The following is a 52,461-nucleotide window of genomic DNA, read 5'->3' as shown; positions in this document are numbered from 1 at the left end:
AAGCTGCCGCGCGAACCGTCGACGCGGTCTGCGCCGCAATCGGCCACGCACTCGATGCCTTCACCCCCGAGGAATGCGCCAATTACCTGAAAAATTCAGGCTATCGAACTTAATGCCATCACGCTTTAGCCGCCGGGCGGCGGCGGCAGGAAGTGGATGTTGAACTCGGCGGCCATCGCCACCACGTCCTCGGGCTTCTGTTCCTTCATATTGTGAAGGCCCCAGAACAGGTCGAACAGCTTGCGGGTCGGCGACACCCAGAACAGCACCTTTGCGGTCTGCTCCGACTTGTTGAAGATGCCGTGCGGCACACCCATGCCGAGGCGGATCAGATCGCCCGCGGTCGCCTGCGACTCCGAATTGCCGAGCATGAAGTCGAGCTTGCCCTCGAGCATGTAGAGATACTCATCCTGGTCGGGATGGATGTGCGGCGGCACGAATGTGCCCGGCGGCAATGTCGCGTGCCAGGAGAAGCTGTGCTCGGTATTGCTCTTCGGCACGTAGGTCTGGCCGAGGATGTTCCAGGAAATGCCCTGGATCCCTTCATTGGCCCGTGTGATGCCGGTGATTTCGCTTTTCATTGCAGTCCTCCCGTAATGCGGTGCGGCTTAGTTTGCCGCCTTGCAGTCCTTGGCATAGCGGTCGCCATAGTTCTCAAAGACTTTCTGAACGATCTCGGTCTGGAACTTGCCGTCCGCACGCTTGGCGACCTTGGTCAGATAGAAATCCTGGATCGGATAGCCGTTGGTGTTGAACTTGAAGGCGCCGCGCAGAGAGGTGAAGTCGGCCTTCTTCAGCGCAGCCCCAACCGCATCCTTGTTCGAGAGATCGCCTTTCACGGCCTTGACCGCGCTGTCGATCAGCATCGCGGCGTCATAGGCCTGGAAAGCGTAGGTGCCGGGCACGACGTTGTAGGCGGCTTCATAGGCCGCGACGAACTTCTTGTTCTGGGGGTTGTCGAGATTGGGCGCCCAGTTCGCGCCGCCAAACATGCCGACGGCCGCATCCTGCTGCGCCGGCAAGGTCGATTCATCCACCGTGAAAGCCGAGAGCACCGGAATAGTGTCGGCGAGGCCGGCCTGCCGGTATTGCTTGACGAGATTGACGCCGAGGCCGCCCGGCATGAACGTGAACAGCGCATCGGGCTTCTGCGACGAGATCTTGGAAAGTTCCGGCTGGAAGTCCAGCGTGTTCAGCGGCATGTAGGATTCTTCGACGATCTCGCCCTTGTAGTCGAGCTTGAAGCCCGCCACTGAATCCTTGCCGGCCTGRTAGTTCGGCACCATCAGATACATGCGCTTGTAGCCGCGATCCTGCGCGACCTTGCCGAGGATCTCGTGGACCTGGTCGTTCTGATACGACGTCACATAGAAGAACGGGTTGCAGTCCTTGCCGGCGAAAGTCGATGGGCCGGCGTTGGGGCTGATCAGGAACGTCTTGGACTCCGTAATGGGGCGGTGGATCGCCTGGAGGATGTTGGAGAAGATCGGGCCCACCACGAAGTCGACCTTGTCGCGCTCCAGAAGGCCCTTGACCTTCGTGACCGCTGCGTCGGGCTTCAACTCGTCATCGGCGACGATCACCTCGACATCTCGGCCCCCCATCTTGCCGCCGAGATCCTTCACGGCGAGCGCAAAGCCGTCGCGGACCTGCTGGCCAAGCGCGGCGGCGGGGCCCGACAGGGTCACGACCACGCCCAGCTTGATCTTCTCCTGGGCGAAGGAAGGGCTCACCGCGGTGCCGAGCAGCAGGGCGGCAGCGGCCAAGGTCAGTTGCGTCTTCATGATGTGTCCCCCGTGACGATCGGGCCTGCGCAGCAAGCCGGGTACTCCAATTCAAGCTTATGCCGATGATGGCGGCCGCGGCAAGCAAGCTCAAGGCGGGGCCATCCTGCGGGCAGTGGCGCATGCAAGCGGCGCGCCAGTTATTTGAAGCCTAAAGAAATTTGAGTGCGGTCGTTTGTTGCAGCTTTAGGCTTGCGGCCGGGGCCGATTTATTTGAAGCTCAAAACGTTGGGGAATCCGTGCTGGCGCCAAGGCCGGCCATGAGTGACTGCATCGAGATGCTCGATTCCGAGACCAAGGCCGTCGAGACGCCGGAGGACCACGCCGAAGAGCTTCGGCTGTGGCTGCGTCTGCTCACCTGCACGACCCTGATCGAAGGCGAAGTCCGTGGCCGCCTGCGACAGCGCTTCGACGTCACGCTGCCCCGGTTCGACCTGATGGCGCAGCTCGACAAGGCGCCCGATGGCATGACGCTGTCCGACGTCTCCAAGCGCATGATGGTGTCCAACGGCAACGTCACCGGCCTCGTCGAACGGCTGGTGGAATCGGGCCATCTCGACCGGCGCACCTCGGAGACGGACCGCCGCGTCCAGGTGATCCGCCTCACAAAGCTGGGTCGCGCCGAGTTTCGCAGGATGGCCGCGGAGCACGAGACCTGGATCTCCGATCTCTTCGCCGACCTGACCCCGAAGGACGTCCGCGAATTGATGCGGCTCCTGGCCAAGACAAAGGCGTCGGCGCAGAAATCAGCCGCTCGCCGCCGGCCGTAGTCCGCCAGCGGGGCACCCCGCCAGTCCCACCACCTTGCCGCAGGAAAATGCATGGGATGCCCAAAATCCGCTATTGCGCCGAATTGTTTTAAGCCTAAAATGTTTCCCATATGATGCTGCCGGGTGCTTTCCATGCTGAAAGGAGCGTGCGATGGCCAACGCCGCTAAGGCTGAAGAGTCGGGCTCGTATGACGGCAACGCCGCGACAGCCCACGTCGATACGTTCGCACGGCAGCATCTGCCGCCGCGAGAGTTCTGGCCCGAATTCATCTTCACGCGGCCGGAGCTGCACTATCCGCCGCGATTGAACTGCGTCAGCTATTTTCTCGACCGCTGGGTCGAGCAGGGCCACGGTGACGGGTCCTGCGTCATCAGTCCGGCCGTCAGCTACACCTATCGCGAGCTGCAAGCGCTCGTGAACCGCATCGCCAACGTGCTGGTTCGCAAGCTTGGTCTCGTAACCGGCGGACGCGTGCTGCTGCGCTCCGCCAACAATCCGATGATGGTTGCGACCTATCTCGCGGTGATCAAGGCTGGCGGCATCGTCGTGGCGACCATGCCTCTGCTGCGCGCCAAGGAACTATCTTATCCGATCCAGAAGGCGGAGATTGCACTCGCGCTCTGCGATGGAAAACTCTCGGAGGAGATGGAGAAGGCGAAAGCGGCGGCGCCCGGCCTCAAGCACGTGGTCTATTGGGGCAACAGCGCGTCGGACTCGCTCGAGGCGCTGATTGCTGATGCGAGCCCGGAGTTCAAGGCGGTCGATACCGCCGCCGATGACATCTGCCTGATTGCCTTCACGTCGGGCACGACGGGCGATCCCAAGGGCACCATGCATTTCCATCGGGATATGCTGGCGGTCTGCGACGGTTATGCGCACAACATCTTGAGGGCGGAGCAGAAGGATCGCTTCGTCGGTTCAGCGCCGCTCGCCTTTACCTTCGGCTTCGGCGGCGTGTTGTTTCCGATGCATATCGGCGCTTCCTTCGTCGTGCTGGAGAAGACGACGCCGGACGACATGCTGACGGCGATCGAGCAATACAAGACCTCGGTCTGCTTCACCGCGCCGACCGCCTATCGCGCCATGATCGGCAAGCTCGCAGGTCGCGACATTTCCTCGCTGCGCAAGTGCATTTCTGCCGGCGAGACCCTTCCCAAGCCGACATTCGATGCCTGGCTCAAGGCCACTGGCATCAAGCTGATGGACGGCATCGGTTCGACCGAGCTGCTGCACATCTTCATCAGCGCGACCGAGGACGAGATCCGTCCCGGCGCAACCGGCAAACCCGTGCCGGGTTACGAAGCAAAAATCGTCGATGACGACGGCAATGACCTGCCGCCGGGCACGATGGGGCGGCTCGCGGTGCGCGGCCCGACCGGCTGCCGCTATCTCGCCGACGAGCGGCAGCGCAAATACGTCCAGAACGGCTGGAACATCACCGGCGATACTTATCTGATGGATAGCGACGGCTACTTCTGGTACCAGTCGCGCTCCGACGACATGATCGTGTCAGCCGGGTACAACATCGCGGGCACGGATGTGGAGGCGGCGCTGCTGACGCATCCATCCGTAGCCGAGTGCGGCGTCGTCGGTGCGCCGGACGAGGCGCGTGGCATGATCGTGAAGGCCTATGTCATCGCCGCCCCCGGCGTGACGCCGGACGCTCAACTCGCAGCTGAGTTGCAGGAGCATGTCAAACGTGAGATTGCGCCTTACAAATATCCGCGCGCGATCGAGTTCGTGGCGCAACTGCCGAAGACCGAGACCGGCAAGTTGAAGCGATTTGCCCTGCGGCAGTTGGCGCAGGCTGCAGCGACGTCCTCTGGCGTTGCGGCGGAATAAGAGAAGGATGAAGAATTGTCCGTGACGACGCCGAAAGGCCCGCATCTCGCGGTGCTGCCGACAGCGGCCGAGGACGAAACCGGCTCCAGGGCGCAGGTGCTCCAACCGTCCGGCTGGCCGCTACCGAAAGGCTATGCCAACGGCATGGCCGCCGAGGGACGCATCGTCGTCACCGGCGGCGTGATCGGCTGGGACGCCGAGGAGCGTCTCGCGGACGGCTTTGTCGCGCAAGTGCGCCAAGCCCTGAGCAACATCGCCGAGATATTGGCGGAGGCGGGTGCGCGGCCCGAGCACCTCGTGCGCCTGACCTGGTACGTCGTCGACATGGACGAATACCTGGCGAACCTGAGGGAGCTCGGCAAGAGCTACCGCGCCACTTTCGGTGCGCACTATCCTGCGATGGCACTGGTGCAGGTCGTCCGCCTCGTCGAGAAGGCGGCGCGCGTCGAGATCGAAGCCACCGCCGTCATTCCCCGCTAAGCCGCCTTTGGTTCGCACCTAGCTGGCCTTGGCGAGATCGTCGTCCTCGGGCGAATTCAGATAGACGCCCGATACGGTGTCGACCCAGCACAGATGGTCGTGCACCTTCTTGACACCCTCGACGTTCTCCGCCGCAACGACGGCGGCCTGACGCGCGCGTTCCTCGGTGATGACGCCGCTGAGATGAACGATGCCGCCCCGGACGATGACGTTCAGTCCGAACGGGCACCAGTCGTTTTTCTCCATGGTGTCGATGATACGGCCGCGAATGTGATCGTCGTCGGCCGTCGGATCCGGGACCTCGCGAGCGAGCCCCGCCACCGCCTGCAATAGATTGGCGCGCGAGACGATGCCGACGACCTTGTCGCCGCGTACCACCGGCAGCCGCTTGACGTTGTTCCGTTCCATGAGATCAACGATCTCCGCGAGCGCCGTATCCTCGGTGATGGTCACGACCGAGGCGGTCATCACCTCCGAGACCTTGCGGCCATGTTCGTGGACGAAATCGCTGGCGGATGTGCCGGGGCCGAGGATGAACCGCAGCCAGCGGCCTCGCTTGCGCCCGGTGCCGATTTCGCTGCGGCGGACGAAATCCCCCTCGGAGACCACGCCGACCAGCTTGCCGGCATCGTCGACCACGGTGAGGCCGCTGACGTGCCGCTTCAGCATGCTGTTTGCCGCCTCGATGATGCTGGTGTGGGGGGCAACCGAGATAACCGAGCGGGTCATGATCTGGTGGGCGCGCATGGGGAAGCTCCGCAAGTTCACACGAATATCGATGTGTGGAGCTTAGTTCGCCGGCAGGAAGCTGATTTGACCCAAGTCAAGCTGGTCCGCCTGCATTCGGGGCGAGGTCGGACGAGCGGAACGGCTTGGCCTTGTCCAGTTTCCGGTAAGCGTTCGAGGCGGTCCGCAACAGCTTCTTTTGACGCTTCCGGTTGAGGAAGCGAATGCCCGCCTCTGGGACGGCCTCGTTCAGTGACGCTGCCAGGGTTTGCCCTCGCGCATCGTCGTTCAATTGCCCGAGGGACTTCTGCGCCTTGCGCAATTGCTTGAGGATCGACTTCTGTTTGGTCAGCGATTCGTCTGCAAACAAATCCTCCAGCGATTCGATCGAATAGGTCAGCCGCTTGTTGAGGAGCCGCAGCTTGTGCCGTTTTTCGACGTCGAGCTTGCGCAGTTTCCGCGCCTTCCTGAGCAGCGCCGTTTCCCATTCCGTGAGCTGCGCCGTCGCGTGGTCGGCAAGCGGGCAGCGGCGCAATCGGATGGCTTCCTTGCTGCGCCGGGTCGACCAAGGACCGCTCTCGATCCAGGCCGAGGTCTGCTCGACAAGACGGCGATACCGCGCCGATTGCAGCGCGCGCGCCAGCAGGCGGTGGCTCTCGGCGCGCTTCTCGTCCCAATGCTGAAGCTCGGCGATCACGTCAAGCTCGCCCCCGCTCTCGGCGATAACTCGCTCGATCGCCACGTCGAGGTCGCGCACCATGCCGAGCTGGCTGTTCAGCCATTTCAATTCGGCCCAGACATTCGGCCGCAGGGCATCGTCGACCATGGGCGAGAAGAAGCGGATGGCGGTGCGCAGATGCGTCAGTGCGATCCGGATCTGATGCAGCGCCTCCGGATCGCCGTGGCAGGTGCCATCGTGCTGGGCGAGGACGGCATCGAGGTGGCGGCGGGCGATGATCCGGAACGCGGTGTCGCAGGCCATGCCGGGGCTGAGGCGGCCGGGCAGAACATTGCGCCGCGCCGCAGGCTTGGCGCGAGCGGTCGCCATCGAACTCGTGGTGGGTCGCGCCATCCTAGCCCGCGCCAATCGGATTGCCTTATTTGCCCTCAGCGACTACGTCCCGGCAGTTCTGGAGCGTCTGCGCTTGTGTCCCGGATGCATCGATGGTCGCCCAACCGACATGGCCGATATTATAGTGCTCTTGCTGCCCGGCAACCTCTTGCGTGGCGTCGGACGCGTCGCCCCGGCGACCGCCGATTCGCGCCTTGCGGGTGGCGAGGTCGGCGACGAGGAATAGTCCATTGAGCGGTACGCCGCACTCGCGTGCCAGGGCGGCCATCTCGTCTCGCTCGGACTCACGCGCAAAGACGGCGTCGACGATGGCCGAATGGCCTTGCGCCAGAACCTGGCGGGCGCGCTGCATCAGCACCTCGTAGACGCGCGCCGTCACGTCAGGCCGGTACGTGGACGGCGGTAGCCGTTCGGTGTGTCCCACCTGAAACAGCTGCTTGCGAATGACGTCGCTGCGCAGCACGACGGCGCCCGGCTGTGGCGCCACGGCGGGCGCCAGCGCGCGCGCGAGCACGGATTTGCCGGTGCCCGACAGTCCGCCAACCGCGATCAGGCGAGGGGCGGGGGGATGAATCAAAGCCTGGGCGAGCTCGAAATAGCGGCGCGCCTCGCCGAGAGTGCCGGGGCCGTCGGCATCAGGCCGCCTCAGTCGCGCCAGCGCCACCTGCGCACGGATCGCCGCGCGAATGGACATGAACAGTGGCAGCGCCGCCAGGGCGTCGAGCGTTTCGCCGGGCGCCGTCAATAGATAATGGTTCAGGACTGCATTGGCCGTGTCCGACTGGTCGTGGCGCAGCAGGTCCATCAGCGTGAACGCAAGATCATAGAGCATGTCCACGGTCGCCATCTGCGCGTCGAATTCGATCGCGTCGAACAGGACAGGCTGCCGGCCGATCAGCACGATATTGGCAAGATGCAAGTCACCGTGACAGCGGCGCACGAAACCGTGGCGCGCGCGTTGTTCCAGTGTAGCGCGGACGCGCAGGAATGCCTGATGTGAGGCTTCGCAGAGTTGCTCGATCTGGGCGGCTTCGAAATGATCGCCATTGCGCAGCCCGGTGCTGTTGCCATCGATCAGCGCGGGAATGGAGGCAATCCATGCGGTGCCGTCCGCGACGGGCGCTCTCGCATGCGATGCTGCGATCGCATCCGCGATGGCGGGGGCGAGTTCTGCATCCAGCGGGCCGGCTTTTGTCACATGGTCCAGCGTCCGGTTTTCGTCGAAGCGGGACATGTCGACCGCATACTCGATAGGCCGGCCGCGACCGTCGATCTTGAGCGATCCATCCGGCTCCTCCGTGATCGCCACGACGCGGTGATAGATTTGCGGCGCGAGCGGCCGGTTGATCCTGATCTCCTCTTCGCAGGCCGCCTCGCGCTTTTCGAGCGTCGAATAGTCGAGGAATGGAAACTTGACAGCCCGCTTGATCTTCAGGGCGCGCGTTCCGTCGAGAAACACCGACGCTGCGTGGGTGTCGATCCGCTTTACGCCAGGACGCGCGTTTAGAGCTTCGAAGACCCGTTCCTGGGTTGCAGAATCGTCCGTCATCTCTGCGAGCAAATCCAGATGCATCGGCGGTGAGGCAGCAGGCTAACTCCTAGAGGCGGATCGGGGCCAGTCCTTGACATCGGTCAAAGTCTGTCGTCGGCTGGCTGCGCGGTGTTCCCGCCTTGAGGAGGATCAAGCTTCCCGGCGAAAGGTGGCTTATCCTGACCGGTAAGGAGAATCCCGATGCCCATCAAGGATGTCTTTCTGCCGCTTGTCGGCCAACCGCGCGGGCCGGCCCTCGCTGCGATCGCGACATGCGTGGCTGTCGCCGCCGACCTCGGCGCCAGGATCACCGCGCTCGCGCTCGAGGAAGATGTTTTCGCGCGACCGACGGTCATCAGCCCTGGCGATCTGGATTCCGCGGAGGCGAGCGGTTCGCGTGAGGTAAGCGACGTGCAGCAACTCCTCAACGCCTTCACCAATGCAGCCTCCCGCGCCAACATTCGCGCCCAAAGCCGATCGGGTAAGGTGCCTGCGGACCAGATCGCGTCGATCCTGGCCGAGCATGCCCGCTTCAGCGATCTGACGCTGGTCCCCGTGAGGCCCCATGACAGTCGAACGGAGCGCATCATCGAAACGCTCCTGTTCGAATCCGGCCGGCCGCTGCTGCTCTGCCCGGAACAGCATGTGGACGAGCTGCGACCGGAGTTCGAGAACGTCATGATCGCCTGGGATCACTCAGCCCGTGCCGCGCGGGCGGTCGGCGACGCGCTGCCCATTCTTCAGGCTGCGGCATCCGTCCGGGTGGTCACGGTGGCGGACGACAAGGCCGATGCGGTCGTGCAATCCGGAACCGCGCTCGTCGACCATCTGAGGGAACACGGGGTCTACGCCTCGTTCGAAACGACGAAGGGCGGCGGCAGCTCGATCGGCAAGGTGCTCGGAAGCTGGGCGAATTCCCATGCCATGGATGCGATCGTGATGGGCGCCTACCATCATTCACGCCTGAACGAGATCGTCTGGGGTGGTGTGACAAAGACCGTCATTGGCCAGCCGCCGTGCTGGGTTATGATCTCGCACTAGGCGCATCGCCAGTTTATCGGCCGATCGTCAACCATCGGAACCGCCAACGACCGGGCGCATATGCTTCCATGTCAACCTATCGCTTGAAGAATCTGCTGTCGCCGCGTTCGGTTGCGCTCGTCGGCGCGAGCGCCCGCCCGGTCTCGGTTGGACGCGCCGTTCTCGAGAACATTCACAAGGCCGAGTTCAAGGGTCGGTTCGGCCTCGTCAATCCGCGCCACGCCGAGATCGGCGGCATCGCTGCGGTGGGCAGTCTGGACAGGTTGGACTTCGTGCCCGAGCTCGTGGTCATCACCGCGCCGGCGCGAGAGGTTCCCGGCATCATCGACCAGGCCGGACGTCGCGGCTCGGCCGGCGCGCTGATCGTCTCGGCGGGCCTCGGTCACGGACCGGGATCCCTGCACGAGGCCGCGATCACTGCGGCACGCAAATACGGGATGCGGCTGATTGGGCCGAACTGTCTCGGCATCATGATGCCCGGCGTCAGCCTCAATGCCAGCTTTGCCGCGCACATGCCGGGGGCGGGCAACCTCGCGCTGATCTCGCAGTCCGGCTCGATCGCGGCCGGAATGGTGGATTGGGCTGCGCAGCGCGGCGTCGGGTTCTCCGGCATTGTCACAATCGGCGATCAGATCGACGTCGATATTGCCGACCTGCTCGATTATTTCGCGATGGATCACAAGACTCGCGCGATTCTGCTCTATATCGAGGCCATCAAGGACGCGCGCAAGTTCATGTCGGCGGCGCGGGCCGCGGCGCGCGTGAAGCCGGTCGTCGTGGTCAAGTCCGGCCGCATGGCGCAGGGTGCCAAAGCGGCGGCAACCCATACCGGCGCGCTCGCCGGCGCCGACGCCGTCTATGATGCCGCGTTCCGCCGTGCGGGCGTCCTGCGGGTCTCCGATCTGCGCGAGCTGTTCGATTGCGCCGAGACGCTCGGTCGCGTCGAGCCGCCGGCGGGAAAGCGTCTCGCTATCCTCACCAATGGCGGCGGCATCGGTGTCCTGGCCGTGGATCGGTTGGTGGACCTTGGGGGAATCCCGGCGTCCATCTCGGCTGCGACGCGCAAGAGCCTCGATGCGGTGCTGCCGCCGACCTGGTCCGGTTCGAATCCCGTCGACATCGTCGGTGATGCCGATGCATCGCGCTACGCGGCGGCGCTGGAGGTGCTGCTCGCGGACCCTGATAATGATGCCGTCCTCGTCCTCAACGTGCAGACCGCGATCGCCCCGGCTGCCGACATCGCCGCGACCGTCACCGAGCTCGTCGGCAAATATCGCGAGCAGCAGCGCCGATGGGCGAAGCCCGTGCTGGCGGCTTGGGTCGGAGCCGATCAGAACATCATTCAGGCGCTCTCCGGCGCGGGCATTCCGAATTATCCGACCGAAGATGATGCGGTGCGCGGCTTCATGCATCTCGTGAGGCATCGCGAGGTCGTAGAGGAGCTGAGCCAGGTTCCTCCCGCGATGCCCGACACGTTCGTGCCTGACGCCCGGGCTGCCAGGCAGATCGTCGCCGCTGCGATCGCGGACGGTCGCAAATGGCTCGATCCCGTCGAGATCAAGCACCTGCTCGGAGCCTATGATATCGCRATGGTACCGACCCGTGCCGCGACCGATGTCGAGCAGGCCGTCGCCTACGCCAGCGAGATGTTCGCGCAGGGCGTCACGGTCGTGCTGAAGATCATGTCGCGCGACATTGTCCACAAATCGGACGTCGGCGGCGTCGTCCTCAATCTGACCACGCCGGAGGCCGTGCGCGCGGCTGCCACCGACATTCTCGCGCGGGCGAGGAAGCTCCGTCCCGAAGCCCGCATCGAGGGCGTCATCGTGCAGGCGATGGTCGTCAAGGCGAAGGCGCGTGAGCTGATCCTGGGTCTTGCCGACGATCCCACCTTTGGCACCGTGGTCGTCTTCGGCCGGGGCGGGACGGCGGTCGAGATCATCAACGACAAGGCACTGGCGCTTCCGCCGCTCGATCTGCAGCTCGCCCGCGACCTGATCGGCCGCACGCGCGTATCACGGCTGCTGGAGGCCTATCGCGACGTACCCGCGCTCGAGCCGGACGCCGTCGCGCTGGTGTTGGTCAAGCTCGCCCAGATGGCCGCTGACATTCCCGAGGTCCGTGAATTCGACATCAACCCACTGCTTGCGGACGAGACCGGCGTGACGGCGGTCGACGCCCGCGTCGCGGTGGGGCCGCCGCAGCGCAAATTCGCGGGCTCCGGCCCGGCCAACTTCGCCGTCCGGGCCTATCCGTCGCAGTGGGAGCGCCGGCTGGCGCTCAAGGACGACTGGCGCATCTTCGTACGGCCCTTGCGTCCCGAGGACGAGCCGACCATCCACGAATTCCTGCGTCACGTCACGGCGCACGATCTCCGCCTGCGCTTCTTCGCGCCGATGAAGGAGTTCACCCACGAGTTCATCGCGCGCCTGACCCAGCTCGACTATGCGCGCGCAATGGCCTTCATCGCATTCGACGAAGCCACCGGCGAGATGGTGGGTGTCGTTCGGCTCCATTCGGACTCGGTCTATGAGAGCGGTGAATATGCGATCCTGCTGCGGTCGGACCTCAAGGGCAGGGGGCTCGGATGGGCGCTGATGCAGTTGATCATCGACTATGCGAGGTCGGAGGGTCTGAAGACCATCTCGGGTGATGTCCTCAGGGAGAACACCACAATGCTTGAGATGTGCCGCCAGCTCGGTTTCGACGTGAAGCCGGATTCGACCGAGCCCGACCTCTGTGACGTCAGGCTCAAGCTCTGAGCGTTCCGATCACGAGTGCGCTTCGCGCGATGCGGCGGATTCCGTTTTCCGCAGACTCTTGACGATGATCGCGATCAGCGGCACCAGCACCGGCACAATCGTGCTGAGCGGATGATGCACCGCGCCCGACACCTGGGCCTGGAGCGCCCGCGCCTCGAGCTGCAAGGCTTCGATGGATGCGCCGTGAATTTCATTGGCGAGCTCGATGTCGCGGCCGGATGGAGGACGGCCGGCAACGACGAGGAGAACCGCCGCGATGGCGAAATTGACGGTGCCGAGGATGGCAGCCGCTGCAATTGCGCTCCAGATCTGGACCAGCGCGAAATAGGCCGACAGCTCCAGCATCAGGAGCCCGAATGTCGCGATCAGCGCCGCGAAGGCCCGCAGGCCGAGACCGATCAACAGATGGCGCAGCCTGATGTCCGCGATGATCCTGTCGGTGCGCCACAGTGCACGCAGATGTTTGACGACATTTTCCGTGTTCACCTAGTGACTCCTCAGCATGACGCCGACGACCACGCCGAGCGCGAAAGCCGAGGCCAGCGACGTGACCGGGCGTTCCGCAATGAGGCGCTGAAGCTGCTCCTGCTCGTCGCTGACGGTTTCTCCGAGCTCGGCAAGCGCGGCCTTGATCTGATCGGCCAGAGCCTCGGCCCGATCTTTCGAGCTGTCGAACATCTCTTCGCCTGCGGTGCTCAGCAGACGCGTGACGTCAACCTTCAGCGCTCGCAGTTCTTCGCTCATCCTGTCGCTGTTGAACATGGATTTGAGAACTCCCTTGAATGGAAGAGACCCTAAGGCCCGGCGGCGCGGCCGCGCTTGATTTGCGTCAAGGGACGGCGCGCGGTCCTGGTGTTGAGACAGGTCAACCCGGCCGCCATATGCTGGCCTAGAAGTGGCGGCTGAATGGGGGCCAATTGTCCCGATGAGGTGGATGCGTGAACTCCGAACCGCTGTTGCTGGCAACGCCCTCCGGCGATGCGCTGAAATTGCGCCCGGAAGGGCCGTGGACGGCAGCCAACGTCTCGGCGCTCGAGACGCTGTCCCGTTCGGTCGGGGCCGATGTCGATCGATCCAGCGCCGTGACGCTGGACATGTCCGGCGTCAGTGCGCTCGACACGCTCGGCGCCTGGGTGTTGGAGAAGCTGTCGCGACGGGCCGCATCATCCGGCAGATCGGCCGAATTCGTCGGCGTCGCCGATCATTTCAGCGGCCTGATGGACGAGGTGCGCCAGGTCAACCGCCACACCCCGGCGGTTGCGGCCGCGCCAAACCCGGTCCTGCTCAGGCTCGGCGATCTCGGCAAATCCACGGTTGGCGCGCGCGAAGACGTCACGATTTTTCTTCAAATGCTCGGTGCATTGTTCATCGCCGTGATCGGCGTGCTGCGCCGGCCACGCTCGCTGCGGCTGACATCGCTTGTCTATCAGCTCTACCGGATCGGCTGRCAGGCCATTCCGATTGTCGTTCTCATTACCTTCCTGATCGGTGCCATCATCGCCCAGCAGGGGTTCTTTCATTTCCGCAGGTTCGGTGCGGAGTCCTACACTGTCGACATGGTCGGCATCCTGGTGCTGCGCGAGCTGGGTGTGCTGATCGTCGCCATCATGGTCGCCGGCCGGTCGGGGAGCGCGTACACCGCCGAGCTCGGCTCGATGAAGATGCGCGAGGAGATCGACGCGCTCTCGACCATGGGCCTCGATCCCGTCCATGTCCTGATACTGCCGCGAGTAGCAGCCCTCGTCATCGCGCTGCCGATCCTCGCGTTCATTGGGGCAGTTGCGGCGCTTTATGGCGGAGGGCTGGTCGCGCAATTCTACGGCGGCATGGCGCCGGCGATCTATATCGCGCGGCTGCATGAGGCCATCTCCGTCACCCATTTCGAGGTCGGCATCCTGAAGGCGCCCTTCATGGCTCTGGTGATCGGGATCGTCGCCTGCAGCGAAGGATTGCGCGTGAAGGGCAGCGCCGAGTCGCTGGGGCGGCAAACCACGACGTCAGTGGTGAAGTCGATCTTCCTGGTGATCGTTCTCGACGGCCTGTTCGCGATCTTCTTTGCCTCGATCGGAATGTGACGATGGAGCAGTCGCAAGAGGAGTTCGCGATCCGCGTCCGCGACCTCGTGGTCGGCTTTGGCCGCCAGACCGTGCTCGATCATCTCTCGCTCGACGTCCGCCGGGGCGAAATCCTCGGGCTCGTCGGTGCGTCCGGCGGCGGCAAGTCGGTGTTGATGCGCACCATCATCGGCCTGATCCCACGCCAGGCCGGCACCATCGACGTGATGGGACAGCCCGTCGGCGGTCGCAAGGAGGGCGCAGCCACGACATGGGGCATCCTTTTCCAGCAGGGTGCGCTGTTCTCCTCGCTGACGGTCCGGCAGAACGTCCAGTTTCCGTTGCGCGAAAATCTCGTGCTGTCGCAAGAGCTGATGGACGAGATCGCGATCGCCAAGCTCGAGATGGTCGGGCTGCGGGCGCAGGACGCCGACAAATATCCGTCCGAGCTCTCGGGCGGCATGACCAAACGCGTGGCGCTGGCCCGCGCACTCGCGCTCGATCCGCCGATCCTGTTCCTGGACGAGCCGACCTCCGGTCTCGACCCGATCGCCGCCGGCGATTTTGACGCGCTGATCGGGACGCTGCAGAAGACCCTCGGCCTCACCGTGTTCATGGTCACCCATGATCTTGCGAGCCTCACCACAGTCTGCGACCGCGTCGCCGCGCTCGCCGACGGCAAGATCGTGGCGATCGGCCCGATGCACGAATTGCTGCAATCCGAGCATCCCTGGGTGCGCGCCTATTTCCACGGCAAGCGCTCGCAGATGCTGCAACACCAGATGAGATGAGACATGGAAACCCGCGCTCCCTACGTGCTGATCGGCAGCTTCGTGCTGGCCGCGATCCTCGCGGTGTTCGGCTTCGTCTATTGGCTGAACAACACGGGCGGCATCGGGCCGCGCGCGAACTATCATGTGCAATTCCAAGGTCCGGTGCCAGGTCTGCTGGTCGGTGCCGGCGTGCTGTTCAACGGTATCCGGGTCGGCGAGGTGACGCAGATCGGCCTCGCGGCGGACAATCCGCGCTTCGTCAATGCGACGATCTCGGTTGCCTCGACGACACCCGTGCGTACCGACACCAAGGTCGGGCTCGATTTCCAGGGGCTGACCGGCGTGCCAGTGGTGACGCTGGAGGGCGGCATGACCGTCGCCAAGGCCGGCGAGCCCGTGACCCTCATCGCCGAGGCCGGTGCAGGCCAGAGCATGACGCAGGCTGCGCGCGATGCGCTGCGACGGGTCGATACCGTGCTGGAGGACAATTCCGGTCCGCTGAAGGACACCATCGCGAACCTCAAGACATTCTCCGACGGCCTCGCGCGCAATACCGGCAAAATCGACGGTATTCTGGCAGGCCTCGAAAAGATGACCGGCGGCGGGACGCCGGCCCAGAAGATCACCTATGACCTGCGCACGCCGCAGAATCTTGGGCTGGCCGGCAAGACGCTTTCAGCATCACTGGCGATTCCCGAGCCGACCGCGGTCGCGATGCTCCAGACCCAGCGGATGCTGTTTGCACCCAGCGGGGATAATGCGGGCTTTGCCGAATTCCTCTGGGCCGACAGCATTCCGAAGCTGGTGCAGGCGCGGCTGATAGACAGTTTTGAGAATTACGACATCGCCCACGCGCCGTTGCGCACAAGCGATCTCGGGCAGGCGGACTACCAGCTCCTGATCGACATCAGGCGCTTCCGGATCGCCACGGAAGGCGAGGCTCGGGTCGAGATCGGACTGTCGGCACGCATCGTCGACAAGAACGGCAAAGTGGTCGCGTCGCGCCTCGTCGAGACCAGCGAGAAGCTTGATAAGGTCGAGCCGGCCGCAGCGGTCGCAGCGTTCGACACAGCTTTCGCCCGCATTGCAAAGGAGCTGATCGGCTGGACGGTGCAGGCGGTCTAGCAACAACACAAGACGGCCATGCCCGCCAAAATTGATCTGGGTCAATCGGCTTTGGCGCAGTGCAGTAAAATGCAGCCCGCGCGGTGGGCTCGCCCTGATGCGGGGCAGCCGGTGCTTGGAGCGGTAGATGAAGGCTTCCGTGGTGACGATCGAGCCGAACGGGCATTTCTGCAGCGATTGTGCGGTCCGCGACTTCGCGGTGTGCGCGTCGCTGGACCCGGCCGAGCTCAGGGAATTCGAGCATCTGGGACGCCGCGTCCTCTTTGAGGGGGGCGAGACCGTCTTCTCCGAGGAGGACACCACGACCTCGTTCTACAATCTCCTCGACGGCGTCATGCGGCTCTACAAGCTGTTGCCGGACGGTCGGCGGCAGATCGTGGGATTTGCGTTACCAGGCGATTTCCTGGGGATGAATATTTCCGGCCGTCACAATTTTTCGGCCGATGCGATCGGTGGCGTCACACTGTGCCAGTTCGCAAAGGCGCCCTTCGGCCGGTTCGTCGAGAGCCGGCCGCATCTGCTCAGGCGGATCAACGAGCTGGCGATTCGCGAGTTGAGCCAGGCGCGCGACCACATGGTCCTGCTCGGCCGCCGATCGGCGGACGAGAAAGTTGCGACGTTTCTGCTCGCCTGGCGCGAGCGGCTATTCTCGCTGAAGGGGGCGTCGGACACGGTTCAGCTGCCGATGAGTCGTCAGGACATCGCCGATTATCTCGGCCTGACCATCGAAACCGTCAGTCGCACTTTCACCAAGCTGGAGCGACATGGGGTGATCGAGATCGTTCAAGGCGGCATCAGCCTGCTCGATCCGGCGAAGGTCGAGGCCTTGGCTGCGGCCTGATCCGGCGTTCGCCAATTTTGATCCCAATCAATGACGGCGGTCGTTCGCCGCCAATAATGCCCAAATAACAGGGGAGGGCATCATGCCGACTGACGCACTGCTGGTGACGATCGCTGTCATGGTCGTTTTTGTCACATTCGCCGGGGCTTTGGCATGGGCAGACCGGCAAACCAGCGCAGGTCGGCCCGATTCGGGCGCCCGGCACTGACAGTCCTGAGATCACAATCGCGTTTTACCATGCTTGCCGCGGAGGCTTCCACGGCCGGCTCGCGGCCGTTCGGCAGCGCCTCAACGCAATGGTGCGCGCGATAGCTGCAACTCTGCATCGACCGGGACACAATGGCTCATCCCCCGGATGCCGCCTCGGCGCCCGACCGTGGCATTTTCGCCGCATTTGGCTCAAACCGTGCACATGCTTTCCGGTTGAAAAGCCTGCTAACGTTGACTACGCAGGAACTCCAGTGTCTCGCAGTCTTAGGAGCCCAGCGGCGTGCCTCAGGACAAGACCGGCGACCCCCGACAAGCTGCGGGCAACAAATTATCGGTCCTGCGCAAGCACCCGATCTTCGCGGATCTGGAGCCGGATGCGCTCGATCAGCTCTGCCGCTACGCCAAGCACACCACGGTGAAGCGCGGTGCGACGATCGCCGCCAAGGGCGATCCCGGCAACAACCTGTTCGCGGTGATCACGGGAACAGTGAAGATTTCCTCTTCATCGCCAGATGGAAGGAACGCTATTCTCAATCTGATCGGTCCTGGAGAAATCTTTGGCGAGATCGCGGTTCTCGATGGCGCGCCGCGCTCGGCCGACGCGACTGCCAACACCAATTGCGAACTCTACATCATCGACCGCCGGGACTTCCTGCCATTCGTGAAGAGCCAGCCGGCGCTGGCGATGAAATTCATCGAGCTGCTTTGCGCGCGCCTGCGCTGGACCAGCCAGCAGGTCGAGCAGGTGATCCTGCAAAATCTGCCGGGCCGGCTTGCGAGCGCGCTGCTCGGTCTCACCGAAGAGCGCAAGTTCGACTCCGGCAGCGGCACGCTCGCCATCACGCAGCAGGAGATCAGCGAGATGGTGGGGATGACGCGCGAGAGCATCAACAAGCAATTGCGCGCCTGGGCCGGCCGCAACTGGGTCCGTCTCGAGCACGGCGCCATCGTCGTGCTGGATACCGATGCGTTGCGCGACCTCGCCGCGAGCGGCCTGGACGGCGAGTGAGGCCTCAGACCTGATTGTCGACGATGGCGACCGCTCGGGTCCACCCTGCGGACGCTCGCTCGATCTTCACCGGGAAGCATGAGACCGTGAATCCGGTCGACGGCAGCTTGTCGAGATTGTGCAGCTTCTCGAGATGGCAATAGCCGATGTGTCGTCCCGCCTTGTGACCTTCCCAGATCAGGCCGGCATCTTTTGTTTCGGCATATTTCTTCGCGGTGTAGACGAACGGCGCGTCCCAGCTCCAGCCGTCGGTGCCGGTCAGCCGCACGCCGCGTTCGAGCAGGTACATGGTGGCCTCATAGCCCATGCCGCAGCCGGAGTTGACGTAATCGGCCTGGCCGAATTTGGCGCCGGCGCTGGTGTTGACCACCACGATCTCCAGCGGCGACAGCGTGTGCCCGATCCGTTTCAGCTCCTTCTCGACATCGTCGGCAGTCACCACGTACCCATCGGGCAGGTGGCGGAAGTCGAGCTTCACGCCGGGCTGCAGGCACCATTCGAGCGGCACCTCGTCGATCGTCCATGACCGCTCGCCGCGATTCATGGTCGGGTGGAAGTGCCAGGGCGCGTCGAGATGCGTGCCGTTGTGGGTGGACAGCGAGACCTGCTCGACCGCCCAGCCCTGGCCATCCGGCAAATCCTCCGCCTTGAGGCCGTCGAAGAACTGCAGCATGCGGGGCAGGCCCTGCTGGTGATCAATATACTGGATCGTCGGGTGATTGCCCGGCGGATCGGCCGTCACGTCGTTTCTGAGCGGCACGGAAATATCGATCAGCTTCCGCGGCATGGGCATTTCCTCGCGATGTTCCGTTTCGGCGCATCTTGGGCGGGCTCTCCCTGTGGCGTCAAGCAACGCCCCGGTGCAGGCGATTTCGGAAAAACGGGGCCATTGGCCGGTCGCGCCCTCGAAGTGATGCATGACCGATCGATGCAACTCCAGCATTGATCGATGCCGCATTTGGCTTGGACTCAGAATGCCGCCCGCCCTAGGGACGACGTTGGCGACATCGCTGATCAGCGCGCATCGCACAAGGATGGGGCGACCGTCACGTCTGCACCTCCAAGCCGCAACCAATAGCGGTCGAATTTAAAACCAGAGGAACGTCCATGGATATGACGAGCATCGTCACCTCGCGTCCGGCATTGGCCGACGGCGAGGCGGGATTAAAGGGAAGCCGGCACCTGCCGCGCAAGTCCCCGCCGGAGAGGGCGCGATGAAGCTCGCACCTTTCCTCGCCGTGATCATCCACCAGTCAAATCCGCTCGACTCCGCCGCGCAATCCTACCAAGGTGGTGCGTTTGTAACGCTTGACTTTACACCTGAAGTGGAGCGACCCAAGGCGGCCTGCAGCATCGGCCCGACAACGACATAATCAACTCAGGAGGAAGCCCAGATGAAGATACTCACCGGCATCATCGCAGCCGCCGTACTGGCGGTCTCAGCGCCGCTGGCGACCGCACGCGATTTCCGCTCGGCCGACATCCACCCAACCGATTATCCGACCGTCGAGGCCGTCAGGTTCATGGGCAAGCAGCTCGCGACGGCGAGCGGCGGCAAGCTCGGCGTGAAGGTGTTTCCCAATGGAGCCTTGGGCTCCGAGAAGGACACCATCGAGCAGCTGAAGATCGGCGCCCTCGACATGATGCGGATCAACGCATCGCCGTTGAACAACTTCGTGCCTGAAACCATCGCGTTGTGCCTGCCCTTCGTCTTCCGTGACACGCAGCACATGCGCACCGTCCTTGACGGACCGATCGGCGACGAGATCCTCGCAGCCATGGAGCCCGCCGGCCTGGTCGGGCTTGCCTATTACGACAGCGGCGCCCGCTCCATCTACACCGTCAAGGCGCCGGTCAAGTCGCTCGCCGACCTCAAGGGCCTGAAGATCCGCGTCCAGCAGTCCGACCTCTGGGTCGGCATGATCCAGAGCCTTGGTGCCAATCCGACGCCGATGCCGTATGGCGAAGTCTACACAGCCCTCAAGACGGGCCTGGTGGATGCAGCCGAGAACAACTGGCCCTCCTACGAGTCCTCGCGCCACTTCGAGGCCGCCAAGTTCTACAACGTCACCGAGCACTCGCTCGCGCCCGAAGTTCTCGTGATGTCAAAGAAGGTCTGGGACACGTTGAGCAAGGAGGATCAGGCAATGATCCGCAAGGCGGCCAAGGAATCGGTGCCCGTCATGCGCAAGCTCTGGGACGAGCGTGAGCAGGCCTCGCGCAAGACCGTCGAGGCCGCCGGCGTTCAGGTCGTCACGATCGCCAACAAGGCGGAATTCGTCGACGCGATGAAGCCGGTGTACGACAAGTTCGCAGGTGACGAAAAGCTGAAGGGCCTCGTCAAGCGGATCCAGGACACGAAGTAAGACCACAGCGTCGGGTCCGGCGTCGCCGCGAGGCGGGCGCCGGACCCTCGCGAAGGGGACGCGCAAGGAGACGCCGATGACAGACCCACATGTCGCAAGCCACGAGCAGGAGGTAACCGGCCGACCGTCGACCGGCTTGCTGTCGCGGATCAATGCCGTCGTTGCTCGCCTCGGCATGTATCTGTCCGTGACCGGCCTGCTCGTCATTGTCACCATCGTGTTCTACCAGGTGTTCGGACGTTACGTGCTCAATTCCAGCCCGACCTGGACGGAGAACCTTGCGCTGGTCCTGATCCTGTATGTCACGCTGATCGGCGCCGCCGTCGGCGTTCGCGACGCCGGACATATCGGCATGGACAGTTTGCTGGTGATGCTTCCGGATCATCTGCGAGAGAAGATCGAACTCGTGATCCACGTTCTGGTGGCCGTGTTCGGCATTGCGATGGCCTACAACGGCTGGATCCTCGGAGCGTCGGTCGGGACCGTGAAGATCCCCAATCTCGGGCTCCCTGAGGTCATCCGCTACGTCCCGCTGATCGCCTCCGGCGTCCTGATCGTCTCCTTTTCAATCGAGCACATCATTGCTCTCCTGCGCGGCGAAGAGGTCGTCCCCTCATGGAACTGATCATCCTCGGCGCAACCTTCTTCGGCTTCCTGATCCTCGGCGTACCCGTCGCCTTCGCGATCGGCCTCTCGGCGATGTGCACCATCCTCTACGAAGGCCTGCCGGTCGCCGTCATCTTTCAGCAGATGATGTCGGGGATGAACATCTTCTCCTTCCTCGCCATCCCGTTCTTCGTCTTCAGCGGTGAGCTGATGCTGCATGGCGGGGTCGCCGACAAGATCGTGCAGCTCGCCAAGAATCTCGTCGGACACATCCGCGGCGGGCTCGGCATGTCGAATGTGGTCGCCTGCACGCTGTTCGGCGGCGTCTCCGGCTCGCCCGTGGCCGACGTGTCGGCGATGGGCGCGGTGATGATCCCGATGATGAAGAAAGAGGGTTTCGACACCGACTACGCGGTCAACGTCACCACCCACGCTTCGCTGGTGGGGGCGCTCATGCCCACCAGCCACAACATGATCATCTATGCGCTCGCCGCGGGCGGCAAGGTCTCGATCGGCGCGCTGATCGCCGCCGGCCTCCTGCCGGCGCTCGTGCTGATGGTGTGCATGCTGGTTGCCGCCTACGCGGTCGCGGTGAAGCGCGGCTATCCAGCCGGCAAGTTCCCGGGCTGGGCCGAGGTTTTCCGCTCGTTCGCGGCCGCGCTGCCCGGCCTGCTGATCGTCGGCATCATCCTGGCGGGCATCCTGTCCGGCGTCTTCACGGCAACTGAATCCGCAGCCGTCGCGGTCACTTACACGATCCTGCTGACGTTCTTCATCTACCGCACCATGAGCTTGCCGAACTTCCTGCGGGCTGCAGCCAAGGCGGTGAAGACGACGGGCGTGGTGCTGCTGCTGATCGGCGTCTCCACCATGTTCCAGTACCTGATGGGGCTCTACGAAGTCGCCGACTTCGCCGGCGACTTGATGAGCAAGGTGTCCTCGCAGCCCTGGGTCATCTTCCTGCTCATCAACGTCATCCTGTTCGTGCTCGGCACGTTCATGGACATGGCGGCGACCATCCTGATCTGCACCCCGATCTTCCTGCCGATCGCGATGAAGGCGGGCATGGATCCGGTGCAATTCGGCATGCTGATGCTGATCAACTGCGCGCTGGGGCTGAACACCCCGCCGGTCGGAACGACGCAATTCGTCGGCTGCGCCATCGGCGGCATCTCGGTGGGCGCGGTGATGCGCACCATCCTGCCGTTCTATGCCGCCCTGATCGCAGCTCTGATGTTCGTGACCTACGTCCCCGCGTTCTCGCTGTGGCTGCCCCGCCTGCTGATGGGCTACAAGGGATAGCAGCAACAGGGAGAAACCGTTCGTGACTGACTATCGCAAGCTCTTCGATCTCGCCGGCAAGACCGCCGTGGTGCTCGGCGCCGCCTCGGGCATCGGCAAATCGTCGGCCGAGGCGCTGGCCGGGCTCGGCGCCCGCGTCGTTTGCGCAGATCGTGCGCTTGACGCCGCGGAAGCGACGGCCGCCGGCATCCGCGACAAGGGCGGTTGGGCGGAAGCAGCTAGCTGCGACGCCGCGAGCGCTGCGGACGTCAATGCGCTGGCCAAGATCGTGATGCAGAAATTCTCGCGGCTCGACATCGCCGTGACGACACCCGGGCTCAACATCCGCAAGACCATCCTCGATTACACCGAGGAGGATCTCGACCGCGTCCTGAACCTCAACGTCAAGGGTACCGTCTGGTTCTTCCAGGCCTTCGGCCGCATTATGGTCGAGCAGAAGGGCGGCAGCATCATCGCCTGCTCCTCGGTGCGCGCGGTGACCATCGAGCCGGGCCTTGGCGTCTACGGCTCGACCAAGGCAGCGATCGGCCTCCTGGTGAAGGGTTTTGCTTCAGAGGTCGGCCACGCCGGCGTCCGCGTCAACGCGATCGCGCCGARCATTGCCGAGACCGCGCTGACCGGCCCGTTCAAGCAGCGGCCCGATATCTACAATCTCTATGCCGGCCATACCGTGTTCAACCGCTGGAGCAGCGCCGACGAGGTCGCGACCGCCGTGGCCTACCTCGCTTCGGATGCCGCGAGCTATGTCAGCGGCAGCACGCTGTTCGTCGACGGCGGCTGGACCGCGGTCGATGGGCCGCCGACCGGTCTCACCCAGTTGCACAAATAAGGCGGCCGTCGGCACCTAGCCGGTAAAGCCCATGCTCCGGCGCAGCTCCTTCCGGTCTGCGCCGGTCAGCAGAGCGATCAGCGCGGCGGCTTCTGTCGGATGTGCGGCCCGCGCGGTCACGCCGGCCGTGTACATCGTCACGAGCTCGCAGCCCGGCGGCAGCGACCCCGACAGCGTGATGCCGTCGGTCGCGATGATCTCGGTCGCCTGGGTGCATCCGATCGGCCGGGTTGCGGTGGATGCAGCAAGCTCGCGCATCGCGGTCGCGCCGTTCGGAAAGATCTTGAGACGCGATGCGACCTCATAGGCGATCCCAAGCTGATCCAGCACTTTTGCGACATGCTGTCCCGCGGTCGAGGCTTTGGTGCCCGGAACGTAGATGGCATCCGCGGATCGCAGCACCTCGCGGAGATCGGCTTCAGTCTTCACCGTGACTTTCGGATCGCGGTTGCGGACCGCCAGCGCGGTCTCGACCCGGCCGATATCTGCGATCGAGGAGGGGACGACGAGCTTCTCCGCGGCGAGCTTCGCAAGGAGCGCCTGCGTCAGGATCACGAGATCCGCCGGGGTGCTGGCGCGCAGCTTGTCGGCCATGATGCCGACCGCGCCGAACTCGCCGTCGATACTGAGGCCGGTCTGCACCTTGAAGGGCTCGTTGAGGCCGCGCACCAGGCCTTGCGCCGCGCCGCCGCTCAAAATGGTCACTGTCGTCACGATGCAAGCTCCATGGCTGCGATGATCCTGTCGCGCGTGATCGGCAGGTCGCGTACGCGCACGCCGAGGCAATCGTAGACCGCATTGGCGATCGCCGCCGTCACGGGACCGTGCGCGGCCTCACCGGCGCCGACCGGCTCGATCTCCGGCCGCTGGATGATTTCGACATCCACCGCCGGCACCTCGCTGAAGGTCAGGATCGGATAGTCCGTCCAGGATGTCGACGTGATGTGCGTGCGATCGAAGCGCACGCGCTCCCTCAGCACCCAGCTCGTGGCCTGGATCGCACCGCCCTCGATCTGGTTGATGACGCCGTCCGGATTGATGGCCTCGCCGACGTCGACCGCAAGTGTCAACCGCCGGACGCGAATGTCGTCGGTGCCTTCGATCTCGGCGATCGCGGCGCAATAGGCGCCCGTGTTCTTGTAGCGAGCGAAGCCGACGCCGTGGCCGATGCCAGACTGTTTTTGCGGTTTCCACTGCGCGCGCCGTGCCGCGGCGCGAATGACGTCGCTGGCGCGCTCGTCGCGGAGATGACGCAGGCGGAACGCGATCGGGTCCTCGCCGCGCAGGACCGCGATCTCGTCGAGTATGGATTCGATCGCGAACACATTGCCTTGCCCGCCCAGGGTCCGCAGCGCCGACGTGCGCACCGGCATCGTCAGCAGCCGATGGCTCGTGATGGTCCAGGCCGGGAGGTCGTAGAGTGGAACGGAGTTGCGGTCGCCGCCCCCGCCATTGGCGGCCGGTGGATTCGTCGAGATCATGCGCGGGTAGGGGGGCGCGATCTCGGTCGCCRCAAGCAGCGCCGGCTGCGCCGCGCGTCCCGGGCGCGCGGCGTGGCCGTTGCTCYAGATCGCATGGCGCCAGCCGACGATCTCGCTGTCCGCATCGAGGTCGGCCTCGATCTCGATGGCCATCGCTGCGTCGAACGGCGCATGAGACATCTCGTCATGGCGCGACCACTGCACCCGCACCGGGCGGCCGCCGGCGCCCTTCGCCAGCAACACGGCATCGAGCGCGACGTCGTCGGCCGCATTGTGCCCGTAGCAGCCGGCCCCCTCCATATGCTCGACGACGATGTTTTCGGCCGGCAGCTCGAGCACGATCGCAAGATCGGCGCGCAGCAGATAGACGCCCTGGCTGTGTGTCCAGACATGGATACGATCGCCGTCCCATCGCGCCATGGCGCAGGATGGCGCGATCGAGGCGTGTGCGATGTAGGGACGGGTGTACTGCCGGCGAAGGGTGCGCGCAGCTCTCTTCGTCGTTGCCGCTGCTCTGGTGTCGATGACGGTGGTTTCGACCGGCTGGCTCTTCAGAAAGCCTGCGAGATCGTCTTCGTCGGGCAACAGCTCGCCAGCCGACCAGGTTGCGCCCTTGCGCAAGGCTTTCAGTGCGGCTTCCGCCGAAGCCTCGCTATCGGCAACCACGCCGGCAAAGCCGCCGTCGCGGACGATCGCGACGAGGCCGGGAACGACGCGCGCCGCCGTCTCGTCGAGCGCGATCAGCCTGGCACCCGAGATGTCAGGCCGTAGCACGCGGCCGTGCACCAGGTCCGGCAATGCACAATCGTGAATGAAGCGCGGTCGCGCAAACACCTTGTCGGGAATGTCGACCCGCTGGACCGAATGTCCGGCGACATCGCGCGTGGCAGCGGGCTTCGCGACGGCGCCCGCGGTGGCGTCGCGGTCGAGCGAGACGTCGCCAGCCAGCTCCCAATAGCTGGTCCTGACGTTGCCGGGACCCGAGATCGTGCCGTCATCGACATCGAGCAGCGCCGCATCGACGCCGAGACGCTCCGATGCGGCTGCGAGGAAGCGCTGGCGCACCTCGGCGCAGACGTGTCGCAGCGCGCGGCCGGACTGCTGGACCGAAAGACTGCCCGAGGTGACACCCTCGTTCGGGCTGGCCGCCGTCGAGGCGCGGATCAGCTCGATCCTGCCGATATCGACGTCGAGCTCGTCTGCGGCGATCTGCGCCAGCGCCGTGACGATGCCCTGGCCGATCTCGACCTTGCCGGGCGAGATTGCGACACCGCCTTCGCCGCTAAACCGCACCCAGGACGACAGCTTTGGATTGGCCGCGAGGCTAACCGGCAGTTTCGGGACGGGGGAGGGCATACTCATGACGTCGCCGTCTCCGCTGCCGCGCGCAGCACGGCGCGGACCATGCGATTGTGCGATCCGCAGCGGCACAGATTGCGATCGAGCGCGGCTCTGACCTCGGTCTCCGTCGGCAAGGGATTGCGCTTCAGCAGCGCTGCCGCGCTGATGAGGATTCCCGATACGCAGTAACCGCATTGCATCGCCTGCTCGGAGACGAAGGCGCGTTGCAGCGGATGCGGCTGCTCGGCCGTGYCGAGGCCCTCCACCGTGACGACGTCCTTGTCCGCCACCGACCACATCGGCATGTCGCAGGAGGCCATCGCGCGGTCGCCCACCATGACGTGACAGGCCCCGCACTCACCGGCCCCGCAGCCGAAATGCGGACCGGTGACGCCGAGCCGGCCGCGCAGCACATCGAGCAGCGTCTGGTCGGGATCGGCATCCACGGCTATGGCCGCGCCGTTGAGCTGAAATTGAATGGTCGGCATGATCGCTCTACGGCCTCAGGACTTGTCGAACTTCTTGACGACATCGGCCCATTTCTCGATGTCGCCGCGAAGGAATTTTTCGAATTCCTCCGGCGTCATGGACATGGGTACGGCACCCTGCTCGGTCCAGAGCTTTACGATGTCCGGTCGCTTCACCATTGCGTTCACGGCGGCATTGAGCTTGTCGATGATAGGCTTCGGCGTGCCGGCCGGGGCCATTAGGCCAAGCCAGATCGTCGCCTCATAGCCTGCTACGCCGGCTTCGCCAGCGGTCGGCACGTTCGGCAGCACGGCCGAGCGCTCCTTGCCGGTGGTCGCGAGCGCGCGGACCTGGTTCTCGCCGATATTCGGCGCCATCGCCGGCACGGCGTCGATCATCATCTGCACCTGTCCACCGATCACGCCGCTGCGCGCCTCGCCGCTGTTGCGGTAGGGCACGTGGACCACATCGATGCCGGCCATGGCTTTGAACAGCTCGCCGGCCATGTGATAGGGCGTGCCCTGACCGGAGGAGGCGTAGTTCAGCTTGCCCGGCTGCGATTTGGCGAGCGCGATGAACTCCTGCAGAGCCTTCGCCGGAACCTGCGGGTTCACCACGATGACGAGGTCGGAGTAGTTCACCGGCGCGATCGGCGCGAGGTCGCGCATCAGCTCGTATTTGCGCTTGTCCGGCGTCAGGAGCGATTCATTCGCGGTCTGGGTGTTGGACATCATCAGCAGCGTGTAGCCGTCGGCCGGCGACTTTGCCGCTTCGACCGTGCCGATGACGCCGCCCGCGCCGGTGCGGTTCTCGACCACGAAGGGCTGGCCAAAGCTCTCCTGGAGCACATTGCCGATCAGCCGGGCCGCGACGTCCGCCGGCCCGCCGGCGCCAAAGGGCACTACGATCCGGACGGCGTGGGTCGGGTAATCCTGTGCGAATGAGGGGGCCGCAGCGAATGCACCGAGCAGACCGGCGAGCGCCAGCATCAATCTTCGGGCCGTCATGCCACCTCCTTGTTGTCGTTCTTGTTGCCTGGCAATGTAGCGGCAGGAGATACGGACTGTCGACGGCTCACAAAGCCGATCGCGCCGGGAATATCGGGCCGTTTTCGGTGTGGCCGCGCCGCTCTTCGCGGTCGCGGCAGGAACCGGCAGGGCACGTGATCTGAGCAAATCGCATGGGCATTGCCGGATAAATGCCCTCGGCTGGCTGCTATTTTGATGTTACGAACTGGACATGAACCAGCACGCCAAGATCGAAATCCGCCATTCGACCTGTCCGCACGACTGCCCTTCGGCCTGCGCGCTCGATATCGAGGTGGTCGAAGGCCGCAGCATTGGCCGCGTCCGAGGTTCGAAAAAGCAGACCTACACGGCTGGCGTCGTCTGCGCCAAGGTCGCCCGTTACGCCGAGCGCATCCATCACCCCGAGCGGCTGATGTATCCGATGCGCCGCACCGGGCCGAAGGGCTCCGGGCAGTTCGCGCGGATCTCGTGGGACGAGGCGCTGGACGAGATCGCGGATCGCTTCAACAAGGCCGAGCGCGAGTATGGCGCGGAATCGATCTGGCCTTATTACTACGCCGGCACGATGGGGCTGGTGATGCGCGACGGCCTCAATCGCCTCACGCATGTGAAGAAATATTCGCGCTTCTATCAGACCATCTGCGCCAATGTCGGGCGCATCGGGTTCGCGATCGGCACCGGCAAGATTGCCGGCGTCGATCCGCGCGAGATGGCGCTCTCCGATCTCGTCGTGATCTGGGGCACCAACCCGGTCAACACGCAGGTCAACGTGATGACGCATGCTGCGCGTGCGCGGAAGGAGCGCGGCGCCAAGATTGCCGCCGTCGACATCTACGACAACGAGACCATGAAGCAGGCTGACATCAAGATCATCCTGCGGCCCGGCACCGATGGCGCCTTCGCGTGCGGCGTGATGCATGTCCTGTTCCGCGATGGCTACGCCGACCGCGCCTATATGGACAAGTACACGGATTGCCCCGATGAGCTCGAGGCGCATCTGAAGACGCGCACGCCGGAGTGGGCGTCCACGATCTGCGGCGTGCCGGTATCGGAGATCGAGGCCTTTGCGAAACTGGTCGGCGAGACCAAGCGGACCTTCTTCCGGCTCGGTTACGGCTTTACCCGCTCGCGTAACGGCGCCGCGCAAATGCATGCGGCGCTCTGCGTTCCCGCGGTGACCGGCGCCTGGCAATATGAAGGCGGTGGCGCCTTCTTCAACAATTACGCGCTGTGGCACTTCAATGAATCCCTCATCGAGGGCCACGACGCGATCGATAAGACCACGCGGGCGCTCGACCAGTCGCAGATCGGCCGCATCCTCACCGGCGACGCCGAAGCCTTGCTAGGCAAGGGTCCGATCAAGGCGATGCTGATCCAGAACACCAATCCGATGACGGTGGCACCGGAGCAGGCGCTGGTGCGTCAGGGGTTTGCGCGCGAGGATCTGTTCGTGGCGGTGCACGAGCAGTTCATGACCGAGACGGCCGAGATGGCCGACATCGTGCTGCCGGCGACCATGTTCATGGAGCATGACGATCTCTATTACGGCGGTGGCCACCAGCACATCTCGGTCGGGCCGAAGCTGATCGACCCGCCCGGCGAATGCCGCTCCAACCATCAGGTCATGCAGGCGCTGGCGCCGCGGCTTGGCGCGAAGCATCCGGGCTTCGAGATGACGCCGCGCGAATTGATCGACGCGACGCTGAAGCTCAGCAACCACGGCGACATCGCTGGTCTCGAAGCCGACATCTGGCGCGACCTGCAACCGGACTTCCGGACCTCGCATTATCTCGACGGCTTTGCCCATGCCGACAAGAAATTCCATTTCAAGGCCGAGTGGGCGCATCCGTCGTTCGGCCAGACGATGGGCGATTTCGATAAGATGCCGTCGCTGCCGGACCATTGGGCGGTGATCGAGCATACCGATCAAGCCCATCCGTTCCGGCTCGCGACCAGTCCCTCGCGCAGCTTCCTCAACACCACCTTCAACGAGACGCCGTCCTCGCAGGCGCGTGAAGGCAGAGCAAGCGTGATGATCCATCCGCTGGATGCGGCTGCGCTCGATATCGCCGACGGCGACGCCGTGACGCTCGGCAACACCCGGGGCGAGACCACGCTGCTCGCAACGCTGTTCGACGGCGTGCGGCGCGGCGTGCTGATCGCGGAATCCGTTCACCCAAACAAGAATCATATCGGTGGCCGCGGCATCAACGTGYTGACTGGAGCCGATACGATCGCGCCGATCGGGGGAGCTGCATTCCACGACAACAAGGTCTGGATCAGGAAAACGGTCTTGGCCTGAGCGCGCGCTTCGCTCGCCCGCCAATTTGTGTCGAGGCGCTAAAGCAAGGCCTCGTTGCAGATTGCCCTTGCGCCTGCCGCCCGAGCTGCCGCAAATGGCTGCAAACGGGAGCGAGCGTACGATGACCGACACCACAGCAATCATCACCGAAAAGCGTGGGCAGGCGTTCTGGATCACCATCAACCGGCCGGAGAAACGCAACGCGTTGAACGGCGAGGTTATCGCCGGCATCACCAAAGGCTATCGCGACGCGCATGACGACAAGGACGTCCGCGTCATCGTATTGACGGGGGCAGGCGACAAGGCGTTCTGCGCCGGCGCCGACTTGCAGAATTCCGGCGCGGCGTTCGCGATGGATCATTCCAAGCCGAATGTCGACTATGCCGATCTGCTGCGTTTGTCGCAGAACGCGACGAAGCCGGCGATTGCGCGGGTCGGTGGCGTCTGCATGGCCGGCGGCATGGGCCTGTTGTGCATGACCGACATGGCGATTGCGGCCGATCACGTCATCTTCGGACTGCCGGAGGTGAAGGTCGGCGTATTCCCGATGCAGGTGCTGAGCCTGTTGCAGAGCATCGCGCCGCCGCGCGTCGTCAACGAATGGGCGCTCACCGGCGAGCCGTTCGACGCGAAAGCGGCGCAAGCTGCGGGCCTGCTCAACTATGTGGTGCCCACCGCCGAGCTCGATGCCAAGGTCGACTGGCTGATCGGCCGCATCGTCGACAAGTCCCCGACCGCGATCCGCCGCGGCAAATATGCCATGCGCGCCATCGCGTCGATGTCGTTTGACGAGAGCATCGCCTACACCGAAAGCCAGATAGCGCTGCTCGCGATGACCGAGGACGCCAAGGAGGGCCTGAAGGCGTTCAGCGAGAAGCGCAAGCCTTCGTGGACAGGGAAATAAGCATCCCAAATCGGCAGGCTCCCGGCTCGAATCTCTTGAGAGCTCCCAATGCGCTGGGCTGCCATTCCGACTGGTGAGTAGGGGCAAACATTTGCTATTTCTCCTGCCTCTCCTCGTTTAACCGACTGACGCGGATCCACCGGTGTGAAGCCGTCGGTCGCCCGGTCGTAGCGCTGACATGCTACGACTCGTAACTGGCCGCCCTCGTATCCGTATGAGATTAGGAGGTTTTCACGATCCGGTTTGGCAGGGACTTGGCGCCCCTTCTCGTGCGCAGTGTACCGGGTCATGTACCAAGCACCGTGGCGATAGAGCCGCCCCTCGACACCGCAAATTTCGCAGGTGACAGCGCTATGGGCCTCCGCGAGAGCTATCGCATTGTTGATCTTCTGCCGGGTGGCCTGCGAAAATTTGCCATAGTAATAGAATCGCAAGGTCGCTTATTTTTCTTTGATCTGCTCTATCGTCAGAGTTTCATCCGGCTGCAGCGCACTCTCGATCCGGGAGCAACAGCGTTCGAAAAGTTCGCGCCACCCTTCGTTACATTCGGGCTACGCCCGAGTAGGCGCGCCGAAGAGACGCGGGTTTGTGTCAACTAGTTGTCCTGCCAATTCATCCGACCAAATTTCGTCGGCCGTCATGTCTCCTGCCCGTCCTCGTCTAGCGCGCTCGGCGCCTTGTTGTCCGTCGCTTTATCGTCATCCTTCGGAACCGTCTTAATCAGACGCTTCTCGACGGCAGCGATTTCCGCGTCCACATGCGCCCTGTTATTCCCGGACAAAGCGGCTTCCGCCATGGCTCTGGCACAAGACATTAGGTCGCTCGTATGGTAGCCGAGAGGGTCTTCCGGCTGTCCTCGTCGGATAACGGCTTTCCGCTGCTCCGCCGCCCAGGCCGCGACCTTAGCGATGAGACTCCACACAGATGCACGTCGGTCGTGACCGCGCACCTCGCCTTCGGCTTTCCACGCGGGTGTGCCGGCGACGGGATTGACGCCTTCGGAGACCCGCATCGTGTAGTTCGAGATGTCCTCGAGATCGCTTACGTTTGCGATAAACGCGGTCGCAAGAATCCGCGCGCGGCGCGGCTCTCCGCCAGGCCAGATTTCGACAGTGACCCGCAGCACGTCAATTACCTCTGCTTTTGCCCTCCGAACAAGGGCCCTTCTATTTGGTCGAGCCCGACTTCGCTTGCAGCGAGCACAGTGAAGCAGTCATCGCCATGATCGTACTGCTTGCACTCCAAAACTCGGATCATTCCGTTTATTAGGGCAATGTGCACGTCCGTATTTTCCAACCCTCTCGGCATCAGCATAGGGTCGCCATCAGCGTGCTCGGTGCACAGGGTTGTGACTGTGCTACCGTTGCTGTGGGGCCGACCAGGGGCCCCGCAGAATTCGCAAATGCAGGCAGATGCGGCACATGCACGTTGGAGAATGTTGCGAATTGATAGTTTGCTGGAGAAGCAAAGGGGCTTCCAAGTGCGACTGCCTTTGTTTTGAACCTCCTCCCATCGGAATCGCAGGGTCCCTAATTTCTGATAGACTTGGGTGATTTTGATTTCTCCACGCATATGGAAGCCGAAAAGAAATGGTGCGCCGAGATCGCTGCAGGTGCGATCAATGATCTTTTCCCAGCCTGGACCGCAGTCCGGTAGTCCCGTCGCCAGCTCCGGGTCTCCCGGTGGTGGATCAAAGAGCCTGTGGTGTTTCCAAACGAGTCTCGCGCGCCAATCACTCGGCTCTGGGACACCATGCATCGCCATATCACACCTCCACTACAGCATCTGGATCAAATTTACCGCCGCGAACTGGATTACTGACGACGCGTGTGCGCCCGCACTGGATGTCGCACGGCACATGCACGTGGCCGCAGATCCAGAGATCCGGACGAAGTTGGTCCGGCATCGCTCGCAAAATATCTGATCCGTAAAACGCGGCCGCCCACCACGGCATGCCAATCATCCCTTGATAGGCATCGACAAATTCCGGCATCGGCGGATGGTGCGTCACCACAACAGTCGGCCCATCGTGCGGGCTGGCGAGCTCGTCCATTAAGATCGCCCTCTCGTGCGCGTGTTCGGCGACCGCATCGTACGGGGTCCAAATGCCGCGCTCTGTTCGAATCTTGCGATACTCCTCGGGTCCGCTATGCCAATGTCTCGCCATCGCACGCGCGTGCGCCGCCCACACTTCCGCAGGCATCAGTTCCGGGTTCGGAGTCCAGCGGCCGGCCAGCATCCAATCGGTCCAGAGCGTGAGCCCGACGAATCGTACGTTGCCGATCCAACAGACGGGTTCGTCAGCGGCCAACACGTGTACGATGTCATCATCCGCGGCGTCATCCTGCCGCTGCGCTTCCGCGCGCATCAGACGGATGAAATCGTTGTTCGTGCGCTTGTCCTCCGGGTTGCTCGTGTAAAGATCGTGGTTTCCTGCAACAGCGACAACGGATTTGCCGCAGGCATACTCGACCACGCTCCGGATCGCGCGCTGAGGCTCGTCCACCTCACAGATGTCGCCGGCGCAGACCAACACGTCAAAGTCAGCAGCCGGAGACTCTGGGAAAGCCCCGAGATGCCAATCTGAAGAGTAAGCTACCCTCACTGTGCACTCCGCCCGTGTGCACCCGACCACCATTTTTCGCTGGTTTCCTCAGGCGGTAATCTTGGGCTCGGCATGACTCACTCGATGATTGGCTAGTTAGGTCGAGAATACCGATATTATAGGTATCTGTAAAGTCGTTTTATTTCTCTAGCCCCCTCCGGGAGGCTGGATGCCAAAAACGGTCACGTCACCAATTCAGAAGAAACTCGCGGCCATGCTGGTCGAGCTCAGGAAGGACGCTGGTCTTCGCCAGGTCGATCTCGCCGAGAAGCTCGGAGTGTATCAGTCGTGGGTCACCCACTTAGAGTCCGGCCAGCGTCGGATCGATGTGGTTGAGCTGATCGAGCTGGGGCGAATCCTAGGTTTCGATCCGGCCGAGGTGGTACGGAGGCTCAATCGGCGCTAGCCCGTCGGGCTGGAACAGAACCTACTGCGGCAGGCGCTAAGCTAAGAGGATGCCAAGCGATTTCCGACTCCTATTTAGTCGGAAGCGGCAGCCCAACGCTCCTCTTTCAGTTGTGAAGCCTCGCGCATCGTATAGAGATGCTTGACCATTTCGGCGTCCGATAGATTTGCGGAGCCCAATCAGATTGCTTGAGTGATACGCAGGCGGTCAACCCTTGACGCCGATGTGGAGTGGGCCGGACAGGGGCAGGCCGGCTGTTTTGATCCTCTCGGCGCGCCGGGGGGACGGCAAATTGCGATTCACCCGCGCCTTGGGCGATTGTCGGCCTTCCGGCGGATCGCGCCCTATATCCACAGTGTGTTCGGGTCGGTTGCGCTCCTTCAGCTACGCACGCCATCTTGGCGGTGCGATGGTTGTCCGRGACCGGGCACCGGAAGTCGCTATCCCAAAGTTTGCTGAGACCAGGCGCTCGGCTGCCATGGCCTTGGCGTCGCGAGCAGTGCCAGCGACAAAGACCATCTTCTCGGACCTGCAGAGGAAACTCGGCTAAGGCGGACGCGGATCGCGCCCCTTGACTCGATTGGTCATCCTGCTTGCGATCTCCTCCGCCTCCGCGACCTGGCGCTGGAGGCGGTCATAGTAGGCCTGCACATGCCGGGCGTTTTGCCTGACCACGTTCGGATCCGGTTTGATCTGCCAGGAATCGTCGTCAGGGAGGGATTCAAGGCCGTCGAGCGAAGGACCTGAGATGATCGTCGGATCCATGGCCGCTCGATCGCCAGAATTGGGGATGACCTCGGCGGACGGCGCAACGTCGAGGCCAGCCTCTGAATCCGGCTCAGCCGACACCTCGGGGCCGGGCTGGACCAAGACCGCCTCTGCAGGGATTGCGGCGCCTGCCGGCTCAACATCAATTTCGGTGACCGATGCCGCGACAACGTCCTCGCGACCCTCGCCGGGGGGCGCGGCAGCCGATCCAGGCGCAACGTCAGCCAGCAATTTTGCCACAATACCGAGCCGGTCGGCCCGCGCGATGGCTGCCTTGAATCTTTCGAAATTCGTTTGCGAAATGATATGGCGCACAGCGGGAGAGGGCGACCGATTGACCATGAACATGTCGATGGACGCACCCGCGACCGCGATCAGGTCGGCAATCTTAGCGTCGCCCTCGACCACCAGCGACGGCCAGCCAAGAACGCGTGCAAACAGCACCACGATGTCGGCGTCCTCCGCCTCGCAGTTCTCCTTAAGCCTGAAGGCGACGCCATCGAACGACACGGCGGTGCCTGCCAGCGACAGCGGCGCCTCGGGGGGCTCTTCGGCCATGGCTTCAAGCGCGTAGCCCACTTCCATGGCCTTCTCGGCGAACGCTTGGCGGAAGGCGGCCACCTTGGTCGGGCCGTTCTTAGACGCTGCAGCGTTCGTGATCATCAGCCCAGGTGTCACCTTCGGCGCATGCCGCTGCGTCGGCTGGGTCTTCTTGCCATGCCGCTGCGCCTTGAGGTTCTCGATCTGGTGAACCGACCTGCCGGCCTCGTACATTCGAAACAGCACTCCCGGAAGTCGCAGCTCTGGCGTGTCCGCTCCCTTGGCTTCATTGTGCCGTGGATCGACGTGAGCGTCGATACAAAGGATGGCGCAAGCCAGCGTGAGTCGCGCGGCAATGATCGACCGCACGTGGCGTCCGCCGTCGCGCCAGAACAGTTGGTTCCAAGATCGTTCCTTGGCACCGAAGCCGTCTCGGTCCACCTCTCGCATTGCCAAATAGGCGTGCGCGTGTGGATTCGGCTCGCCGTCGCTTGCGGGCGGGCACTCCACATCGATGCGGATGGACATGCCGAGCTCGACGAAGGGGAGGAGCACAAATGCCGCCACGGCCAGCAACAGCTCTGGCGGCACTTGGCGTGGTATCGCGAAATCGACGATCCGGCCCTCCTGTGCGTCCCGCCGGTTCTCACGGAGGCCAACAGCCGCCACGAATTCCAGAAGATCGGCCAGCTCCGCAGGTGCGTGTCTCGGCAGCAGAACAAGCCCTCCCAAGTGATGCGCCGCATAGGCCCGGTAGCTCACTCGACGGAAGCCGTCGTTCACGGATCCACAGGTCTGGTAGGCGAGCCGCGCGAGAGCCGTGTAGCCCTTCGCGCGCTGAATAACGCCCGTATGGATGTAGCAGAAACCCATCTTGTTCTTCACCGACGTATAAAGGACCTGTCGTTGCGCCGCTTTCACGGCATGTCTATCAAACGGCCCTGCAAGTCCCGAGCGCGAGTGCATTCAAACCGAAGGCGCTGGCGAGGAAACGTAGGAAGCAGCCCCGGTGGGGTGCAGGATAGTCGCCCACCGCGGGGCTCTGAGCAGGCCGGGGTGGTGGCGATTGCGGACCAGCAGGCCGCTATCCGGGTTGGGGGGCGATGTCGTTGAGCTTGCCTTGCTGACGAATATGGCCATGGCGGCAGCACCTCGTGAGCAGGCAAACAGTCGGGACTTGCCCGTCAGGCAAAACCGCACAGCCCGCGCTCGGCCGCACAACGTTTGAGCAGACTCGCCGTCATTCGATTCAGCGAACGAACTGCTTTCGACGGGGCAGCGCCGCGCGCCCCTAAGGGTGGGGCACATGCCCCGGTCGATGCCCGGCTGATCCATCGCCTGCGACCCCGAGAGCTGAGGCCGCTCGGGGCGATCGAGATTGCAAACTCTAGGCGGTGATCTTCACGACCCCTTTCTGCGTTCATGCGCCCCGCGCTCGCGGATTGCGGTGGCGTCTTTCAGGACTGAGCTCGTCCGAGTCACGAGGGTGAGGATTGCCGGCCGCCTTCCCTCGATCAACAACGTAAAATCGCTCTTATTGCGTACGACGAACTCCGATATCCGGTCCTTGCGCACTGGGCCGCTTGCACCAACAGAAACTGCAAATCGCGCGAGCTCAGGCTTTTCCGCATATTCCTCGGTGGGTTTGGAAGTGGCTAAGAATGTCCTGGACGCCTTATAGGCTGCTCAACGATCCTCATGATCGTGCACCTAGAGAAGGTCTGATAGGCAGATCTGCGCGATCCCAATGCTGACATTGCTCACAAGAAAGCTGCGCTTTTTCAAGTCTTTACACCGGAATTTGCAGCTTTTGGTTGCGCTCCAAAGAGGGTGATGGGCAGTAAACTCCGATTTGCTGCCCATCTTATCAAAATTCACTGTGCCGCTCTGTTTAAACATCGCTCCGCCCGCTGTCGCGATCTAATCAACCGCCGAACGAGCCTGTTGGCTGCGTAGTCGCTGCCGCAGGTGCCGGACGCCGACCTGAATGGCCATCAATGCTCTGCTCCGTGGTATGTCCCAACGCAGCTTAGACAATCCGCATCGCACCTATTGCCTCGAGATTAGGGTGCACCTAGGCTAGGTGCAGCAGCTTTATGCCCGGTGAGCCTCAAAAGCAGGCTCGGCGAAAGGATGGTTGGGTACTCTCCGTGTCAGGCTGCACATGATGCTCTAGAGCGGACCCATCTAAACCGCTCCCTTCAGTGCCCAAAGCATCCATTTCGAACCCCGGCGATTGCGCTGCTTGCGAGACGCATTTCGCCTCGATGTGCTCCCTTATCAACCCCGCATTTCTAATTGGTGGGCAGACGGTCTAACACTGTCAAGCAATGGCGACTTCCGTAGGAACTAAGGGATGCTGCTCGACGCGTTGTTGTATCTGCGTTCGATCAGTGCGTGCGCGGTCGTTCCTATCGGGCTTGATCTCGAGTGCCTGCTCCGTTGCGCCAGGATGGCGGGCGAAGCATTGTTGGCGATGGCTCGACGGACGCGACGGAACCCCGCGAATTTTAGCGCGAGCAAACTAGCTCGCCTTAGGACGATTCAGCTCCACAAGGCAAGTTTTGTTGATCGAGACGGTTGCCCGCTTGCGGCATGCTAATTTATCCCGGACCCAGGAGCCTCAGCCATTATCCTGCATGCGCTTTCAGTCCGGCAGCCGTTATGCCGGCCACAGCACAGGCCTCGTCATTGTCTGAGGTGTCGCCGGACACGCCGACGGCGCCGAGCAAGGTGGCGCCGTCCAGGATCAGCACGCCGCCGGGGACCGGCACCAGCGCCCCCTTGGCAATGGTATTCACGGAATCGATGAAATAGGCCTGCTCCTGCGCACGCTGGTACAAGGCGCGCGAGCCCATGCCCATGGCGAGCGCACCATAGGCCTTGCCGTGGGCGATCTCGGCGCGCATCAGGCTGGTGCCGTCCTGCGCCGCGGCGATCTTGAGCACGCCGCGTGCGTCCAGGATGGTGACGACCAGCGGCTTGAGCTTCAGCTCGGTGGACTTTACGAAGGCGGCGTCGAGGATCTTGCGGGCGGTATCGAGCGTGAGGTCAGCCATGGCTGGTTTCCTTTTTGGTGTGAGAAGTGGAATTTGCTCCGGCGCGGTCGAGGCTCATCGCCAGCACGCGCGCGACGTGAAGCGCTTCGCGCTGGGCGCCGTCGTGGATCTGATGCCGGCAGGAGGTGCCGTCGGCGACGACCAGCGTATTCTGGTCGGCGCGCCGCACGGCGGGCAGCAACGACAGCTCAGCCATCTCGATCGAGGCATCATAGGTGTCAGCGCCGTAACCGAACGCGCCGGCCATGCCACAGCAGCTCGCTTCGATGGTCTCGACCTTCAGGTCCGGAATGAGGCGCAGCACCTGCTCGACCGACTTGTAGGCGCCGAAGGATTTTTGGTGGCAATGACCGTGCACGACGGCCTTGTCGGCGACGGTACCGAGTAGCAGCTGCAGCCTTCCGGCCTCCGCTTCGCGTACCAAAAATTCCTCGAAAGTCAGCGCGTGGGCGCCGACGGCCCTGGCATCGTTGTCCTTGCGCAGCGAGGCGAGCTCGTCGCGCAGCGTCAGCAGGCAGCTCGGCTCGAGGCCGACGATCGGCACACCGCGGGCGGCAAAGGGCGCGAACGCGGCCACGAGGCGGTCGAGCTCGGCCCTGGCTTCGTCGACGAGACCGGCTGAGAGGAATGTACGGCCGCAGCAGAGCGGGCGACTGCCGCTCGTTGGCTTGGGCAGGTGCACGCGATAACCACCCGCCGCCAACACGCGGAGCGCGGCGTCGAGATTTTCGCGCTCGTAGATGCGATTGAAGGTGTCCGTGAACAACACGACTTCGCGGCCGGTCTCCGGCCCGACCGCTTCTGCGGGCGCCACGAACACGTCGCTGCGGAAGGCGGGTAGCGCCCGGCGCGCGCTGATGCCGGCAAAGCGCTCGAACAGCTTTCGCAGCAGCGGGCTGCGGTTGCGCAAATTGGCGAGTGGCGCGAAGTGCGATGCGAGACCGGCATAGCGCGGGAGGTAGCCGACCAAGCGATCGCGCAGGGTCAGGCCATGGGACGCTGCGCGGGCAGCGAGCACCTCGATCTTCATCTTAGCCATGTCGACGCCGGTCGGGCATTCGTGGCGGCAGGCCTTGCAGGAGACGCAGAGTTTTAGGGTCTCCATCATCTCGTCGGAGGACAACGCGTCGGGACCGAGCTGGCCGGAGATCGCGAGCCGCAAGCTGTTGGCGCGGCCGCGGGTGACGTCCTTCTCGTTGCGCGTCGCGCGGTAGGACGGGCACATCACACCGCCCTCGAGCTTGCGGCAGGCGCCGTTGTTGTTGCACATCTCGACCGCGCCCTGGAATCCGCCGCCGGCGCCGGGATAGGCGGACCAATCCAGCCTGGTCTTCAACTCGGTGACGCGATAGTCGGGTTTGAAGCGGAACAGCGAGCGATCGTCCATCCGGGGCGCATCGACGATCTTGCCGGGATTGAGGACGCCTTCGGGATCGAAGCGGCTCTTCACCTCCCTGAAGTCGGCGACGAGACGCGCGCCGAACATGGTCTCGTGGAATTCAGAGCGCACCAGGCCATCGCCATGCTCGCCGGAATGCGAGCCCTTGTACTCGCGCACCAGCGCGAAGGCTTCCTCGGCGATGGCCCGCATCGCCTTGACGTCCTTCTCCTGCTTCAGGTTCAGCACGGGCCGCACGTGCAGGCAGCCCTCGGAGGCATGCGCATACATCGTGCCGCTGGTGCCGTGCTTTGCGAAAACCTCGCTCAAGCGCGCGGTGTAGTCGGCCAGATGCGGCAACGGCACGGCGCAATCCTCGACGAACGAGACCGGCTTGCCCTCCTGCTTCATCGACATCATGACGTTGAGGCCGGCGGCGCGGAAATCGGCGATGCCGCTTTGCGGCGCGGGCTCGGTGATCTCCACCACGCCGCCCCATTTGCGCTTGTCGTTATTCCAGCCGAAGCCGAGATCGCCCATCAGCTCGCCAAGCTGCTTCAGGCGCAGGAGATTGTCCGCCTGGTCCTCCTCGGCGAACTCCACCACCAGAACGGCATCCGGATCGCCCTTGATGGCGGCGGAGATGATCGGCCTGAACATCGCGATGTCGCGGCCGAGCGCGAGCATGGTGCGGTCGACCAGCTCGACCGAGATCGGCTTGAGCTTGACCAGGTGCTGGGCGGCGTCCATCGCCTCGTAGAAACTGCCGAAATGACAGATGCCGAGCGCCTTGTTGCGGATGACAGGCCACAGCTTCAGCTCGACCTTGGTGGTGAAGGCGAGGGTGCCTTCGGAGCCGACCAGGAGATGCGCCATGTTGTTGCGCGCATTGCGCGGCGTCAGCGCATCGAGATTGTAGCCGCCGACCCGGCGCTGCACCTTTGGGAAGCGCGCGGCGATCTCGTCGGCCTCGCGAGCGCCGAGATCGAGCATGTCGCGGAACAGGGTGCGCACGCTGTCGTTCGCATCGAGATCGGAGAGATCGCGCGACACCTCGCCGTAGCGGCCCAGCGTGCCGTCGGCGAGCGCCGCCTCCATCGACAGCGTGTTGTCGCGCATCGTGCCGTAGCGCAAGCTACGGCCGCCGCAGGAATTGTTGCCGGCCATGCCGCCGATCGTGGCGCGCGAGGCCGTGGAGACGTCGACTGGAAACCACAGGCCGTGCTTCTTGAGCTGACGGTTGAGATCGTCGAGCACGATGCCGGGTTCGACCACGCAGGAGCGGCCGGCGACGTCGAGCGACAGGATCCGGTTCAGGTGCTTCGAGAGATCGACCACGAGGCCGTCATTGACGGTCTGGCCGCATTGCGAGGTGCCGCCGCCGCGCGGGGTGACCTTCAGTCCCTCGTCACGGGCGATCGCCAGTGCCCGCAAGGCGTCATCCATGGTCCTGGGCACGGCCACGCCGGCCGGCATGATCTGGTAGAATGAGGCGTCGGTGGCATAGCGGCCGCGGCTGAAGCCGTCGAACAGGACATCGCCGGTCATTTCCGCGCGCAGGCGCCGTTCGAGCGAGGAGGCGTTTGTCATCCCTGGTTCCCGGATTGATCCAGCGAGGCCCAGCCTTGCTGAGTTATTCATTATTTCTCACGACCGATTATATTATGAATTCAAAACGAGCAAGTCGGTCGCCCCTCAGGGCGACACCGGCGCGTCCTCTTGGGGCTCGGTCAGGTGCTCGATCGCGGCCGCCCGCTTGTTGCGCAGGTGCTGGAACAGGATGTCGCTGAGCTCGCTGGCGGCGCGGCGGCGCAGCGCATCGAGGATGGCCTCGTGCTCGCGCATCGCTTCCGCCCAGCGCTGCCGCTTGCGGGCGAAATTGGCTGAGTAACGGACCCGGCGGATGCGGCCTGCGAAGTTGGCGTAGGCGGTCTTCAGGGTCTCGTTGCGTGCGGCCGCGACGATGCTTTCGTGGATGCGCTGGTTGGTCTGGAAGTAGCCGTGCATGTCGCGATGCAGATAGTGCCCGTACATCTCGTAATGCAGCTGCTCGATCGCGGCGATTTCCTCATCCGTAATGGCTTCGCAGGCGAGGCGCCCGGCAAGGCTCTCCAGCCCCGCCATGACGTCGAACAGCTCCTCGAGGTCGCGCTGGCTGAGTTGGCGGACGCGCGCGCCGCGGTTGGGCAGAAGCTCGATCAGGCCCTCGGAAGCGAGCACTTTCAGGGCCTCGCGCAGCGGCGTGCGGGAGATGCCGAGCATCGCGCAGAGCTGCCGCTCGGGGACGCGCGCGCCGTCGGGAATATTGCCCTCGACCACGTAGTCGCGCAGCCGCAGCAGGATCTCGCCGTGAAGCGAGGCCTCCTGGCGGTCGCCGCCATTTGCGGCGGGTGGGGCGATCGGAACCCCGGTGTCGGGAATCGTGGATTTCATTTGCAGCACAATAGATTGCCTGTTCGATCGCGTCGATGTTCACAATCGAATACCAAAATTCGATTGAAATGACAAAAAATGAATGCAAAATGACTTCTGAAGCCGGCTTGAGTCCGCCGACAGGGAGGTTTTCATGCACCAGGGACGCCATTTCCTTCAGATTCCGGGCCCGAGCCCGGTCCCCGAGCGCGTCCTGCGCGCCATGGACATGCCGGTCATCGACCACCGGAGCGCGGAATTCGGCGAGCTCGGCCGCGCCGTGCTCGCGGGCAGCCAGACAATTTTCCAGACCGCGGGTCCGGTCGTGATCTTCCCCTCGTCGGGGACGGGCGCCTGGGAGGCTGCGATCGTCAACACACTGTCGCCTGGTGACCGGGTGCTGATGGTCGAGACCGGCCATTTCGCTACCCTGTGGCGGCAGATGGCGGGGCGGTTCGGCATCGAGGTCGACTTCGTGCCCGGCGACTGGCGCCGCGGCGCGGATCCCGCATTGATCGAGGCGAAGCTCACCGAGGACAAGGCGCGCGCGATCAAGGCCGTCATGGTCGTGCACAACGAGACCTCGACCGGCGCGACCAGCCGCATCGCCGAGATCCGCGCCGCGATCGACCGCACCGCGCATCCGGCGCTGCTGATGGTCGACACCATCTCCTCGCTCGGCTCGGTCGACTACCGCCACGACGAGTGGAAGGTCGATGTCAGCGTGAGCTGCTCGCAGAAGGGTTTCATGCTGCCGCCCGGTCTCGGCTTCAATGCGATCTCGGAGAAGGCCCGCGCTGCTGCGAAAACCAACAAGATGCCGCGCTCCTATTTCGACTGGGAGGAGATGCTCAAGCCCAACGCCAACGGCTTCTTCCCCTACACGCCGGCGACCAATCTGCTCTACGGCCTGCGAGAGGCGATCGCGATGCTGCTCGAAGAGGGGCTCGACAACGTGTTCGCGCGCCATCAGCGGCTGGCTGCCGCGACGCGTGCCGCCGTCAGTCACTGGGGCCTCGAGATCCTCTGCCAGGAGCCCTCGGAGTTCTCGCCGGTGCTCACCGCGGTGTTGATGCCGCCGGGCCACGACGCCGATCAGTTCCGCAAGATCGTGCTCGACAATTACAACATGTCGCTCGGCTCGGGCCTGTCGAAGGTCGCCGGAAAAGTCTTCCGCATCGGCCATCTCGGCGAATGCAACGCGCTGACGCTGCTCGGCGCGCTCACCGGCGTGGAGATGGGCCTGTCGGTTGCGGGCGTGCCGCATCGCTCCGGCGGTGTCGACGCCGCGATGAAGCTGCTGGAGCAGCGCGCGCAGGGCAATGCCTCGCCGCATCTGAAAGTGGTCGGCACCTAGGTCGCGCGGGACACGCAAGGCCAATCATAAAAAAGAGTCAGGGAGGGTGGAGATGGGAATTCGGTTCAAGGCCACGCATGTCGTCTTGGCGATGCTCTGCGCGATGTATTTCATCACCTATGTCGACCGGGTGAACATCGGCACCGCCGCGAGCGAGATCCAGAAAGAGCTGGGTCTGTCGAACACCCAGCTTGGCCTCGTCTTCTCCGCCTTCGCCTATCCCTATCTGCTGTTCCAGGTGATCGGCGGCTGGGTCGGCGATCGTTTCGGGCCGCGCAAGACGTTGTTCTGGTGCGGCATGATCTGGGCGGCGGCGACCATCTCGACCGGCTTCGTCAACGGCCTTGCCGCACTGTTCGTCGCGCGCTTCGCGCTCGGCTTCGGCGAGGGCGCGACCTTTCCGACGGCAACGCGCGCGATGCAATACTGGACGCCCGCGAATCGCCGCGGGTTTGCGCAGGGACTAACCCATTCCTTCGCGCGGCTCGGCAACGCCGTGACGCCGCCGGTGGTGGCGCTGCTCATCCTCTGGCTGACCTGGCGCGGCGCGTTCGTCGTGCTCGGTTTCGTCAGTCTGGTCTGGGGCGTCGTCTGGGTCTGGTACTTCCGCAACGAGCCGAAGGAGCACGCCTCCATCACCGAGGCCGAGCTCGCCGCACTACCGCCGCGCCCGACGGGCGAGCGGCCGCGCGTGCCGTGGGGGCCGTTGCTCGGCCGCATGTGGCCAGTGACGCTGACCTATTTCTGCTACGGCTGGTGCCTGTGGCTCTATCTCAACTGGCTGCCGCTGTTCTTCAAGAACAACTACAATCTCGACATCAAGAACTCGGCGCTGTTCGCCTCCGGCGTGTTCTTCGCCGGCGTTGTCGGCGACAGCGTCGGCGGCGTGCTCTCGGACAAGATCCTCGACCGCACTGGCAATGTCCGCCTGGCGCGGCTGAGCGTCACCGTTGCGGGATTTACGGGCGCGCTGCTTTCGCTGTTTCCGATCCTGTTCGTCCACGACATCACGATCGTCGCGCTGTGTCTGTCCGCCGGCTTCTTCTGCGCCGAGCTGGTGATCGGCCCGATGTGGTCGATCCCGATGGATATCGCCCCGAAATATTCCGGCACCGCCTCGGGACTCATGAATACCGGCTCGGCCTTCGCCGCCATCGTCTCCCCGCTCGTTGCCGGCTTCGTGATCGACGCGACCGGCAACTGGTACCTGCCGTTCCTGATGTCGATGGGGCTGCTGCTGCTCGGCGGCTTCTCCGCCTTCCTGATGCATCCGGAGCGCCCGTTCTCGGGGGCCGAGAGGCGCCTGCCTTTCGGAAAGGTGGTGGCCGCGGAGTAGGGGAAGCGCGGCCAGGGCGAGGCCCGCCGCTTATGCATGGGAGGCGTCTTAAGGAGAGGGGACAAGCCGGTCAAATGGTGCTATTCGGCGGCCATCAAAACCAAGGCTAGACCGGGAAGGACGCCGATGACCGTGCACACTGGAAGGCATTTCTTACAGATTCCAGGACCGACCAACGTGCCCGACCGGGTGCTGCGGGCGATGGACATGCCGACGCTGGACCATCGCGGTCCGGAGTTCGCCGAGCTCGGTTTTGCTGTCCTCGCCTCGATGCAGCGAGTGTTCCGCACCCAGCAGCCGGTGATCATCTTCCCCTCGTCCGGCACCGGTGCCTGGGAAGCGGCGATGGTCAACGTGTTCGCCCCCGGCGACAAGGTTTTGATGTGCGAGACCGGCCAGTTCGCCGTGCTGTGGCGCGGCATCGCCGACAAGTTCAAGCTCGACGTCGACTTTATCCCGAGCGACTGGCGCCATGGCGCCGACCTCGCCGAGATCGAGAAGCGCCTTGCCGCCGACAAGCAGCACACGATCAAGGCGGTCTGCGTCGTCCACAACGAGACCTCGACCGGCTGCGTGACGCCGCCGCTCGAGGTGCGCAAGTTGCTCGACCGCGTCAAGCATCCGGCCCTCCTGATGGTTGACACCATCTCCGGCCTTGGGTCGATGGAATACGAGCACGATGCCTGGGGCATCGACGTCTCGGTCGCCGGCTCGCAGAAGGGCCTGATGCTGCCCCCGGGCCTCGGCTTCAACGCCGTCTCGGAGAAGGCGCTCGCGGTGGCGAAGGCCAACCCCGGCATGCGCTCCTACTGGGACTGGCAGGAGGTCATCTCCTTCAACAAGCTCGGCACCTTCCCCTACACGCCCGCGACCAATCTGCTCTACGGCCTGCGTGAAGCGGTCAAGATGCTGGAAGAGGAGGGGCTGGAGAATGTCTGGACCCGCCACAAGCGGCACAGCGCCGCGACGCGCGCCGCGGTCAAGGTCTGGGGCCTGGAGACGCAGTGCGCCGATCCCGCCGCACACTCGCCGGCGCTGACCGGCGTGCGCGTGCCCGATGGACACGACGCCGACGCCTTCCGCAAGGTGGTGCTCGAAAACTTCGACATGTCGCTCGGCACGGGCCTGAACAAGGTCAAGGGCAAGGTGTTCCGCATCGGCCATATCGGCCATTTCAACGAACTGATGCTGATGGGCACGCTTGCCGGCGTCGAGATGGGCCTGGATCTTGCAAAGATTCCGCACCGGAGCGGCGGCGTTTTGGCGGCCATGGACGTCCTGAAGGGACGCGACGCGGTGCCGATGGCCAAGGCCCAGGTGGCCTGAAGGCTCAGGTGGCCTGAATTAACTTAGAAAGTGAGCGCGCGATGAACGCACCGACGACGACCAACGAAGACCTGCTCTACTCCGTCCAGGACGGCATCGCGCGGATCACCTTCAACCGCCCTCAGGCGCGTAACGCAATGACCTTCGCCATGTATGACCGCATGGCGGAGATCTGCCAGGAGATCAACGCCGATCGCTCGATCAAGGCGCTGATCCTGACCGGCGCCGGCGACAAGGCCTTCGCCTCCGGCACCGACATTTCTCAGTTCCGCGCCTTCAAGACTGCGCAAGACGCGCTCGACTACGAGGCCCGCATCGACCGCGTGCTCGGCACGCTCGAGCAGTGCCGTGTGCCCGTGATCGCGGCGATCGCGGGAGCCTGCACCGGCGGCGGCGCCGGCATCGCGGCCTGCTGCGACCTTCGCATCGGTACCGAAACCACGCGCATCGGCTTTCCGATCGCACGCACGCTCGGCAACTGCCTGTCGATGTCGAACATCAGCCGTGTCGTCTCGCTGGTGGGACCTGCCCGCACCAAGGATCTGATCTTCAAGGCGCGCCTCGTCGAGGCGCAGGAAGCGCTGTCGCTCGGCCTGCTCAACGAGGTCGTGCCCGACGTAGAGACGCTGCAGCGCCGTGCCGACGAGACCGCCAAGCTCGTCGCAAGCCATGCGCCGCTCACGCTTGAAGCGACCAAGGAGGCCGTGCGCCGCATCCGCCGCACGCTGTCGCGCGAAGAGGGCGAGGACCTGATCCTCAAGGCCTATATGAGCGAAGATTTCCGCGAGGGCATGGACGCCTTTCTCAACAAGCGTACACCGAACTGGAAGGGCAAGTAGCGTGCAACACTACGTCTCCGCGTCTCGATCACTCAACTCGCCGCCGCGGGACCGCCGAGGCAGCGACTTTGCAAGCGACGAGGTCAACCCGGCCAGAAATAGCCCCAGCGCAAAAGTAATTGTTCGCTCAGCCAGCCGATCCAAATTGCGGGCGCCATAAAAAGTCCGAACGGCAAGACTGCTGTACGTCGCAGCGACCGCCGTCGCACGACGGCATTGGCGGTGTAGGCGGCAATCGCCGAAAGTGCCGCCAATTCGATCACCGCAGCCGCCGTTGGGAGTTCGAGCCAGGCACCGGCAACTGCGGCAAGCTTGACGTCCCCAAGCCCCAATCCGTTCCGGCCGCGCCAGTGGCGGTAGTACAACAAGAGAAGAAGCAACGGCAGACTTACCGCTGAGGCGCGAAAGACCAGCCACAGCATGGATGATGCACTGGCATTGAATAAGATTGATCCGCGTAACAAAGCAATTCCAAAAGCCGCGGCGGTCAGCTCGTTTGGAATGAGGTAGTGGCGGGCGTCGTTGCAGGCGATGCCGAGCATTAGGGCGGCGAGGTATGCACCTAACAGCCCATCCGTGCCCGGCGCGATCATGAGGCTTGTGACAACGAACACGAATACGACAACAGCGAATACCAAAGTGCTTTGAACTACCCCTGATTTTCCTCCGGTGGAATTTCGATTGAAATAGACCATAGGCTCTCGGCATCTGCGAAATGAGGAAACGCGCCCGTTCTTCACTGAAGCAACTGGAGACCAGTGATCATTTCGGTTGCATCCGGCGTGTTGCCCCGTCCGCCCGATGATCTCGCGGGCTTTGTGGCACAAAGCTGTGACACATTATCTCTCACCGCCAAACAGCAGGTAATTCCCGAACGATCGTAGGGGGCAACCCGAACTGCAACGTTGATTTGGGGGCTCGCCTTCTATTCCAGTCCCGAGATTTTGGCGGTCGAGCTTGCAATCGATCTCATTCCAAAGTCATAAGCCGAGCGGCGCCGGGCCGGCTTGAACTGCCCGGCATTCGCCCGCACAATGCAATTCGCATTGCTTCGCGAATTGCCAATCCGAACAATAACATAGGCGAAAACTTGGGGRGACGCACGTGGGACATGGAATGAAGGCCGCGGTCGTGCTGGCCGCCGCGCTTTGTGGCGCGCCGGCTTTTGCCGGCTGGGAGCCGACCAAGCCCGTCGAGATCGTGGTGGCCGCCGGCGCGGGCGGCGCCTCCGACCAGATGGCGCGGATGATGCAGGCCGCCATTCAGAAGAACAATCTGATGAAGCAGCCGATCGTCGTCTCGCTCAAGGGCGGCGCCTCGGGCGCGGAAGCGCTGATGTACATGAAGTCCAGCGAAGGCGACCCGAACAAGGTGCTGATCGCCTATTCGCTGATCTACATGCTGCCGTTGTCGGCGAAGATCCCGTTCAACTGGCGCGAGCTGACGCCGGTCTCGGTGATCGCGCTCGACCAGTTCGTACTGTGGGACAACAGCGCAGGTCCGAAGACGGTGAAGGAATTCGTCGCGGCCGCGAAGGCGGCGAGTTCGCCGTTCAAGATGGGCGGCACCGGCTCCAAGCGCGAGGATCACGTGTTGACCGTCTTCCTCGAGCAGAAGACCGGCGCGAAATTCTCCTATCTGCCCTATAAGTCCGGCGGCGAGGCCGCGACCCAGCTCGTCGGCAACCACACCGAATCCAACGTCAACAACCCGAGCGAAAATCTCGAAGTCTGGCGTGCCGGCCAGGTGCGCCCGCTCTGCGTGTTCGACAAGGAGCGCATCTCCTACACCAGCAAGGTGACGGATACGCAATCCTGGGCCGACATCCCGACCTGTAAGGAGGAGGGCGTTGACGTCCAGTATCTGATGCTACGCGCGATGTTCCTGCCCGGCAAGGTCACGCCGGAGCAGCAGGCGTTCTATGTCGATCTGTTCCACAAGGTGACGCAGACCGCGGAATACAAGGACTACATGGAAAAGCAGGCGCTGAAGCCGATCTTCCTCACCGGCAGGGACATGGTGCAATTCCTCGAGGAGGACGACGCCACCAACAAGTCGCTGATGACGGAAGCCGGATTCGTCGCGAAGTAGCCGTCTCTCTTCTCCCTCGCCCCGTTCTTACGGAGAGAGGGCAGGGGTGAGGGGCTCTCTCCCCGAAGAGAGTGGCAGGCGGACTCGCAGAGAGTCCCCCCTCACCCGGCGCTTCGGCGTTCTAGAAAACGGCCGCGGACGCGGCCTCTGCCTCTTCCCGCAAGCGGGGCGAGGTGACATCACTCCCGGCTTTTGCAAAGCAGCTCATGTCCCAAACCGAACTTGAAATCGTCGTCGACGATCCGACCGCGCCTGAAGACGACTCACCCTCTGTCGTCTCCTCCGGCACGATCGAGATATTCGTCTGCCTGCTGTTGCTCGCGTTGGCCGCAACGCTTGGCTATGACAATTGGCGCACCGGCGCCTCCTGGGATTCGACCGGGCCGGAGCCCGGCTATTTCCCGTTCTATCTCTCCGTCATCCTCGGTGGCAGCAGCCTCTATGGCCTGATTGCAGCCTTTGTGGCGCACCGCGCTGTATCCGAAAGCTTCGTCACGCGTGCGCAAGCGCGCCGTGTGATGGCGGTGTTCGTGCCGACGCTTCTGTTCTGCCTGGTGATGCAGTTCCTCGGCCTCTACGTCGCGAGCTTCCTCCTGATCGTGGGCTTCATGCGGCTCGTCGGCAAGATCGCGCTGTGGRAGTCGCTGCTCACGGCCTTCCTGTTCACGGCGATCATGTTCGTCACCTTCGACATCGCCTTCGACGTCATCATGCCGAAAGGGCCGCTCGAAGCGGCCTTCGGCTACTAGGCGCTCACGATGGAAGCTTTCGGTCTCCTGCTTCATGGCTTCGCCGTCCTGCTGACGTGGAAGACGCTCGTGCTGATGATGGTCGGGCTGGTGCTCGGCATCTTCGTCGGCGTGCTGCCCGGGCTCGGCGGCCCCAACGGCGTGGCGATCCTGCTGCCGCTCACCTTCACGATGGATCCGACCTCGGCGATCGTGATGCTGTCCTGCATCTACTGGGGCGCGCTGTTCGGCGGCGCCATCACCTCGATCCTGTTCAACATCCCCGGCGAGGCCTGGTCGGTCGCGACCACCTTCGACGGCTATCCGATGGCACAGCAGGGCAGGGCGGCGGAGGCGCTGACGGCGGCGTTCACGTCCTCCTTCATCGGCTCGCTGGTCGCGGTGCTGCTGATCACCTTCCTCGCACCGATGATCTCGTCCTTTGCGTTGAAGTTCGGTCCGCCCGAGTTCTTCGCTGTTTATCTGCTGACCTTCTGCTCCTTCGTCGGATTGGGGCGCGAGGCCAAGCACAAGACGGTCATCTCGATGTCGCTGGGGCTGCTGCTCGCGGGCGTCGGCATGGATACCGTGTCCGGCCAGTTGCGCATGACCTTCGGCTCGGCCGAGCTCTTGCGCGGCATCAACTTCCTTGTTGCCGTCATCGGCCTGTTCGGCATCAGCGAGATCCTGCTGACAATGGAGGAGCGGCTGGCGCTGCGTGGACACGCCGCGAGCATTTCGCTCCGCGTTGTGCTGAGCGTCTGGAAGGACCTGCCGAAATACTGGGTTACGCTGCTGCGTTCCTCCTTCATCGGCTGCTGGCTCGGCATCACCCCGGGCGGCGCGATCGCGGCGTCCTTCATGGGTTACAACCTCGCAAAACGCTTCGCCAAGGATCCCGAGAGCTTTGGCAAGGGCCGTATCGAGGGGGTGTTCGCGCCGGAGACGGCGGCGCATGCCTCCGGCACCTCGGCGCTGCTGCCGATGCTGGCGCTCGGCATTCCCGGTTCCGGCACCGCCGCGATCCTGCTCGGCGGGTTGATGGTGTGGGGACTCAATCCGGGCCCGCTGCTGTTCGTCGAGCACAAGGACTTCGTCTGGGGCCTGATCGCCTCGATGTATCTCGGCAATGTCGTCGGCCTCGTGCTGGTGCTGACGACGGTGCCGATCTTCGCCTCGATCCTGCGCGTGCCGTTCGCCGCGGTGGCGCCGATGATCGTGGTGTCCTGCGCGATCGGCGCCTATGCGATCCAGAACGCGATGTTCGACATCTGGCTGATGCTGGGCTTCGGCGTCGTCGGCTACGTTTTCAAGAAGATCGGCATCCCGCTCGCGCCGTTCACCCTGGCGCTCGTGCTCGGCAACCGCGCCGAGGATGCCTTCCGCTTGTCGATGATTGGGTCCGGCGGCAACCTCAAGGTGTTCTGGTCGAACAGCCTGGTCGGCTCGATCACAACTTTGGCGATCGTGCTGTTATTTTGGCCTGTGATCGACCGCTTGCTGCGCTGCGTCGGATGGCCGCGGCGGGCGAAGCCTGCCGCTTGACCCAATGTATGGTCCGGCCGTGCGTAGCAAGAGGTTCGTCGATCAGGTAGTGAGTGGTCTTGCATCAATGTATCCGGCCTTTGATTGGAGCATTTGCTCCGGGAGTTCCTGTGTTCGAGCCAGGGGCCGTTCCTTCGTCCCGGCCCGCAGGACGTGCGTCGCGTCGCGCGCACGGGCGGTCAAGGCCGGCCGTTGCGCTTGGCTTGCGGCTGGCTCCGGCGTTGCCAGGCCGCGCCTTGACCGCGCCGAGCACGGCGCGAGGATCAAGCGGGTCGGACGCCTGCATCGTTGGTCCTTGTCAGCTCGAAGGCGCGTCCTTTAGCCAGCACCGCCCAGGCGATGCGGGCAAGCTTGTTGGCGAGTGCGATCGCCAGCACGTTGTGGTGCAATCGCTTCTTGGCGGCTTCGATCCARGATCTGAGTCCGTAACGTTCCCAGTTCTTGATCCTGACCAGCACMACCCATGCCGCCTGSACGAACAGAACGCGSAGGTAGCGATTGCCGCGCCKTGAGATTTTGCCGAGGATCGTGCGGTCTCCCGTCGAGATCTGCTTGGGCACCAGTCCGAGCCAGGCGCCGAAGTCACGGCCTTTGGAGAAGACGTCTCCAGTGCCGATCGCGGCCACCATGGCGCTCGAAATGATCGGCCCGATGCCAGGCACCGTCATCAGGCGCGAACATGCCTGATCTTGACGGGCCAGTGCTTCGATCTCGCCGGAGAGGCTATCGATGCGATGATCCAGCTGACGCCAGTCGCCTGTCAACTCCTCGATGACACGCAACATGCGTGGCGACAGGGCATCGGTGCGCGTCGCAAGGATGGTGGGCAGTTCTGTGCGCAGGAAGCCGATACCCTGGCGCACCGCGATCCCGCGTTCCAGCATGAAGGCGCGAATCTGGTTGATGATGCCGGTGCGTTGCGACACCAGCCGCTCGCGCACCCGATGCAGCGCCTGCAGATCSAGTTGCTCCRCTGTCTTGGTCGCCACGAACTTCATCGTYGGGCGCTGCACGGCTTCGGCAATCGYTTCGGCRTCRTTGAAGTCGTTCTTCKGTCCYTTGCTATAAGGGCGGACATATTTGGCCGGCATCAGCCTGGCATCGTGACCAAGCGATGCGAGTTTGCGGCTCAAATGATGTGCGCCGACGCAGGCTTCCATGCCGATCAGGCAAGGCGGCATATTGGCGAGCCGCGCCTCCACCTGGCCACGCGACCACTTTTGCCGCAGCACGATGGCRCCGCGCGCATCGTGGCCCACGACATGGAACGAGTTTTTGCCGATATCGATGCCGATCACGGCGATCGCGGTATTGAGTGTCTGGGACATGGCGTGCTCCTTGTCTTGGCGCCCCTGGCCAGCTTATCGCTGGCGGGGCAGGAGCACGGCCGGACCATCCCATTAGCCCGGACCATCCCATTAGC

46 protein-coding genes are annotated in these 52,461 nt (G+C 63.7%); 26 read left to right on the top strand and 20 right to left on the bottom strand.

Annotated features, from left to right (window positions below; all coding sequences use genetic code 11):
• Positions 1-125: 125 nt before the first annotated feature.
• A complete protein-coding gene (locus AB4Z51_RS32650) occupies positions 126-581 on the bottom strand; it encodes a cupin domain-containing protein (RefSeq protein ID WP_007601580.1) in 456 nt (151 codons plus the stop codon).
• Positions 582-608: 27 nt separating this feature from the next.
• Entirely contained in the window at positions 609-1,784 is a 1,176-nt protein-coding gene (locus AB4Z51_RS32645; protein WP_063982087.1) for an ABC transporter substrate-binding protein, read from the bottom strand.
• Between the two features lie 260 nt (positions 1,785-2,044).
• Here AB4Z51_RS32645 and AB4Z51_RS32640 point away from each other — a divergent pair, with 260 nt between their 5' ends.
• The 3 genes from AB4Z51_RS32640 to AB4Z51_RS32630 all read left to right on the top strand — a co-directional run bounded on the left by AB4Z51_RS32640 (position 2,045) and on the right by AB4Z51_RS32630 (position 4,877).
• A complete protein-coding gene (locus AB4Z51_RS32640; protein WP_441498789.1) occupies positions 2,045-2,554 on the top strand; it encodes a MarR family winged helix-turn-helix transcriptional regulator in 510 nt (169 codons plus the stop codon).
• Between the two features lie 151 nt (positions 2,555-2,705).
• Positions 2,706-4,397: a benzoate-CoA ligase family protein gene (locus tag AB4Z51_RS32635; protein ID WP_135215110.1), complete on the top strand. Its 1,692-nt coding sequence runs from the start codon at positions 2,706-2,708 to the stop codon at positions 4,395-4,397.
• Positions 4,398-4,418: 21 nt separating this feature from the next.
• Positions 4,419-4,877, top strand: a complete 459-nt coding sequence (locus tag AB4Z51_RS32630; protein ID WP_354123911.1) for a RidA family protein — start codon at positions 4,419-4,421, stop codon at positions 4,875-4,877.
• Positions 4,878-4,895: 18 nt separating this feature from the next.
• On the opposite strand, the gene AB4Z51_RS32625 is transcribed toward AB4Z51_RS32630, so the two are convergent.
• The 3 genes from AB4Z51_RS32625 to AB4Z51_RS32615 form a co-directional block, all read right to left on the bottom strand.
• Positions 4,896-5,624, bottom strand: a complete 729-nt coding sequence (locus AB4Z51_RS32625) for a CBS domain-containing protein (protein WP_441498788.1) — start codon at positions 5,622-5,624, stop codon at positions 4,896-4,898.
• A gap of 76 nt (positions 5,625-5,700) precedes the next feature.
• Positions 5,701-6,675 (bottom strand): CHAD domain-containing protein, encoded by a 975-nt coding sequence (locus AB4Z51_RS32620; RefSeq protein WP_441498787.1) that lies wholly within the window; start codon positions 6,673-6,675, stop codon positions 5,701-5,703.
• Positions 6,676-6,700: 25 nt separating this feature from the next.
• A complete protein-coding gene (locus AB4Z51_RS32615) occupies positions 6,701-8,224 on the bottom strand; it encodes an AAA family ATPase (protein WP_441498786.1) in 1,524 nt (507 codons plus the stop codon).
• 183 nt (positions 8,225-8,407) lie between these two features.
• On the opposite strand from AB4Z51_RS32615, the gene AB4Z51_RS32610 reads away from it, so the two are divergent.
• Positions 8,408-9,247 carry a universal stress protein gene (locus AB4Z51_RS32610; protein ID WP_135215105.1) on the top strand — a complete coding sequence of 280 codons (840 nt, stop codon included), beginning with the start codon at positions 8,408-8,410 and terminating at the stop codon, positions 9,245-9,247.
• Between the two features lie 68 nt (positions 9,248-9,315).
• The gene (locus AB4Z51_RS32605; protein WP_441498785.1) at positions 9,316-12,009 is read left to right on the top strand and encodes a bifunctional acetate--CoA ligase family protein/GNAT family N-acetyltransferase; all 2,694 of its coding nucleotides are present in this window, start codon (positions 9,316-9,318) and stop codon (positions 12,007-12,009) included.
• A 9-nt stretch (positions 12,010-12,018) separates the two neighbouring features.
• Here AB4Z51_RS32605 and AB4Z51_RS32600 read toward each other — a convergent pair whose 3' ends face one another.
• Positions 12,019-12,495 (bottom strand): phage holin family protein, encoded by a 477-nt coding sequence (locus AB4Z51_RS32600; RefSeq protein ID WP_135215103.1) that lies wholly within the window; start codon positions 12,493-12,495, stop codon positions 12,019-12,021.
• The gene (locus tag AB4Z51_RS32595; protein WP_135215102.1) at positions 12,496-12,771 is read right to left on the bottom strand and encodes a hypothetical protein; all 276 of its coding nucleotides are present in this window, start codon (positions 12,769-12,771) and stop codon (positions 12,496-12,498) included. It abuts the gene before it with no gap.
• A 176-nt stretch (positions 12,772-12,947) separates the two neighbouring features.
• On the opposite strand from AB4Z51_RS32595, the gene AB4Z51_RS32590 reads away from it, so the two are divergent.
• From AB4Z51_RS32590 to AB4Z51_RS32565, 6 genes are all read left to right on the top strand, one after another.
• The gene (locus AB4Z51_RS32590; protein ID WP_441498784.1) at positions 12,948-14,084 is read left to right on the top strand and encodes an ABC transporter permease; all 1,137 of its coding nucleotides are present in this window, start codon (positions 12,948-12,950) and stop codon (positions 14,082-14,084) included.
• 2 nt (positions 14,085-14,086) lie between these two features.
• Positions 14,087-14,854: an ABC transporter ATP-binding protein gene (locus AB4Z51_RS32585; protein ID WP_167768084.1), complete on the top strand. Its 768-nt coding sequence runs from the start codon at positions 14,087-14,089 to the stop codon at positions 14,852-14,854.
• Positions 14,855-14,857: 3 nt separating this feature from the next.
• Entirely contained in the window at positions 14,858-15,961 is a 1,104-nt protein-coding gene (locus tag AB4Z51_RS32580; protein WP_135215099.1) for an ABC-type transport auxiliary lipoprotein family protein, read from the top strand.
• 127 nt (positions 15,962-16,088) lie between these two features.
• Positions 16,089-16,802 carry a helix-turn-helix domain-containing protein gene (locus tag AB4Z51_RS32575; RefSeq protein WP_135215098.1) on the top strand — a complete coding sequence of 238 codons (714 nt, stop codon included), beginning with the start codon at positions 16,089-16,091 and terminating at the stop codon, positions 16,800-16,802.
• 82 nt (positions 16,803-16,884) lie between these two features.
• Positions 16,885-17,010 (top strand): hypothetical protein, encoded by a 126-nt coding sequence (locus tag AB4Z51_RS32570; RefSeq protein ID WP_441498783.1) that lies wholly within the window; start codon positions 16,885-16,887, stop codon positions 17,008-17,010.
• A 282-nt stretch (positions 17,011-17,292) separates the two neighbouring features.
• The gene (locus tag AB4Z51_RS32565) at positions 17,293-18,021 is read left to right on the top strand and encodes a Crp/Fnr family transcriptional regulator (RefSeq protein ID WP_028149678.1); all 729 of its coding nucleotides are present in this window, start codon (positions 17,293-17,295) and stop codon (positions 18,019-18,021) included.
• A 4-nt stretch (positions 18,022-18,025) separates the two neighbouring features.
• Here AB4Z51_RS32565 and AB4Z51_RS32560 read toward each other — a convergent pair whose 3' ends face one another.
• Complete coding sequence (locus tag AB4Z51_RS32560; RefSeq protein WP_028149679.1) at positions 18,026-18,808, bottom strand: cyclase family protein; 783 nt, start codon at positions 18,806-18,808, stop codon at positions 18,026-18,028.
• Between the two features lie 427 nt (positions 18,809-19,235).
• On the opposite strand from AB4Z51_RS32560, the gene AB4Z51_RS32555 reads away from it, so the two are divergent.
• The 5 genes from AB4Z51_RS32555 (at position 19,236) to AB4Z51_RS32535 (ending at position 23,124) form a co-directional block, all read left to right on the top strand.
• On the top strand, positions 19,236-19,394 hold the full coding sequence (locus tag AB4Z51_RS32555) for a hypothetical protein (protein WP_161495946.1): 159 nt from the start codon (positions 19,236-19,238) through the stop codon (positions 19,392-19,394).
• A gap of 21 nt (positions 19,395-19,415) precedes the next feature.
• Positions 19,416-20,387, top strand: a complete 972-nt coding sequence (locus AB4Z51_RS32550; RefSeq protein WP_135215096.1) for a TRAP transporter substrate-binding protein — start codon at positions 19,416-19,418, stop codon at positions 20,385-20,387.
• Positions 20,388-20,463: 76 nt separating this feature from the next.
• Positions 20,464-21,012, top strand: coding sequence for a TRAP transporter small permease (locus AB4Z51_RS32545; protein WP_014493779.1), 549 nt, complete (start codon positions 20,464-20,466; stop codon positions 21,010-21,012).
• Positions 21,003-22,295, top strand: a complete 1,293-nt coding sequence (locus AB4Z51_RS32540) for a TRAP transporter large permease (RefSeq protein WP_441498782.1) — start codon at positions 21,003-21,005, stop codon at positions 22,293-22,295. Before AB4Z51_RS32545 ends, AB4Z51_RS32540 begins: the two co-directional genes overlap by 10 nt.
• Before the next feature lie 22 nt (positions 22,296-22,317).
• Positions 22,318-23,124: an SDR family NAD(P)-dependent oxidoreductase gene (locus AB4Z51_RS32535; RefSeq protein WP_441498781.1), complete on the top strand. Its 807-nt coding sequence runs from the start codon at positions 22,318-22,320 to the stop codon at positions 23,122-23,124.
• A gap of 15 nt (positions 23,125-23,139) precedes the next feature.
• On the opposite strand, the gene AB4Z51_RS32530 is transcribed toward AB4Z51_RS32535, so the two are convergent.
• Genes AB4Z51_RS32530 through AB4Z51_RS32515 form a run of 4 tightly spaced genes read right to left on the bottom strand, consistent with a single transcriptional unit; the run spans position 23,140 to position 27,421 of the window.
• Positions 23,140-23,838: a molybdate ABC transporter substrate-binding protein gene (locus AB4Z51_RS32530; protein ID WP_441498780.1), complete on the bottom strand. Its 699-nt coding sequence runs from the start codon at positions 23,836-23,838 to the stop codon at positions 23,140-23,142.
• Complete coding sequence (locus tag AB4Z51_RS32525; protein ID WP_441498790.1) at positions 23,835-25,961, bottom strand: molybdopterin cofactor-binding domain-containing protein; 2,127 nt, start codon at positions 25,959-25,961, stop codon at positions 23,835-23,837. Before AB4Z51_RS32525 ends, AB4Z51_RS32530 begins: the two co-directional genes overlap by 4 nt.
• A gap of 2 nt (positions 25,962-25,963) precedes the next feature.
• Entirely contained in the window at positions 25,964-26,434 is a 471-nt protein-coding gene (locus AB4Z51_RS32520; RefSeq protein ID WP_441498779.1) for a (2Fe-2S)-binding protein, read from the bottom strand.
• A 15-nt stretch (positions 26,435-26,449) separates the two neighbouring features.
• A complete protein-coding gene (locus AB4Z51_RS32515; protein WP_441498778.1) occupies positions 26,450-27,421 on the bottom strand; it encodes a tripartite tricarboxylate transporter substrate binding protein in 972 nt (323 codons plus the stop codon).
• 232 nt (positions 27,422-27,653) lie between these two features.
• On the opposite strand from AB4Z51_RS32515, the gene AB4Z51_RS32510 reads away from it, so the two are divergent.
• Both AB4Z51_RS32510 and AB4Z51_RS32505 read left to right on the top strand, forming a co-directional pair.
• A complete protein-coding gene (locus AB4Z51_RS32510; protein ID WP_441498777.1) occupies positions 27,654-29,744 on the top strand; it encodes a molybdopterin oxidoreductase family protein in 2,091 nt (696 codons plus the stop codon).
• Between the two features lie 121 nt (positions 29,745-29,865).
• Positions 29,866-30,648 (top strand): enoyl-CoA hydratase/isomerase family protein, encoded by a 783-nt coding sequence (locus AB4Z51_RS32505; protein WP_441498776.1) that lies wholly within the window; start codon positions 29,866-29,868, stop codon positions 30,646-30,648.
• A 637-nt stretch (positions 30,649-31,285) separates the two neighbouring features.
• Here AB4Z51_RS32505 and AB4Z51_RS32500 read toward each other — a convergent pair.
• A complete protein-coding gene (locus tag AB4Z51_RS32500; protein WP_193560892.1) occupies positions 31,286-31,774 on the bottom strand; it encodes a hypothetical protein in 489 nt (162 codons plus the stop codon).
• Positions 31,775-32,413: 639 nt separating this feature from the next.
• A complete protein-coding gene (locus tag AB4Z51_RS32495) occupies positions 32,414-33,253 on the bottom strand; it encodes a metallophosphoesterase family protein (RefSeq protein ID WP_441498775.1) in 840 nt (279 codons plus the stop codon).
• 169 nt (positions 33,254-33,422) lie between these two features.
• Here AB4Z51_RS32495 and AB4Z51_RS32490 point away from each other — a divergent pair, with 169 nt between their 5' ends.
• Positions 33,423-33,659, top strand: coding sequence for a helix-turn-helix domain-containing protein (locus tag AB4Z51_RS32490; RefSeq protein WP_025576313.1), 237 nt, complete (start codon positions 33,423-33,425; stop codon positions 33,657-33,659).
• 546 nt (positions 33,660-34,205) lie between these two features.
• On the opposite strand, the gene AB4Z51_RS32485 is transcribed toward AB4Z51_RS32490, so the two are convergent.
• The 4 genes from AB4Z51_RS32485 to AB4Z51_RS32470 all read right to left on the bottom strand — a co-directional run bounded on the left by AB4Z51_RS32485 (position 34,206) and on the right by AB4Z51_RS32470 (position 41,837).
• A complete protein-coding gene (locus AB4Z51_RS32485) occupies positions 34,206-35,888 on the bottom strand; it encodes a MobA/MobL family protein (RefSeq protein WP_441498774.1) in 1,683 nt (560 codons plus the stop codon).
• Positions 35,889-37,597: 1,709 nt separating this feature from the next.
• Positions 37,598-38,026, bottom strand: a complete 429-nt coding sequence (locus tag AB4Z51_RS32480; protein ID WP_135215088.1) for a GlcG/HbpS family heme-binding protein — start codon at positions 38,024-38,026, stop codon at positions 37,598-37,600.
• Positions 38,019-40,994 carry an FAD-binding and (Fe-S)-binding domain-containing protein gene (locus tag AB4Z51_RS32475; protein ID WP_441498773.1) on the bottom strand — a complete coding sequence of 992 codons (2,976 nt, stop codon included), beginning with the start codon at positions 40,992-40,994 and terminating at the stop codon, positions 38,019-38,021. The genes AB4Z51_RS32480 and AB4Z51_RS32475 overlap by 8 nt, the downstream gene beginning before the upstream one ends.
• Positions 40,995-41,099: 105 nt before the next feature.
• On the bottom strand, positions 41,100-41,837 hold the full coding sequence (locus tag AB4Z51_RS32470; protein ID WP_441498772.1) for a GntR family transcriptional regulator: 738 nt from the start codon (positions 41,835-41,837) through the stop codon (positions 41,100-41,102).
• A gap of 133 nt (positions 41,838-41,970) precedes the next feature.
• Here AB4Z51_RS32470 and AB4Z51_RS32465 point away from each other — a divergent pair, with 133 nt between their 5' ends.
• The 4 genes from AB4Z51_RS32465 to AB4Z51_RS32450 all read left to right on the top strand — a co-directional run bounded on the left by AB4Z51_RS32465 (position 41,971) and on the right by AB4Z51_RS32450 (position 46,674).
• Positions 41,971-43,173 carry a pyridoxal-phosphate-dependent aminotransferase family protein gene (locus tag AB4Z51_RS32465; RefSeq protein ID WP_441498771.1) on the top strand — a complete coding sequence of 401 codons (1,203 nt, stop codon included), beginning with the start codon at positions 41,971-41,973 and terminating at the stop codon, positions 43,171-43,173.
• A gap of 52 nt (positions 43,174-43,225) precedes the next feature.
• Positions 43,226-44,509 (top strand): MFS transporter, encoded by a 1,284-nt coding sequence (locus AB4Z51_RS32460; protein WP_441498770.1) that lies wholly within the window; start codon positions 43,226-43,228, stop codon positions 44,507-44,509.
• A gap of 126 nt (positions 44,510-44,635) precedes the next feature.
• Positions 44,636-45,835, top strand: a complete 1,200-nt coding sequence (locus AB4Z51_RS32455) for a pyridoxal-phosphate-dependent aminotransferase family protein (RefSeq protein ID WP_441498769.1) — start codon at positions 44,636-44,638, stop codon at positions 45,833-45,835.
• Positions 45,836-45,876: 41 nt separating this feature from the next.
• Entirely contained in the window at positions 45,877-46,674 is a 798-nt protein-coding gene (locus tag AB4Z51_RS32450) for an enoyl-CoA hydratase/isomerase family protein (RefSeq protein ID WP_028156590.1), read from the top strand.
• Between the two features lie 83 nt (positions 46,675-46,757).
• Here the strand turns inward: AB4Z51_RS32450 and AB4Z51_RS32445 are convergent, their stop codons facing one another.
• Positions 46,758-47,369, bottom strand: coding sequence for a prepilin peptidase (locus AB4Z51_RS32445; RefSeq protein ID WP_441498768.1), 612 nt, complete (start codon positions 47,367-47,369; stop codon positions 46,758-46,760).
• A 421-nt stretch (positions 47,370-47,790) separates the two neighbouring features.
• On the opposite strand from AB4Z51_RS32445, the gene AB4Z51_RS32440 reads away from it, so the two are divergent.
• From AB4Z51_RS32440 to AB4Z51_RS32430, 3 genes are all read left to right on the top strand, one after another.
• A complete protein-coding gene (locus AB4Z51_RS32440; protein ID WP_441498767.1) occupies positions 47,791-48,765 on the top strand; it encodes a Bug family tripartite tricarboxylate transporter substrate binding protein in 975 nt (324 codons plus the stop codon).
• Between the two features lie 206 nt (positions 48,766-48,971).
• Positions 48,972-49,514 (top strand): tripartite tricarboxylate transporter TctB family protein, encoded by a 543-nt coding sequence (locus AB4Z51_RS32435; protein WP_441498766.1) that lies wholly within the window; start codon positions 48,972-48,974, stop codon positions 49,512-49,514.
• Positions 49,515-49,523: 9 nt separating this feature from the next.
• Entirely contained in the window at positions 49,524-51,038 is a 1,515-nt protein-coding gene (locus AB4Z51_RS32430; protein ID WP_441498765.1) for a tripartite tricarboxylate transporter permease, read from the top strand.
• A gap of 263 nt (positions 51,039-51,301) precedes the next feature.
• On the opposite strand, the gene AB4Z51_RS32425 is transcribed toward AB4Z51_RS32430, so the two are convergent.
• Positions 51,302-52,366: an IS110 family transposase gene (locus AB4Z51_RS32425; RefSeq protein WP_441498764.1), complete on the bottom strand. Its 1,065-nt coding sequence runs from the start codon at positions 52,364-52,366 to the stop codon at positions 51,302-51,304.
• Positions 52,367-52,461: the final 95 nt, after the last annotated feature.

Source organism: Bradyrhizobium sp. 2TAF36 (genome assembly GCF_052114925.1).
Classification (GTDB): domain Bacteria; phylum Pseudomonadota; class Alphaproteobacteria; order Rhizobiales; family Xanthobacteraceae; genus Bradyrhizobium; species Bradyrhizobium barranii.
The sequence above is the reverse complement of the archived record's forward strand: the minus strand, read 5'-3'. Positions and strand labels throughout refer to the sequence as shown.

Coding starts and splice junctions, on each gene's coding strand:
- AB4Z51_RS32650 (WP_007601580.1), bottom strand. CDS start 581: ATGAAAAGCGAAATCACCGGCATCACACGGGCCAATGAAGGGATCCAG.
- AB4Z51_RS32570 (WP_441498783.1), top strand. CDS start 16,885: ATGCCGACTGACGCACTGCTGGTGACGATCGCTGTCATGGTCGTTTTT.
- AB4Z51_RS32635 (WP_135215110.1), top strand. CDS start 2,706: ATGGCCAACGCCGCTAAGGCTGAAGAGTCGGGCTCGTATGACGGCAAC.
- AB4Z51_RS32625 (WP_441498788.1), bottom strand. CDS start 5,624: ATGCGCGCCCACCAGATCATGACCCGCTCGGTTATCTCGGTTGCCCCC.
- AB4Z51_RS32610 (WP_135215105.1), top strand. CDS start 8,408: ATGCCCATCAAGGATGTCTTTCTGCCGCTTGTCGGCCAACCGCGCGGG.
- AB4Z51_RS32550 (WP_135215096.1), top strand. CDS start 19,416: ATGAAGATACTCACCGGCATCATCGCAGCCGCCGTACTGGCGGTCTCA.
- AB4Z51_RS32620 (WP_441498787.1), bottom strand. CDS start 6,675: ATGGCGCGACCCACCACGAGTTCGATGGCGACCGCTCGCGCCAAGCCT.
- AB4Z51_RS32540 (WP_441498782.1), top strand. CDS start 21,003: ATGGAACTGATCATCCTCGGCGCAACCTTCTTCGGCTTCCTGATCCTC.
- AB4Z51_RS32470 (WP_441498772.1), bottom strand. CDS start 41,837: ATGAAATCCACGATTCCCGACACCGGGGTTCCGATCGCCCCACCCGCC.
- AB4Z51_RS32465 (WP_441498771.1), top strand. CDS start 41,971: ATGCACCAGGGACGCCATTTCCTTCAGATTCCGGGCCCGAGCCCGGTC.
- AB4Z51_RS32595 (WP_135215102.1), bottom strand. CDS start 12,771: ATGTTCAACAGCGACAGGATGAGCGAAGAACTGCGAGCGCTGAAGGTT.
- AB4Z51_RS32475 (WP_441498773.1), bottom strand. CDS start 40,994: ATGACAAACGCCTCCTCGCTCGAACGGCGCCTGCGCGCGGAAATGACC.
- AB4Z51_RS32560 (WP_028149679.1), bottom strand. CDS start 18,808: ATGCCGCGGAAGCTGATCGATATTTCCGTGCCGCTCAGAAACGACGTG.
- AB4Z51_RS32455 (WP_441498769.1), top strand. CDS start 44,636: ATGACCGTGCACACTGGAAGGCATTTCTTACAGATTCCAGGACCGACC.
- AB4Z51_RS32580 (WP_135215099.1), top strand. CDS start 14,858: ATGGAAACCCGCGCTCCCTACGTGCTGATCGGCAGCTTCGTGCTGGCC.
- AB4Z51_RS32615 (WP_441498786.1), bottom strand. CDS start 8,224: ATGACGGACGATTCTGCAACCCAGGAACGGGTCTTCGAAGCTCTAAAC.
- AB4Z51_RS32640 (WP_441498789.1), top strand. CDS start 2,045: ATGAGTGACTGCATCGAGATGCTCGATTCCGAGACCAAGGCCGTCGAG.
- AB4Z51_RS32480 (WP_135215088.1), bottom strand. CDS start 38,026: ATGGCTGACCTCACGCTCGATACCGCCCGCAAGATCCTCGACGCCGCC.
- AB4Z51_RS32460 (WP_441498770.1), top strand. CDS start 43,226: ATGGGAATTCGGTTCAAGGCCACGCATGTCGTCTTGGCGATGCTCTGC.
- AB4Z51_RS32505 (WP_441498776.1), top strand. CDS start 29,866: ATGACCGACACCACAGCAATCATCACCGAAAAGCGTGGGCAGGCGTTC.
- AB4Z51_RS32445 (WP_441498768.1), bottom strand. CDS start 47,369: ATGGTCTATTTCAATCGAAATTCCACCGGAGGAAAATCAGGGGTAGTT.
- AB4Z51_RS32490 (WP_025576313.1), top strand. CDS start 33,423: ATGCCAAAAACGGTCACGTCACCAATTCAGAAGAAACTCGCGGCCATG.
- AB4Z51_RS32440 (WP_441498767.1), top strand. CDS start 47,791: ATGAAGGCCGCGGTCGTGCTGGCCGCCGCGCTTTGTGGCGCGCCGGCT.
- AB4Z51_RS32545 (WP_014493779.1), top strand. CDS start 20,464: ATGACAGACCCACATGTCGCAAGCCACGAGCAGGAGGTAACCGGCCGA.
- AB4Z51_RS32430 (WP_441498765.1), top strand. CDS start 49,524: ATGGAAGCTTTCGGTCTCCTGCTTCATGGCTTCGCCGTCCTGCTGACG.
- AB4Z51_RS32585 (WP_167768084.1), top strand. CDS start 14,087: ATGGAGCAGTCGCAAGAGGAGTTCGCGATCCGCGTCCGCGACCTCGTG.
- AB4Z51_RS32450 (WP_028156590.1), top strand. CDS start 45,877: ATGAACGCACCGACGACGACCAACGAAGACCTGCTCTACTCCGTCCAG.
- AB4Z51_RS32515 (WP_441498778.1), bottom strand. CDS start 27,421: ATGACGGCCCGAAGATTGATGCTGGCGCTCGCCGGTCTGCTCGGTGCA.
- AB4Z51_RS32555 (WP_161495946.1), top strand. CDS start 19,236: ATGAAGCTCGCACCTTTCCTCGCCGTGATCATCCACCAGTCAAATCCG.
- AB4Z51_RS32575 (WP_135215098.1), top strand. CDS start 16,089: ATGAAGGCTTCCGTGGTGACGATCGAGCCGAACGGGCATTTCTGCAGC.